Raw genomic sequence first — 57,016 nt, 5'->3', positions numbered from 1 at the left:
CTTGCGGGCGATGCCGCCAAGGGCGATCACCTGCTCCACCGGCACCTGCTGACTGGTCATGCACTCCATGATGCTGCGGGCACCGAAGGCGGTGGAGGCCACCAGGGCGCCGAAGAGATCGGGGGCATCGGTGCCGAGGTTGATCCCCGTGAGGGTGCCCTGCAGGCGCTGGTTGGCATAGGGGGTACGCCGGCCGTTGAACCAGTCGAGCACCACCGGCAGGTGCGCCAGGTCGCGCTGCTGATCCCAGGCGGCGGCAAGGCTGGGTAACAGGGCCTGCTTGTGGCGCTCGATGGCGGTGCGAAGCTCCGGATACTGGGCGGCGAGGCTGTCCAGGGGCCAGCCGAGCTGGCGCTGATACCAGGCATAGATGTCACCGAACGCCGACTGTCCCGCCTCCAGCCCCACCATGCCCGGCACCACGCTGCCATCCACCTGGCCGCAGATCCCGGCAATGGCCCGATCACCTATGGTGGCCTCGTCGGCGATCAGGATGTCGCAGGTGGAGGTGCCTATCACCTTCACCAGGGCATTGTTGCCGGCCCCGGCTCCCACCGCCCCCATGTGGCAGTCAAAGGCGCCGCCGGCGATCACCACCTCGCAGGAGAGGTGCAGCCGCTCCGCCCACTCCGGGGTCAGTGTGCCGACCGGGAGATCGGCGGTCCAGCTGTCGGTAAAGAGGGGGAAGTCGAGATCCTCCGTCAGCAGGGGATCCAGGGCATTGAGGAAGTCGGCGGGGGGCAGGCCGCCCCAGCTCGGGTGCCAGAGGGACTTGTGGCCGGCGGCACAGCGCCCGCGCTTGAGGGTGGCCGGGGCCTGGGTGCCGCTCAGGATGGCGGGTACCCAGTCACACAGCTCGACCCAGTTGCAGGCGGCGGCGCGCACGGCGGCATCGGCGCGGGAGACGTGCAGGATCTTGGCCCAGAACCACTCGGAGGAGTAAATGCCGCCGATGTAGCGGCTGTAGTCGGGGAACTGGCCGCCGTGGCACAGGGCAGTGATGGCCTCCGCCTCCTCGATGGCGGTGTGATCCTTCCACAGCACGAACATGGCGTTGGGGTTGTCGGCGAACTCCGGACGCAGGGCTAGCACGCGCCCCTCTCTGTCGATGGGGGCGGGGGTGGAGCCGGTGCTGTCCACCCCGATGCCGCGCACGGCGGTGCGCTGACTCGGCGTGAGCTGGCTCACCACCGCCACCACCGCCTGCTCCATGGACTCCAGATAGTCGAGGGGGTGGTGGCGGAACTGGTTGTTGACCGGTTGGCAGTAGTGGCCAGCCTGCCAGCGCGGGTAATAGACGACATGGGTCGCCAGCTCGGCGCCGTCCTGGCAGCGCACGGCGAGTGCCCTGACCGAGTCGCTGCCGAAATCGAGTCCGATGACGATGTGCTCAGACATAAGTGCTCCTGACCATCAATGAGGGGTGACTGGGGGGAACCATAGGAGATGGGCAGGAGGGGCGGTTAGCCATTGGCTGCTGGAAATATGGATTTTAACGCTGTCAGTGCGACAGGGTGACGGCTCTCTAAAATTCAATATGTGACGAAATTGCTAATTATATAGACTAAATGGCTGCAATCTCATGGCGTGATCCTGCTCTCCATTTTTAATTGTGAAAACGATTACAACTTGGTTCGCTCAACCAGCAACAACAATAACGTCCTGTTTAAGCATGTTTTTATATGGCTGCGACTTGATTGACTCAACGAGCAGCACTGCGTGGATACATGGATTGATAGAACCGTTGGAGACATTCGCATGAACAAAATCGTTAAAGGCATGATCGCGATGGGGTTCGCCCTTGGTATGGCAAATTCTGCTTTCTCGGCCGAAGCGCTGAAGCTGGGCTACCTGGTCAAGCAGCCAGAGGAGCCCTGGTTCCAGACCGAGTGGAACTTCGCCGACAAGGCGGGCAAGGATCTGGGCTTCGAGGTGATCAAGATAGCCGTCCCCGACGGGGAGAAGACCCTCAATGCCATCGACAGTCTGGCGGCGAATGGCGCCAAGGGCTTCGTCATCTGTACTCCGGATCCCAAACTCGGTGCCGCCATCATGGCCAAGGCCAACAGCATGGATCTGAAGGTCATCACGGTGGATGACCAGTTCGTCAACGCCAAGGGCCAGCCCATGGATCAGGTGCCGCTGGTGATGATGGCCGCCACCAAGATTGGCGAGCGTCAGGGGCAGGAGCTCTACAAGGAGATGCAAAAGCGCCAGTGGGATCTGAAGGCCACCGGGGTGCTCGCCATCACCGCCGATGAGCTCGACACCGCCCGTCGCCGGGTCGAGGGCTCCCTGGGCGCGCTCAAGGCCGCCGGTTTCCCCGAGGGCCAGATCTTCCGCGCGCCCACCAAGAGCAATGACATTCCGGGGGCGCTGGATGCCGCCAACTCCATGTTGGTGCAACACCCCGAGGTCAAGAACTGGCTCATCGTCGGCATGAATGACAACACGGTGCTCGGCGGCGTGCGCGCCACCGAAGGGCAGGGCTTCAAGGCGGAGAACGTCATCGGCATCGGCATCAACGGGGTGGATGCGGTGAACGAGCTCTCCAAGTCCAGCGCCACCGGCTTCCTCGGCTCCCTGCTGCCCAGCCCGGACGTACACGGCTACAAGAGCATCCAGATGCTCCATGACTGGGTCGTCAACGGCGCCGAGCCTGCCAAGTTCACCGAGGTGACCGACGTGGTACTCATCACCCGCGACAACTTCAAGGCCGAGTTGCAAAAGAAAGGGCTGTGATCCCCATCCCTTGATACCCATGCCGGCATGGCGGAGTGCGCCGTGCCGGCTGGCTGGAGTCATCTCATGAATCAAGTTCCATATCTGGAGTTTTGCGGCATCAGCAAGGAGTTTCCCGGCGTCAAGGCGCTGCAGAACGTCTCCTTCGCCTGCCAGCAGGGCACGGTACACGCGCTGATGGGAGAGAACGGGGCCGGCAAGTCCACCCTGCTCAAGATCCTGAGCGGTTTTCAGGCGCCCACCCGCGGGGTGGTGAAGCTGGCGGGTCAGGAGAAAGTGTTCCAAAACACGGTCGATGCCCTTGAGAGCGGGATTGCCATCATCTATCAGGAGCTGCACCTGGTCCCTGAAATGAGCGTGGCGGAGAACATCTACCTGGGGCAGTTGCCGACCCGGCGCGGCGTCATCGATCGGGAGAAGCTCTATCAGGATGCAGCCAGGCAGCTGGCGCGCCTCGGGATGGACGTCTCCCCCGAGACGCCGCTCAAGTACCTGTCCCTGGGGCAGTGGCAGATGGTGGAGATCGCCAAGGCCCTGACCCGGGACGCCAGCGTCATCGCCTTCGACGAGCCGACCAGCAGCCTGTCGTCCCGCGAGATTGAGCAGCTGTTTCGGGTCATCCGCCAGTTGCGGGACGAGGGCAAGGTCATTCTCTACGTCTCCCACCGCATGGACGAGATCTTCGCCCTGTGCGATGCCATCACGGTGTTCAAGGATGGCCAGTTCGTGCGCACCTTCGCTTCCATGGCCGAGGTGGACCGGGATCTGCTGGTCAAGACCATGGTGGGGCGCGAGCTGACCGACATCTATGGCTATAGCCCAAGGCCGCTTGGCGAGGCGGGCCTCAAGGTGGAGCACCTGATGGGGCCCGGCCTCAAGGCGCCGGTGTCGCTCGAGGTAAAGAGAGGGGAGATCCTCGGCATCTTCGGGCTGGTGGGGGCCGGGCGCAGCGAGCTGATGAAGCTTATCTTCGGCGCCGAGACACCTCGAGGGGGCGAGATATCGGTGTTTGGCAAACAGGTGGTCATTCAGAGCCCCATCGACGCCATTCGCAGCGGCATCATGCTCTGCACCGAAGACAGGAAGGCGCTCGGCATCATCCCCATCCATTCGGTGCAGGAGAACATCAACATCAGCGCCCGCCGCCACCACGCGTGGGGAGGCTTCTGGATCAACCAGAAGTGGGAAGACGAGAACGCGAGGCTGCGGATCCGCGACATGCGGGTCAAGACCCCGTCTCCCCAGCAGGCCATCATGAACCTCTCCGGCGGCAACCAGCAGAAGGCCATTCTGGGGCGCTGGCTGTCGGAAGACATGAAAGTGATCCTGCTCGATGAACCGACCCGGGGCATCGACGTCGGGGCGAAGAACGAGATTTACAACGTGATTTACGATCTGGCCAAGGTGGGCATCGCCGTGGTGGTGGTCTCGAGCGAGCTGCCGGAGGTGCTGGGCATCGCGGACCGGATCCTGGTCATGCGGGAGGGGGAGATCGCCGGCGAGCTTTCCCACGACGAGGCCAACGAGGTCAAGGCGCTCAATCTGGCCATGCCGGCCCGTTGATCTGCTGACCGCAACGAGATAGCACCCGGAATTTTCAGGAGAAATACCATGACAACAACGACCTCGGTCGGCCAAGCCGCCAACGACACCGCGGCGAGCGGTACCCGCCTGCAACTGACCCGCATCTGGGATCAGTACGGCATGCTGGTGATCTTCGCCATCCTGTTCCTGCTCGCCTGCGTGCTGGTCCCCAACTTCGCCAGCCTTATCAACATGCGGGGGCTTGGGCTTGCCGTCTCCATGTCGGGCATGGTGGCCTGCGGCATGCTGTTCTGCCTCGCCTCCGGCGAGTTCGACATGTCGGTGGGCTCTGTGGTGGCCTGCTCAGGGGTTGCCTGCGCAGTGGGCATCAACGCCACCGAGAGCATCCCCCTCGGCATTCTGGCCGGTCTCTCGGTGGGCCTTGTCTTTGGCCTCATCAACGGCATCGTCGTTGCCAAATTCAAGATCAACGCCCTCATCACCACCCTTGCCACCATGCAGATGGCGCGCGGGGTGGGCTACATCATCTCCGACGGCAAGGCGGTGGGCATCGTGGAGGAGGGCTTCTTCGAGCTTGGCAACTCCGCCCTGCTCGGCATCCCGACGCCCATCTGGCTGACGGCTGTCTGCTTCGTGCTGTTCGGGCTGCTGCTCAACAAGACCACCTTCGGGCGCAATACCCTGGCCATGGGGGGCAACGAGGAGGCGGCACGTCTGGCCGGGGTCAACGTGGTGCGCACCAAGATCATCATCTTCACCATGACCGGGCTCATCGCCTCGCTCGCCGGCATCATCCTCGCATCCCGCATGACCTCGGGTCAGCCCATGACCTCCATCGGCTTCGAGCTGGTGGTGATCTCCGCCTGCGTGCTGGGTGGGGTCTCCATGAAGGGGGGGATCGGCAAGATCTCCTACATCATCGCCGGGGTGCTGATCCTGGGGCTGATGGAGAACGCCATGAACCTGCTCAACATCTCCCCGTTTGCCCAGTACGTGGTGCGTGGCCTCATCCTGCTCGCCGCCGTGCTGTTCGACCGCTACAAGCAGGTGCGCAAAGCCCGTATCTGAGCAATGTCTTTCCTCGTCACCGGGCCGGCCTCGCGCCGGCCCGGTGTTTTCCCCGGCAAGCTGTGAGCCAGTTCAACAATTTCACAACGAACAGCTTGCGAACTTAGGGGGTTCCTACGCCGGATCTCTACAATGGCCCATGTCGACTTTTTTACCGAAACCCTGTTTTCCGCCATGTCCTCGATGCAAAAAGAGAAGCCGAAACAACTCAATCCCCTGCTGCCTGGCTACGCCTTCGACGTCTTCCTGGTCTCGGGGATTACTCCCATCGAGCAGGGGAGCGCGCTGGATTTCACCATCGACAGGCCCCACGGCATGAAGGGGTTCATCGTCAATCTGACCATCAAGGGCAAGGGGCAGATCTTTCAGGGGGACAAGGCCTTCACCGTGGAGCCCGGTGACCTGCTGCTCTTTCCTCCAGCGGCGGTGCACCATTACGGCCGGGCGCCGGATGCCCGGGAGTGGTATCACCGCTGGGTCTATTTCCGGCCGCGGGCCTATTGGGCTGACTGGCTCAAGTGGCCCCAGGTGACGGAGCAGGTGGGGCGGCTGCAACTGGCGGACAACCAGCTGCTCACCGAATTCGACGCCCTCTTCCTCGACATCGAGGAGACCCACAAGCAGCTGCGGCCCATGTCGGAGCAACTGGCCATGAACCTCTTGGAGCGGTTGCTCATCCGCTGCTACGAGGCATCGTCCCAGAATGCCTATCCCGCCATCGATCACCGGGTCCACGAGGCGTGCCAGATCCTGAGCGAGTCCCTCTCGGCCGAGATCTCGGTGGAAGCGCTGGCGGAGCAAGTGTTCTTGTCCCCCTCGCGCCTCGCGCACCTGTTTCGCGAGCAGGTGGGGGTGAGCATAGTGCGCTGGCGCGAGGATCAGCGCATCATGCGGGCCAAGCTGCTGCTGCAGACCACGCCGCTGTCGGTCTCCACCATAGGCCAGCAGGTGGGCTATGACGATCAGCTCTACTTCTCGCGGGTGTTCCGAAAGCGGGTAGGGGTCAGCCCCACCGAATACCGCAAGTGCGCCACCCCGCTATGAGCAGAGCCCAGAGATGACAAAGCCCTCATGACGAGGGCTTTTGTTATCCATGAGGGGCGGATGCGCAATCAGCCCTGACGAGCCTTGAACCTGGGATTGCTCTTGCAGATGACGAACAGCTTGCCGCGCCGACGCACGATCTGACAGTCCGGGTGACGCGACTTGGCGGATTTCAGGGAGGCGAGGACTTTCATTGTTTCTCTTTTCCTTTGCTGAAGAACTGACCGAATCGCTGGCCGAAGCGAGCGACCTGACCTTCCTTGCCGACCTGCTTCTGTTTGCCGGTATAGAAGGGGTGGAACGCGCTGGAGACATCCAGCGTCACATAGGGGTAGGTGTTGCCATCTTCCCACTCTCTGGTGCGATCGGTGGCCAGCGTGGAGCCGATCAGAAAGTAGGTATTGCTGGCGAGATCGTGGAACAGAACCTTGCGGTATTCAGGGTGAATATGGGGGTGCATGATTGCCTCTTTTGTTATGTTATAACAAGAGGTGGATAATGCGATGGATGAGAATCAATATCAACTGTTTTTTCCATGATGACAGCGATGGGGGAAAATCGGGGCCGTTCGGCTGCACATCGTCAGCAAGAAGGCATGGGCGGTGAGGGCTTATGTGCAGCCACCATCTTTACTTTTCAAAACTACTGTATAAAAATACAGTAAATTATCATGGAGACGTACCCTATGCGCCTGGAAATCATCATCGACAGAAAACACCAGATCCCCACCTCGACCATGGAGGCCTTGCGCCAGGAGCTGCTCAAGCAACTGGGTGAGCGCTTTCCCGATCTGCATGTGCGGGTGGCACCGGGTAGTGCCATGGCTCTGACGGTCAGTCGCGCCAGCAAGGAAGACAAGGAACTGGCCGAAGCCATGGTGCAGGAGGTGTGGGAAAACGCCGATAGCTGGATGCCGGAAGAAGAGGCTCTGGAGGCCTGAAGATAAGCTCTCAGCGGCAAACATCGTCGTGATCTGCCAGGCCGAGAGGAGGAGTCTCCAGCCGGATGATGATCCCTGTACTGGCTTTGCCGAACCGCTCTTCAAAACACGCAGCCTCGGGCTGCGTGTTGCGTTGATGGGGTAAGCGCATGACCATGAAGGCGAATGGCGAATGGCGAATGGCGAATGGCGAATGGCGAATGGCGAATGGCGAATGGCGAATGGCGAATGGCGAAAGGCGAAAGGCGAAAGGCGAAAGGCGAAAGAGTCGAAGAGTAGAAGAGTAGAAGAGTGACGGGGCTGCGTTCAGAGTCCCGCCCAACGCTTGAGGCTGTCGACCTGCACCCGTTGGGTGGCCTGTGCGATGTCGCCATTGGCACGTAGTGCCTTGAGGGCGGTGGGGAGCGCCGCGCGTACCTCGTCCGCCGTCATGCCCGGTTGCAATGCCGGGTGGTAGGCAAGCCTGAGCAACACGTAATCGAGCCCGGTCAGAAAGCTGTCGATGCTGCTGTCATTGAAGATGGAGGGGAACACCTTGTCCGAGTCGTTGGGCAGCCCCATCACCTGGCTCAACTCTTCCACTACGCAATCCAGAAAACGGCCCTTTGCCCGGCTGTAATCCACCGGAATGATGATGGTGGCACGGGTGATCTCGTAGCGAGCGTTGGTGGCGAAATTGGCCAGGCAAATCCCCTCCTTGAGGGCGATGCGCACCGACTCGTCCTGGCGCATGGTGCGCGCAGCCCAGCTCGCCATCTGTTTGTGCCGGGTCATGATGAGGGTGAGATTGGGGTTGTCGTTGACAATCTCGATGGGGTGACCGGTGATCCTGCTCAGGTGACGGGTCTGTACCTTGACGACCTCGGCCTGCAGCGGCTTGTCGCCGAATTCGTTGACGAGCTTGAGACGCACGGGGCCCGGCCAGCGGGAGAAGTGCTCCTGTTGTTCATGGCCATACTCCCGTTTCATGGCGATTTCCATGAAGCTCTGGACAAGGTAGTCATCACGCTGCCAGCGTTCGGTGGCCGACAGCGGCAGGGAGAAGAGCCAGAGCATCAGCCCCGGGAGCAACCAGTGCCCATGGCGAACGGGCTGGAGAGGTGTGTGCCATGGGCGCATCTTGCCTCCTTGCAAGGGGATCAGCGGGCGGTACGCTCGATATCACGCCAGGTGAGCCAGAGCCTGAGATCGAACTCCAGTTGATGATAGTCCGGTTCCATGTGCTGGCAGAGCTGGTAGAAAGCCTTGTTGTGATCCTTCTCCTTCAGGTGGGCCAGCTCATGCACCACTATCATCTTGAGAAAGGCGGGATGGGCCTCCTTGAACAGGGCGGCGATGCGGATCTCGTTCTTGGCCTTGAGCTTGCTGCCTTGCACCCGGCTGACATAGGTGTGCAGTCCCAGGGCATCCTTGATCACGTTGATCTTGCCGTCGAAGATCACCTTGGAAAGCGGCGCCGAGCTTTTCAGGTAGCGGTTCTTCAGCTCCATGGTATAGGCGAGCAGCGCCTTGTCGCTCTGGACGAGGTGGGTTTGCGGGTAGCGTTTGGCCAGCATCTCGCCGAGTTTGCCCGCCGCAATCAACTGCTGTACCTGAGCCTTGAGTGGCTCCGGATAGCCCCCCAGATAAGTCAGCTCCGCCATGATTCTTCCCTCTGCCGCAAAAAAGAGCGCCATTGTAGTCAGGATGGAGCGCCTTGAACATGGTCGGCCCCCCTCTTTATGACGACAACGAAAAGGGGCCATCACCAGGATGGCCCCTTCTGTGTGCCTGATTAGCGGCGCCGGTACAGGCCCGGGTCCACCTCTTCATACTGGGCTGCCAGATACTGGTAGAAGGCAAGGTGGGAGGGGGAGGTCGGAGTCTTGAGCTCCTGTGCCACCCGCTCCGGTTTGGCGATGATGAATTTGGGTTGTTGGCGCTGGATGTCAGCCAGCACCCGCTCGCGCACATCGTAGGGCGGGTTGACGTTGGCAAAGAACAGATAGGCGGAGGCCGGCTGGCGATCGGTCCAGAGGTAGTATTGCGGCTGGATGCCATCGACCCAGATCTTGTCGGTGGGCGCCGTCTCGGCCAGGATACGATCGACCCTGACCTGGGCGGGGGGATTGAACGGCCTGCCCTTGAGATTGCCTTCCCAGGCGTTGTTGACCAGCAGCGCCAGCATGGCCAGCGAGGCGAGCCAGGGGGTGGCGCTTCGCACGTCCCAGGCGCGCCAGAGCGGGACCAGAATGAGCACGGGCAAGGCCCACAGCAGGCTGTTGCCGAGCACCTCGCGCACCCGCTCCAGAGACCACTCCTTGGTGCTCCAGCCATAGCCGAGCTGCTGGGCCAGCAACCAGCTGGCGGTCAGCACCACCAGGGAGATGCAAAGTAGCCCCAGGGCATCGGATCGCTGCTCGCTTCTGTCCAGCAGGCAGGCGAGCGGCAGCAGGCCAAGCTGCAGATAGAGCACGTCATAGTGATCGAACACATGGCCGGAGACCGAGTTGGCGATCAGGGTGAACAGCACCCCCAGCAGGGTGGCGCACAGCGCGGGGAGATACCACTCCTGGCGGCGCCCGAGCATCAGGACGAGGAAGGCGGGCAGCAGCATGATGAGGCCGGTGCGCAGCAGACCGACGGCGCCTACCTCAGGAGAGAAACCGTTGCCGTAGCTCCCTTCAAAGAAGATGCCGAAGGCGTAGTATTTGAACTCTGCCAGCACGTCGTGGTGCTGGAAGTAGGCATAGAGCGGGCCGCCGACGAGAGCCAGTCCAAGCAGGCTGGAAAAGAGCAGGGCAAAGGCGCAGCGCCACTGCTCGCGCAGGCACCAGTGACAGAAGAGCACCAGATACCAGGCCCCCCAGAAGGCGCCGTTGTTGGTGCGCATCCAGGCCACGATGGCGAAGGTGAGTGCGGCGACCAGAGCCGGTCCCCAGCTGAATCGCTTGTCCAGCAGCAAGGTGATGAAAGCCCACTGGGCGATGAGGGCCAGATGGAATGTCCAGTCCTCTGTCATGTTGCCGTAGTAGTAGCGAGTGCTGTAGAGCGCCAGCAGGGCCAGCATGCTGCCAAGTCGCGCCCGCACTGAGAGCCCGAGCTGCGAAAAAGCCTGCCAGCTCGCCATGAGGCCCAGCCAGCAGAGCACCCACTCCAGCAGCCAGATCCCGAAGAAGCCACCAAGGCCATAGCCCAGTGCATCGAGGGCGAAGATCATGGGACCCTTGATGTCGATCATGTCCCGATAGAGTACGCCCCCCTCGCTCCACATCTTGCCCATTACCGCAAACAGGGAGGCATCAAATCCCGGGGCCATGCCGTGGAACAGCGGATTGCGCAGACAGAACAGCAGAGCCATCAGTGCGGTGAGCAAGATGACCGACGGCCTGATCCCGGGATTGTGGCGGTGCGGGGTAAAGCGGATGGCGTGATTCATGGGTGACCTGTTCCTGCGGGAAAGACTGAAAAAGCGGGCTTATCTTGCCGAGCCGGGCTGCACGATGCAATGGAAGAAGTGTAGGCACCTGAAATAATTCGTAAAAGTATCGTTTTCACGCCTCTGGCTGCATTGGCAGGCCCCATCACAAGACAGGGCCGGCGCAGTCGGGCGTCACAGCCTGAGGTTGCATGGTAGGGGGCCTGCGCCTGGGAGCGGACCAGGATTCCCCTATGCGGCGAAAAGGCGGCACCGACCCGGGATGGGCCGGTGTCAGATTCACTGGCCGTGATACTCCACCAGGGCCGGCAGAGGGCTGAGTTCCGGCAGGTGGCGTGCCCAGCGCAGGAAGGCATCCGCCAGGGTGATGCCGAGCTCCTGATTGTGCTGGGTCAGGGTGCGGGCAAGGGCCGTGTAGCCCTCCTTGCCGGAGGCGGTATAGGCACTGGAGACCCCGCGATAGATGGCATCCGGCTCGACGTGCTGCCACTGATCCGGGCTGGCTTCCCATTCCAGGCGAGTGACCCTCTCCCCTTTGGGCCTGTCGGCCTGATAGCAGAAGCGCACCCCGGCGGTATAGGGGAAGCTGCCGCTGCCATTGCCCGTCACCCCGTTGTTGGTGGCGTTGTCGATGGCCCCCTCCAGCGCCTCGGCCAGTTCATGGCCGTGCACCCGGTAGAGGGTGAGGGGAATGGCAAAGGGCAGCAGGCGTCCGGCAACATCTGCTTCGGTCAGGGGGCCGGGCTCGAGGGAGCAGCGTACGCCCCCGGCGTTGTGCAGGGCAAAGTCCACCTGACCCACCTGTTCGCGGGCACTGGCCAACATGGCGCTCGCTACCAGGGGGGCGACCTGGCTGCCAGCGGGCAGGCTGGCATCGGGCAGGCGCTGGTGATGGAGCGGATCGGCGAGCCGGGTCACCACGCGCCGGGTCATGGTTTCGAGCTCGGGGCGATAGCGTCTGGCCAGATGCTGCTCGAGCTCGGGGGCCGGTTCGCAGAAGTGCAGCCCCGCAGGAGGCGGGGAAGCAAAGGGCCAGGGATCCCAGGGTAACCACTCCAGCTGGCCGCGGCTTTGGCACACGCGTCCCTGCTCGTCGAAGGTGAGTTCGCACACCCCGAGACAGAGGGCGCTGTGGGCGGCGTGCAGGATGGCCACCCCGTTCACCATGAGGGGATAGCTGCCTTCGCTGTCGAGCCCGAGCGGCGCCAGATCCCCCAGCAGGCTGTGGGTGTGCCCGCCGACGATGAGGCTGAGCTCAGGGAAGCGGGTCGCCAGTCGCTTGTCCTGCGCCAGACCCAGGTGGCTGAGCAGGATGATGTGCTGGATGCCGGCGGCCTTGATCTCGCCGAGGGCACGGCTCAAGGTCTCTTCGATACCGTGGAAACGGGTGTGGTGATCGGGGCTCGCGATGGCGGCCATCTGCGGCAGCGTGATGCCGAGCAGGGCGAAGGGCACGTCGTCGATGACGCGCTTGTGCCAGGGGCGGCTCGCGTCAAACAGCTGCGGCAGCCCCTGCAGCCGCAGCGGGGCATCGGCGGGCTCCTGACGGTTGTCGATGTTGGCGGCGAGCACCGGGAAATCGAGCTGGCGCAAAAACTCCACCAGCGGCCCGTTGCCCAGATCGAATTCGTGGTTGCCGATCACCATGGCATCCGGTCGCAAGAGGGCCAGCAGGTCCGCATTGGCCCGCCCTTTGAAGCGGTTGAAGTAAAGTGACCCCTGGAAGGTATCGCCGCCATGCAGCAGCAGGCAGGTCTGGCCGGCTGCCTCGGCCTGTTGGCGCAGGGCGGTGAGCCGGGTCAGGATGCGGCCATAGCCGCCGCACTGGGTGCGCCATTCGGACTCGCCATCGGGGGAGAAGCGCATGGGGGCGCCATCGAAATGGGAGTGGCAGTCGCTGAAGTGGGCAAGTTGAACCGTCATACTCAAGGCTCGGTCCTCCTTAGGAAAAAAGAGCACCGAGTCTACTGCATGGGGTGGGGGGGATACCAGCCCGGCGGCAGCCGGGCCGGTAAAGAGTCAGGCGGGAACCATGATCTGGGTGGCGAGGATCACCACCAGCAGGCCGACGGCCACCGGCAGCGAGGTACGTTTGACCACCTCGAACGGAGAGAGATTGCCCATCCCCGCACAGGCGACCACCACCCCGGAGACCGGCGAGATGGTGCGGCCGAGGTTGGATGCCTGCAGCATGGGGATCACCAGATAGGCCGGGTTGACGCCGAGGCTGGTGGCCAAATGGGGGATGAGCTCCACGAAGGCGTAGAAGGGGGCGTTGCCGGAACCCGTGGTGAAGGCCGCCAGGGTGGTGATGACCACCAGCACCAGCATGATGACGATGCCGCCGGTACCGAAGCTCTGAGCCAGATCCAGGAGGTTGGCGATGAAACCGAGTCCCATCAGACCCTGGGCAAAGACCCCGGCACCCACCAGCAGCATCACCACGCCGGCGAAAGCGTCGGCCATGTTGCGCCAGCACACCTGCAGCCCGTCCAGCAGCTCGCGGCCGTTGCGCTTGCGCACCAGCTCCAGCAGGGCGGCCAGCACCAGGCAGATGACGATGATGGTGACGATGTCGAGCTTGGGCCCCAGTTTGCCGTCAAACAGCAGCACACCGATGATGGGGGTGAAGGGCAGGATGGCGTAGAAGCCGGGGGCGTCGGTGACGAGATCGCTCGGGGCGACCGCGGCGTTGTGCTCCCCGGCCTTCTGATCAAGATAACGTTGCCAGAAGAAGTGGGTCACCGCCATGGCGGCGATGGCCACCAGGGAAATGGGCAGGGTCAGCTTGAATGCAAACTCGATGAGCTCCATGTTCGCGGCCTGGGCTGCCATCACCACGTCCCCCGAGGTGGGGGAGAGGATGATGGCGGCCGGCGAGGCGCACACCGCCGCTGCCGCGCCACGGGAGATCCCCATGTTGACCATCAGCGGGAAGAGGGTGGCCATCAGCAGAACCCCGAGGCCGGTTGCGGAGCTCACCGCCAGCGACATGGCGCAGGCGACCAGATAGGCGGCCACCAGCAGGATGTAGGGGGACTTGATGACACCGAGGGGTTTGCTCGCGAGCTTCACCAGTATGGTGTTGGCGCCGATGTGGCTCATGTAGCCGGCAAAGCCGCACAGCACCATGATGAGCATGCCGAGGCCACCCCCCCTGTCGACCAGCAGGAAGCGCACGTATTCGAAGATGTCGGTGGCCATGTGGCCGGTGGAGGGGACGCTCGCCGGCAGCACCGCCTTGCCCATCAGGGCGGTGATCGCCAGCAGCAGCAGGCCGCCGCTGAGCAGTACCCCGGTGGCGGAGTAGCCCTTGAAGATGTAGCGACCCACGGCCAGGGTGACCAGGGTGCCGATCAGGAGTTCTATCATAAAACCTTCCTAAGAGTTGAAGTGAGGGGGTGGCCTGCCAGGGCTCACCAGAGGGTTGCGCTGGACTATCCGGCATCGGCCAACAAAAACACTGCGGATATTACCCACTAAGGAGTATTTCACCATCCGTTCGATGGCAGCTTGTGATCTCGACTGCAAATCCCCGCCTGAGCCGGGGTGATGACTCGCACGTTTGCAGCAACCGGGTGCCAAGAGCGGATGACAGGGGGCTGGATCAGGGGTAATCTCCCAATCGGGTTATTAATTCATTGATTATTAATTGAAATTAAGCCGGGACTCACAAGGAGCAAAGCCGCGGACAGATGGGACTCTTCAGCAAGACAGGGGTGACGGTGGCCCTCATTTATGCCGCCTCAATCGGTGCTGTACCTTCCCACTATGCCGGTGTGAAGGTCGCCCCCGATATCAAGGTCGACTTCCAGTTCTATCGGGTCTCCGGGGCCGATGTGGGGGCCGTGATGCGCCAGATCACCGCCTTGTCGCCCACCCAGGCGGACGGGCACATCGGCAAGGCCAGCTATCAGCTCTCCTGGCAGTTGCAGACGAAGGCGACGGCGACACGCTGCGAGCTGGAGCAGGCCAGCGTTCGTGCCCGCATCCAGGTCAGGGTGCCCAACTGGATGGACAAGGCCCGTGCGCCCGCGAAGGAGCGCCAGAAGTGGGACAAGCTGGTGGCCGCCATGTTTGACTACGAGAGCCGTCACAAGGACATCCTGCTGGAGAGCGTGAGCCAGCTTGGCACGCGCCTCGCCCAGTTGCCGGTGACCCGGGATTGCCCAACTCTGGAGCATCAGGGCTGGCAGGCAGGGCAGGCGGTGCTGGAAGCCACCCGGGCGCGGTTCGACATCCTGGCCAGCCAGACCGATCAGGGGCGCAAGCTGGGGGTCGTCTGGCCCAGGGCTGGCTGATAACACGTGTACAGGCCCATGGCCGCTCATGGGAAACATAAAAAACGGGCTGATTGAGCCCGTTTTTTGTTGGTGTGCCCAATGGCGTGGAGGCGGGCAGCCCCGGCTCCTGGGTGACTAGTCGCGCAGCGGTTTGCCCCTGCGCAGTCTTCGCACCCAGTAGCGGGCGGGGTGGAGCGCCTCCAGCAGATCGGCCGCCAGCGGCAGGGGCTCGCCGCAGATCTCGCTGGCCAGCAGCTCGCCGCACAGGGGCGCCGAGCACAGACCCCGGGAGCCGAGTGCCCCCAGCACGTAGAGGCCGGCGTGTAGGGGTAGTGGGCTCTGCTGATCCGCGGGGGCGTTGACGTCATGATCCGCCAGCGCCGCCAACCGGGCGACGGGCCCGGCGACCGGCAGGTGATCCCGGCTGGCGCAGCGCACCCCGATGCGGGCCTGAGCACCGCTCACATCCACCTCGGCAGGCCAGCGCTGATGGGGCACACAGGCTTGCAGCCGCGCCCTGTTCTGCTCCTGCTCGTCGGTGCGGTAAGCTAGATCGGTCTGGTTGCGGCCATAGCTGGCCCCGATGCAGTGCGCGCCGTTGTGGGCCGGTGTGAGGTAGCCATCGTAGCAGAGCACGGTCTTGAGCTGGCTCAAGCCAGCCGTGGTCGGCACATGGCTCACTTGGCCGCGCACCGGATAGAGCGGCAGCTCGGCAAAGGGGAGCAGGGCTGGCAACTGATGCCCGGCTGCCACCACCAGATTGGGGGCACACCACTGGCGGCCATCCCGGCTCTCCAGGTGCCAGCCATCGGCCTCTTCGGCAATGCGGGTCACAGCGGCATTGAACACCACTTCCAGCCGCCCGCTGGCCTGCGCCTCCCTGATGGCGGCGCGGGTGAGATCCGCCGGACAGAGCCAGCCCCCCAGGGGATAGCTCACGCCATCCGCATCGCAGGGCAGGCCGACCACTTGCTCAACCTCCGTTGCCGAGAGTGGGTGCATCAGCTCGGGGGGGAAGGGGCCCTGGCTCATCTTGGCAAGCTTGGCGGCGGATTTGTCGTCGTAGCCGAGTTGGGTGACACCACACAGAGAGAAGGCGACGGGGTGGTGCTTTGCCAGGGCCAGCAGCCGGTTTCTGGCAAAGCCAAAGGCCAGCGAATAGAAGCGCGACAGGGCATCGTGCTCGCCGTTGAGCAGGGGGTAGAGGGCTCCTTGTCGATTGCCGGAGGCGCCGCTGGCCGGTTCGCCATCTTCGCACAGCAAGGTGACGTGCCGACCCCGCTCCACCAGAGAGAGCGCCGTCATGGCGGAAGCGATGCCGCCACCAATGATGAGCACCTCTCCTTCCCGCCCTGCGGGGCGGGCATACCAGGGGGCGATGCTCTGCTGCGGCACTTTGCCTTCCCGAACACCCGCCAGCATCTCCCGCTTGCTGCCATGGCCCTTCACCTTCTTCATGGCAAAGCCGGCGGCAATCAGCCCCCGTCGCACGAAACCGGCGCAGGTAAAGGTCGAGAGGGTGGCATCGGGGCGGGCGAGGCGAGCGAGATCGTCGAAGAGATCCTGGGTCCACATCTCTGGGTTCTTGGCAGGGGAGAAACCGTCCAGATACCAGGCGTCCACCAGACCGGTTGCCGGATGGGGCACCTGGGGCAGCATCTCCTTGATGTCGCCAAACCAGAGGTCGAGGCGGATGCGGCCATCGGCAAAGAGCAGGCGATGGCAGCCGGAGACCGGCAACGGCCACTGGTCGATGAGAGGCTGGCTCAAGGGGGCAAGCTCGGGCCAGGCGGCCAGGGCCTTGCGCAGATCGGCCTGGGTAAGAGGGTATTTCTCGACGCTGATGAAGTGCAGCCGGGATCCGTTGCCGGACAGGGGGGCCTGTTCCAGAAAGGCGGCCATTGTGGCCAGAAAGTTAAGTCCTGTACCGAAACCTGTTTCACCAATCACGAAACTGTCACTATCGTGGTGCGAAAATCGCTCTGGCAGTCGATTTTGCTGCAAAAAGACGTAGCGGGTTTCACTTAGACCGTTATCATTGGAAAAGTACACATCCCCGAACTCACTGGAGACTGGAGTTCCCGCTTCGTTCCAGTCCAATCGGGCATGATGTAAGGATGTTTGACTCACGTTTTCCTCGGCTCGCGTCACAAAATCGCGGGCATTCTACGTGAAAGCAGACCAGTTTGGCAGCCGAAAGCGGGTAGACTCGGTGCCAGTTTTTCCAGACGAGATGAATTAATGAGAAGAGCAGTGATCACCGGTATCGGCGTCATCTCCAGTATCGGCAACAACAAGGAAGAGGTGCTGGCCTCCCTGAAAGCAGGTAAATCCGGCATCACCTATTCCGAGCAGTTCGAGCAGTACAACCTGCGCAGCCGTGTCTGGGGTAACATCAAACTCGATCCGTCTGAACTGATCGACCGTAAAGTCATGCGTTTCATGGGTGACGCCGCGGCCTACGCCTACCTCTCCATGCAGCAGGCCATCGAAGATGCCGGCCTGCCGGAAGAGATGGTCTCCAACGAGCGTACCGGCATCGTGACCGGTTCCGGCGGCGCCTCCGGCAAGAACACCTCCGAATCTGCTGATATCGCCCGTGAAAAGGGCGTCAAGCGGGTGGGTCCCTACATGGTGCCGCGTACCATGTCCTCCACCACCTCCGCCTGTCTTGCCACCCCGTTCAAGATCAAGGGTGTCAACTACACCATCAGCTCCGCCTGTGCGACCTCTGCCCATTGCATCGGTCACGCCCTGGAACTGATCCAGCTTGGCAAGCAGGACATCATCTTTGCCGGTGGCGGCGAGGAGCTGGACTGGTCTTCCACCATCCAGTTCGACGCCATGGGCGCGCTCTCCACCAAGTACAACGACAACCCGGAAAAAGCGTCCCGCACCTATGATGCGGACCGCGACGGCTTCGTCATCTCCGGTGGTGGCGGCATTCTGGTGGTCGAGGAGCTGGAACACGCCCTGGCCCGTGGTGCCCACATCTACGCCGAAATCACCGGTTACGGTGCGACCTCCGACGGCTACGACATGGTGGCCCCGAGCGGTGAAGGCGCCGTGCGTTGCATGAAGATGGCGATGCAGGGTGTCGGCAAGGTGGACTACATCAACACTCACGGTACCTCTACTCCGGTTGGTGACACCAAGGAGCTGGAAGCCATTCAGACCCTGTTTGGCAGCAATGCCCCCAAGCTCTCCGCCACCAAGGCGATGACCGGCCATGCCCTGGGCGCCGCCGGCGTGCACGAGGCCGTCTACTCCCTGCTGATGATGGAACACGGCTTCATCGCCCCCAGCATCAACATCGAGAATCTGGACGAGAAGGCCGTGGGCCTGCCCATCGTGCGTGAATACGAAGCGGCCGACCTCAATACCGTCATGTCCAACAGCTTCGGCTTTGGCGGTACCAACGCCTCTCTGGTGTTCAGCAAGTTCAAGGCTTGATGCTCACCGGATTGACGACATAGAAAAAGGCGCCGAAAGGCGCCTTTTTTATTGAACTCTTTTTATTGAACTCTGCTGATGGTTCTCGGTTCTGGACCGTTGTCTGCCAGGGGCAACCGCATATAGACCGCCCCGTCACCATACTCCACCAGCGATTTGCCGGTGTCGGCGGGCACAAACCCCTGCTTGCGCCAGAAGGCGGGGGCATCCTGAACCGCCACCAAGCCTGCATGGCGATATCCAGCATGGCTCGCGAAAGCGAGCGCCCTTGCCAGCAGCCGCTGTCCGACACCCAGGCCGCGTGCCTTGCTCGAGACAGCGAGATCGTGCAGATAGAACTCGTCGTGACCGGCCAGCGCCTTCATCGGCACCGAGAGGGGCGGGGGCTGGTGGGCACGCCAGGGGTGGCAGAGCAGGTAACCCAGCACCTTGCCCTGACGCTCGGCCACCCAGCAGGAGGCGGGGGCCAGCTCGGTTTTGTTCTGCATCACCTCGAGGGGCTCTGGTTCGAACTGGTGATAACACTCGTGCTGGATGGCCATGATGGCGGGCCAGTCTGGCGTGCGGATGGTGCGGATCGTGATCATGATGCGGGTCGGGTCCGTACTCAAACCGTGGCAAAAAGGGGTGACAGCATACCCCAGAGAGCACACAAACGAAACCGGGTCACCTGTCAGCGACTCGTCAGCGAACCGGTTCCTTGCTCACGACCTTGACCAGCTGGTAGCGCAAGGAAGGGGCATCGGCCGGCACATCGGCAAGTTGCTCCTTGGTCACTTCCAGCTGGTAGCGGTAGCCCGGCTCGAAGGTGAAGCCTTCGATCTGCTGATAGAAGAGGCTCCAGCTCTCGCCTGGCTGACTACGTACCTGCATGCACTTCATGGGGGCGACGCCGACGCAGTCTGCCAGTTTGTCCTGGATATAGAGGGTTTCGGTGGTCGGGGCGCTCTGGCAGGCGCTGAGCAGGAGGGCGGAGCTGAGGAGCAGGGGAGATTTCATGATGAGTGTCCTTGGCGTAAAAGGGCGCGATTAAACCTGCAAAAGAAAAGGCGGTCAATGACCGCCTTTGTAACAAACCATGACAGATCGGGCTCAGCGCTGGTCGAGGGGCACGAATTCGCGCAGGGGCTGACCGGTGTAGAGCTGACGGGGACGGCCGATCTTCTGATCCGGGTCCGAATGCATCTCGTTCCAGTGGGCAATCCAGCCGATGGTACGGGAGATGGCGAAGATCACGGTGAACATGGACATGGGGATGCCGATGGCCTTCATGATGATGCCGGAGTAGAAGTCCACGTTCGGGTAGAGCTTCTTCTCGATGAAGTAGGGGTCGGACAGCGCGATGCGTTCCAGCTCCATGGCCACGTCCAGCAGCGGATCCTTGATCTGCAGCTCGGTAAGCACCTCGTGGCAGGTTTCACGCATCACGGTGGCACGGGGATCGTGGTTCTTGTAGACCCGGTGACCGAAGCCCATCAGACGGAACGGATCGTTCTTGTCCTTGGCGCGGCCGATGTACTCGGGGATGCGATCCACGGAGCCAATCTCTTCGAGCATCTTGAGGCAGGCTTCGTTGGCACCACCGTGGGCCGGGCCCCACAGGGAGGCGATCCCCGCGGCGATACAGGCAAACGGGTTGGCACCGGAAGAACCGGCCAGACGCACGGTGGAGGTGGAGGCGTTTTGCTCATGGTCCGCATGCAGGGTGAAAATGCGGTCCATGGCGCGCTCGACGATGGGGTTGACCTTGTACTCTTCGGTCGGCACGCCAAACATCATGTGCAGGAAGTTGCCTGCATAGGAGAGGGCGTTGCGCGGCTGCATGAAGGGCTGACCGATGGAGTACTTGTAACACATGGCGGCCAGGGTCGGCATCTTGGAGAGCAGACGGAAGGCACAGATCTCGCGATGCTCCTCGTTGTTGATGTCGAGGGCGTCGTGATAGAAAGCGGACAGCGCGCTGACCACGCCGCACATGACGGCCATGGGGTGGGCGTCGCGGCGGAAGCCGCGGAAGAAGAAGGCGATCTGCTCGTGCACCATGGTGTGGCGGGTGACCAGACGTTCAAATTCCGCATATTGGGTCTTGGTGGGGGCCTCGCCGTACAGCAGGATGTAGCAGACTTCGAGGTAGCTGGCCTGGGTGGCCAACTGGGCGATGGGGTAACCGCGGTGCAGCAAGACACCCTGGTCGCCATCGATGTAGGTGATAGATGATTTGCAAGAACCGGTGGCCATGAAACCGGGGTCGAAGGTGAAATATCCTTGCGTGCCCAGCTTTCTGACATCGATCACATCGGGTCCAACGGTACCGGAGAGGATCGGCAATTCAACCGGCTCTTTTCCGGGCAGATGTAGGGTGGCTATCTTATCAGCCATAGCACGTCTCCTTTGCTCTTTTATAATTTGGTTCCAGCCCTACTTTATTACGACTGTTATGACGCTGGCAAAGGTTCTTACCCGTACCACGGCGGCTGGAGCGCCTTATTTGAACCAGAGAACCATGTCTTTGTCAATTTTGCTGGATGATCATTAATGACTTGTTAAAGCTGTTGTGAGATCTGGTTTACGGTTTTGGATTTTCTGTGTAGCTATTTGATTGTCATTGGTTAAGGCCGCCGATATACTGCGCCACGTGGGTGATGGTCGTCGGTGTTTGAAACGCTTTCGCAAAGCCAGATGTGATATCGAAAATGTTATTTTTGGCTTTCCTGAGTTGTTTTGGTAACAAAAACCTAGCAAATGCCACTCCTCGCCCTCAAAGCGTGTGAAAACAATAACTAACGTGCTCAATGGAGCTGAGTGGGCAAAGCCGTGAAAAACAAACAGAGACCTGTAAACCTCGACCTACAGACGATCAGCTTTCCTGTCACCGCCATCGCTTCCATCTTGCATCGTGTCTCAGGGGTCATCACCTTTGTGGCACTGGCCATCTTGCTGTGGATGCTTGGTACTTCACTCGCCTCTCCCGAAGGATTTGAATCGGTCGTTGCCATCATGGACAACTTCCTGGTCAAGTTCGTGCTGTGGGGGATCCTGACCGCGCTGGCTTACCACATCGTGGGCGGTCTGCGGCACCTGGTCATGGACATGGGCTATTGGGAAGAGCTGGAATCCGGTAATCAGAGTGCCCGTGTGGCCTTCGTGATCACCGCGGTTTTGGCGGTATTGGCGGGGGTACTGGTATGGTAACCAATTCTGCAACTTTCGGGCGCAGCGGTGTTCATGATTACATCCTGATCCGCGCCACCGCCCTCATCATGACGTGCTACGTCCTCTATCTGGTTGGCTTTGTCGCGTTCAACGACATCACCTACGAGGTGTGGACCGGTTTCTTCTCCAACACCTTCACCAAGGTCTTCACCCTGCTGACGCTCGTATGCGTCTTGATCCACGCCTGGATCGGTCTGTGGCAGGTGCTGACCGACTATATCAAGCCGGTCGGACTGCGCGGTGCGCTGCAGTTTGTGCTGGTGGTGGTGCTGTTTGTCTATGTGATGACTGGTTTCGTCGTGCTGTGGGGTGTGTAAGGTGACTATTCCAACTCGTGAATTTGATGCGGTCGTGATCGGTGCCGGTGGCGCCGGTATGCGCGCCGCGCTGCAGATTGCCCAGTCCGGCAAGAGCTGCGCCCTGTTATCCAAGGTTTTCCCGACCCGTTCCCACACGGTCTCCGCCCAGGGCGGGATCACGGTCGCCCTGGGCAATGCCCACGACGACAACTGGCAGTGGCACATGTACGACACCGTCAAGGGCTCCGATTATATCGGTGATCAGGAAGCCATCGAATACATGTGCAAGACCGGCCCCGAGGCCATCTATGAGCTGGAGAACATGGGCTTGCCTTTCTCCCGCTTTGACAACGGTACCGTCTACCAGCGTCCGTTCGGCGGTCAGTCCAAAAACTTCGGCGGCGAGCAGGCTGCCCGCACCGCGGCGGCAGCCGACCGTACCGGTCACGCCCTGCTGCACACCCTGTATCAACAAAACGTCAAGAACAAGACCACCGTCTTCTCCGAGTGGTATGCCCTGGATCTGGTGAAGAACCAGGATGGCCATATCGTCGGCTGTACCGCCATCGACATGGAGAGTGGCGAGGTCGTCTACTTCAAGGCCAAGGCCACCGTGCTCGCCACCGGCGGCGCCGGTCGCATCTACCAGTCCACCACCAACGCCCACATCAACACCGGTGACGGCGTCGGCATGGCGCTGCGTGCCGGGGTCGGCGTGCAGGACATGGAGTTCTGGCAGTTCCACCCCACCGGCATCGCCGGGGCAGGGGTACTGGTGACCGAGGGTTGCCGTGGTGAAGGCGGCTACCTGCTGAACAAGGACGGCGAGCGCTTCATGGAGCGTTATGCGCCAAATGCCAAGGACCTGGCCGGTCGCGACGTGGTGGCCCGCTCCATCATGATCGAGATCCGCGAAGGCCGTGGCTGTGACGGTCCCTGGGGCCCGCACATCAAGCTCAAGCTGGATCACCTCGGCAAAGAGGTGCTGGAATCCCGTCTGCCGGGCATCTGCGAGCTATCTCGCACCTTCGCCCACGTGGATCCGGTCAAAGAGCCCATCCCCATCATCCCGACCTGCCACTACATGATGGGCGGCGTGCCGACCAGCGTGAACGGCCAGTGCCTGACCCAGGACAAAGATGGCAACGACGTGCCGGTGGTCGGTCTGTTCGCGGTGGGCGAGATCGCCTGCGTCTCCGTGCACGGTGCCAACCGTCTGGGTGGCAACTCCCTGCTGGATCTGGTTGTGTTCGGTCGTGCTGCCGGCATGCACCTGGTGGAGACCCTTGGCTCGATGGAGCACGGCGTGGAAGCCACCGACGCCGATATCGCCAAGGCGCTGGAGCGCTTCAACCGCTGGGAAAACAACCGTGACGGGGAAGACCCGGCCCAGATCCGCAAGGATCTGCAGCGCTGCATGCAGAACAACTTCTCCGTGTTCCGGGAAGGGGATGCAATGGCAGAAGGGCTGGCCGAGCTGAAACTCATCCGCGAGCGTCTCAAGAACGCCCGTCTGGACGACACCTCCAAGGAGTTCAATACCCAGCGCATCGAGTGCCTGGAGCTGGACAACCTGATGGAGACCGCCTATGCCACCGCGGTGGCGGCGAACTTCCGTACCGAGAGTCGTGGCGCCCACAGCCGCTTCGACTTCCCGGAGCGTGACGATGAGAGCTGGCTGTGCCACAGCCTCTATCATCCGGACACCGAGTCCATGACCCGTCGCGCTGTCAACATGTCACCCAAGACCCGTGAGGCGTTCCCGCCCAAGGTCCGGACTTACTGATTGCGGAGCCAAGCACAATGAACGTCACATTCTCTGTCTACAGATACAATCCGGACGTTGATAACGTCCCGTATATGAAGGATTATCGTCTTGATATTCCTGAAGGTTCCGACATGATGGTGCTCGACGCACTGATCCAGCTCAAGGAGCTGGATCCCACGCTCGCCTTCCGCCGCTCCTGCCGCGAAGGGGTCTGTGGATCTGACGGTCTCAACATGAATGGCAAGAACGGTCTGGCCTGCATCACGCCGCTCTCGGATCTCTTGAAGAAGGGCAGCAAGGTCGTCATTCGACCCTTGCCCGGTCTGCCGGTGATCCGGGATCTGGTGATCGACATGACCCAGTTCTACACCCAGTGGGAGAAGGTCAAACCCTTCCTCATCAACGACGAAAAACTGCCGCCCGTGCGTGAGCACCTGCAATCCCCCGAAGAGCGCGCCAAGCTGGATGGCCTGTACGAGTGCATACTCTGTGCCTGCTGCTCCACCTCTTGCCCCTCCTTCTGGTGGAACCCGGACAAGTTCATCGGTCCGGCCGGCCTGCTCGCCGCCTATCGCTGGCTGGCGGACAGCCGCGACACTGCGGCCAGTGAGCGACTGGGCAAACTGGATGACGCCTTCAGCGTGTTCCGCTGCCACGGCATCATGAACTGCGTGAACGTCTGTCCCAAGGGCTTGAACCCGACCAAGGCCATCGGTCAGATCAAGTCGATGTTGCTCAACCGGGCCGTGTAGTATCGGGGCCAGGGCGCCTTGCGCCGGGCCCGACCTCTGGATAGCCATCCCGCCCCGGGATGGCTATGACCCTACAAGCTGCAGTGCAGCGAACAAGATGTACAAGGGATAGAAATGCATAACGGCGTGATGAAGGCCTGGTTGGAGTCATCTCACCTGGCTGGTGCGAATGCAAGCTACATTGAGGATTTGTACGAATCCTTCCTGGAAAACCCCGACTCCGTTGCCGACGAATGGCGCAGCCTGTTCCAGTCGCTGCCCCAGGTCAACGGACATGCAGTAGAACAACCCCACTCCCAGGTTCGCGACTATTTCCGCCGCCTGGCCAAGGACTCCTCCCGTTACAGCGCTCCCGTCTCCGATCCCCAGGTGGATGCCAAACAGGTTCGCGTACTGCAACTGATCAACGCCTTCCGTTTCCGCGGTCACCAGAACGCCAACCTGGACCCCCTGGGTCTGTGGCAGCGCGAGCCGGTCGCCGAGCTGGACCCGGCCTTCCACAATCTGCAAGGTGCAGACATGGAGGCCACCTTCAATGTGGGCTCCTACGCCATCGGTCGCGAGACCATGGTGCTCTCCGATCTGTATGCCTCGCTCAAGAAGACCTATTGCGGCAGCATCGGCGCCGACTACATGCACCTCACCTCCACCGAGGAGAAGCGCTGGCTGCAAGACAGGCTGGAATCCATCGAAGGGAAGGGCAACTATACCCTCGAAGAGAAGACCCGCTTCCTCGAGAGCCTGACCGCCGCCGAAGGGCTGGAAAAATACCTGGGTGCCAAGTTCCCGGGGGCCAAGCGTTTCTCCCTGGAAGGGGGCGATGCCATGGTGCCCATGCTCAAAGAGCTTATTCGCCGCGCCGGTGAGCAGGGTTGCAAGGAAGCCGTCATCGGCATGGCCCACCGCGGTCGCCTCAACGTGCTCATCAACGTACTGGGCAAGCGCGCCCAGGACCTGTTCGACGAGTTCGCCGGCAAGCACGGCGAATCCTGGGGCACAGGGGACGTGAAGTACCACATGGGCTTCTCCTCCGACTTCGCCACCCCGGGCGGCAACGTCCACCTGGCGCTCGCCTTCAACCCGTCGCACCTCGAGATCGTCAACCCCGTGGTCATCGGCTCCGTCCGTGCCCGTATGGACCGCCGCGGTGACAAGGACGGCTCCAGCGTCCTGCCCATCACCATCCACGGTGACTCCGCCATCGCGGGGCAGGGGGTCGTTGCCGAGACCTTCAACATGTCCCAGACCCGTGCCTATGGCGTGGGCGGCACGGTGCGCATCGTCATCAACAACCAAGTGGGCTTCACCACCTCCTATATCCGTGACCTGCGCTCCACCGAATATTGCACCGACATCGCCAAGGCGGTGCAGGCCCCTGTGCTGCACGTCAACGGGGATGACCCGGAAGCCGTGGTGCTGGTGACCCAGATTGCCCTGGATTACCGCAACACCTTCAAGCGCGACGTGGTGATCGAGCTGGTCTGCTACCGTCGTCACGGCCACAACGAGGCTGACGAGCCGAGCGCGACCCAGCCCCTGATGTACCAGAAGATCAAGCAGCACCCGACCCCGCGCAAGATCTACGCCGATCAGCTGATCGCCGAAGGAGCCATCGCGCCGGAGCTGGCCACCACGCTAGTCAACGACTATCGCGACACCCTGGATCGGGGCGAGCGGGTGAGCAAGGAGTGGCGCCCCATGGAGCTGCACTCCGTGGACTGGACGCCGTATCTGGGTCACGACTGGGCCATGGCCTATGACAGCACTGTGCCCATGGATCATCTGAAGGCCCTGGGTGAGCGCATCAGCCAGTACCCGGCCACCCATGTGCTGCAACGCCAGGTCGAGAAGATCTACGAAGACCGTCGCCTGATGGCCGCCGGTGAGAAGCTGGTGGACTGGGGCTTTGCCGAGACCCTGGCCTACGCCACCCTGGTGGACAAGGGATCCCGCATTCGCTTTACCGGGGAAGACTCCGGCCGCGGTACCTTCTTCCATCGCCACGCCGTGCTGCACAGCCAGACCGATGCCAGCACCTACACCCCGCTGTGCAACCTGCACGAGAGCCAAGGCCCGTTCGAGGTGTACGACTCCGTGCTGACCGAGAACGCGGTATTGGCGTTTGAATATGGCTACGCCAGCGCGGAACCGGCCGGTCTCACCATTTGGGAAGCCCAGTTCGGTGACTTCGCCAACTGCGCCCAGGTGGTGGTGGATCAGTTCCTCTCCTCCGGCGAGCAGAAGTGGGGCCGGATGTGCGGCCTGACCATGCTGCTGCCCCACGGTTACGAGGGCCAGGGCCCGGAGCACTCCTCCGCCCGTCTGGAGCGTTACCTGCAGATGTGCGCCCAGCACAACATGCAGGTGTGCGTGCCCTCCACCCCGGCGCAGGTGTTCCACATGCTGCGTCGCCAGGTGGTACGCCCCATGCGCCGTCCGCTCATCGTGATGACGCCCAAATCCCTGCTGCGCCACCCGCTGGCGGTGAGCAAGCTCGAAGAGCTGGCGGAGGGCACCTTCCAGAACGCCATTGGCGAGATCGATGCGCTGGATCCCAAAGGCGTCAAGCGCGTGGTCTTCTGCTCCGGCAAGGTCTACTACGACCTGCTCGATGCCCGTCGCAAGGCGGAGCAGCAGGACGTGGCCCTGGTACGGATCGAGCAGCTCTACCCCTTCCCGGAAGAGGAAGTGCGCGCCATCCTGGCCGATTACAGCCATGTCACCGACTTCGTCTGGTGTCAGGAAGAGCCGCAGAACCAGGGCGCCTGGTACAGCACCCGTCATCACTACGACAGCGTGCTGCCAAGCCATGCCCGTCTGCGTTATGCCGGTCGCCCGGCCTCGGCCTCACCGGCTGTCGGTTACATGTCCGTCCACGCCAAGCAGCAAAAAGCCCTGGTGGAAGACGCCCTTACCCTGGAATAACGAGTTGTGGATGAGAGGGCCCGTGTCGGGACCCTCTCTGACCTGGAACAAGCCTGCTGGCCAAGAAGTAACAAGGAACTGATTACATGACTATCGAGATCAAGGTACCGGACCTGCCGGAATCAGTGGCGGATGCCACCATCGCGACCTGGCACAAGAAACCGGGTGATCTGGTTGCCCGTGACGAAGTGCTGGTTGACATCGAAACCGATAAAGTCGTGCTGGAAGTGCCCGCGCCGGAAGCCGGCGTACTGGGCGACATCCTGCAGAGCGAAGGGGCGACCGTGCTCTCCCGCCAGCTGATCGCCATGCTCAAGCCGGCCCCCGTTGCCGGTGAAGCGACCAGCGAGAAGCCGGTGGAAGCCGTGGCCGACGACGCTGCCGATGGCCTTAGCCCTTCCGTGCGCCGCATGGTGGCCGAGCACGACATCGACGTCGCCAAGCTGACCGGCACCGGCAAGGGTGGTCGTGTCACCAAGGAAGACGTGGAAGCCTTCATCAAGAATCTGGGCAAGGCTCCTGTGGCTGCGCCGACTGCTGCCGCTCCCGTGGCTGCCGCTCCCGTGGCTGCCGCACCGGTTGCCCCGCTGGCCGGTCGCACCGAGAAGCGTGTGCCCATGACCCGTCTGCGCAAGCGCATCGCCGAGCGTCTGCTGGAGGCCAAGAACACCACCGCCATGCTGACCACCTTCAACGAGATCAACATGGCGCCCATCATGAAGCTGCGCAAGCAGTACGGCGAGATCTTCGAGAAGAAGCACGGCATCAAGCTCGGCTTCATGTCCTTCTACGTGAAGGCGGTGGTGGAATCCCTCAAGCGCTACCCGGAAGTGAACGCGGCGCTGGACGGTGACGACATCGTCTACCACAACTACTTCGACGTCAGCATCGCCGTCTCCACCCCCCGTGGTCTGGTGACCCCGGTGCTGCGTGACTGCGACAACATGAGCCTGGCCGACATCGAGAAGGCCATCAAAGATCTGGCCAGCAAGGGCCGTGACGGCAAGCTGACCGTGGATGAACTGACCGGCGGCAACTTCACCATCACCAACGGTGGCGTGTTCGGCTCCCTGATGTCCACCCCGATCATCAACCCGCCCCAGAGCGCCATTCTGGGCATGCACAAGATCCAGGACCGCCCCATGGCCGTCGACGGCAAGGTCGAGATCCTGCCGATGATGTACCTGGCGCTCTCCTACGATCACCGCATCATCGACGGCCGCGAGTCGGTGGGCTTCCTGGTCTCCATCAAGGAGCTGCTGGAAGACCCGACCCGTCTGCTGCTGGATGTCTGAGCAAGCGTGACTGAAAGATAACGAGGGGCCGCCCAGGCCCCCATTCACAGGGGATTGAGAAACACGAGCCCCGGACGGAAATACCTACAACACGGATAGAGCATCTATGAATCTGCATGAATATCAGGCAAAACAGCTGTTTGCCGAGTATGGCCTGCCGGTCTCCGAAGGTTATGCCTGTGCTACCCCGCAGGAAGCGGCCGAAGCGGCCGACAAGATTGGCGGCAACACCTGGGTCGTCAAGTGCCAGGTCCACGCCGGTGGCCGCGGCAAGGCGGGCGGCGTCAAGCTGGCCAAGAGCAAGGACGAGATCCGCGCCTTCGCCCAGAACTGGCTCGGCAAGAACCTGGTGACCTATCAGACTGACGCCAATGGTCAGCCGGTTACCAAGATCCTGGTGGAGTCCTGCACCGACATCGCCAAGGAACTGTACCTGGGCGCCGTGGTCGACCGTGGCTCTCGCCGCGTGGTCTTCATGGCTTCCACCGAAGGTGGTGTGGAGATTGAGAAAGTCGCCCACGAAACCCCGGAACTCATTCACAAGGCTGCCATCGATCCCCTGGTAGGCCCGCAGCCTTATCAGGCCCGCGAGCTGGCCTTCAAGCTGGGTCTGGTCGGCGATCAGATCAAGCAGTTCACCAAGATCTTCATGGGCCTGGGCCAGATGTTCCTGGACTGCGATTTCGCCCTGCTGGAGATCAACCCCCTGGTCATCACCGACAAGGGCAACCTGCACTGCCTCGACGGCAAGATCAACATCGACGCCAACGCCCTGTACCGTCAGCCCAAGCTGCGCGAGATGCACGACCCGTCCCAGGATGACCCCCGCGAAGCGCACGCCGCCCAGTGGGAGCTGAACTATGTGGCGCTCGATGGCAACATCGGCTGCATGGTCAACGGCGCGGGCCTGGCCATGGGCACCATGGACATCGTCAACCTGCACGGCGGTTCCCCGGCCAACTTCCTGGACGTCGGCGGCGGCGCCACCAAGGAGCGCGTGACCGAGGCCTTCAAGATCATCCTCTCCGACAGCAAGGTACAAGCCGTGCTGGTCAACATCTTTGGCGGCATCGTGCGCTGCGACATGATCGCGGAAGGCATCATCGGCGCCGTCAAGGAAGTGGGGGTGAAAGTGCCCGTGGTGGTGCGTCTGGAAGGCAACAACGCCGACCTGGGTGCCCAGAAACTGGCCGAAAGCGGCCTCAATATCATCGCCGCAACGAGTCTGACTGACGCAGCTCAACAAGTGGTAAAAGCAGCGGAGGCCAAATAATGAGCGTTCTGATCAACAAAGACACCAAGGTGATCTGCCAGGGCTTTACCGGCGGTCAGGGTACCTTCCACTCCGAACAGGCGATTGCCTACGGTACCCAGATGGTCGGCGGCGTCTCCCCGGGCAAGGGTGGCACCACTCACCTCGGCCTGCCGGTGTTCAACACCGTCCGTGACGCCGTGGAAGCCACCGGCGCCACCGCCTCCGTCATCTATGTCCCGGCCCCGTTCTGCAAGGACGCCATCCTGGAAGCCATCGATGCCGGCATCAAGCTCATCGTCACCATCACCGAAGGCATCCCGACCCTGGACATGCTGGACGTCAAGGTGAAGCTGCAGGAAACCGGCGTGCGGATGATCGGCCCGAACTGCCCGGGTGTCATCACCCCGGGTGAGTGCAAGATTGGCATCATGCCCGGCCACATCCACAAGCCGGGCAAGGTGGGCATCGTCTCCCGCTCCGGCACCCTGACCTATGAAGCGGTCAAGCAGACCACGGATGAGGGATTCGGCCAGTCCACCTGCGTCGGCATCGGTGGCGACCCCATCCCGGGTTCCAACTTCATCGACATCCTCGAGATGTTCCAGAATGACCCGCAGACCGAAGCGATCGTGATGATCGGCGAGATCGGCGGCAACGCCGAGGAAGACGCGGCAGCCTACATCAAGGCCCACGTCACCAAGCCGGTGGTCTCCTACATCGCGGGTGTGACTGCCCCGGCTGGCAAGCGCATGGGTCATGCGGGCGCCATCATCGCCGGTGGTAAAGGCACCGCGGCCGAGAAATTTGCCGCCCTGGAAGATGCCGGCGTGAAAACCGTGCGGTCGCTCGCCGATATCGGCAAGGCCCTGCGTGAAGTGACCGGCTGGTAAGTTAGCCTGTTATCTCTGATAAAAAAGCCGCCCAATGGGCGGCTTTTTTCATTAAAAAGTTTTATAACCACCTAGCTGCAGCCAATCATCTTGGCTTGATTCAAGTCAAGCATCAATGCAAGATTGATGATATCAGATCAGCATTACATCAATTAAAAAGTAGGAAGGTGAAACGTGCCATATGATTTAACAAAAAGATTAGTTGTTGGCTTATCTTCTAGTGCTCTGTTTGATCTCCAAGATTCTGATGAAATATTTAGGACGAAGGGGGAGGAGTCTTACAGAGAGTATCAACGGGAGAAGCAAGATGAACCATTGCACAAAGGTGTTGCATTTCCTTTTGTGCGCCGCTTGCTTAAGCTGAATACGTTATGTCCACAAGATCCTTTAGTTGAGGTTATCTTACTTTCTCGAAATGATTCAGACACCGGGCTTAGAGTAATGAACTCGATTGAGCATTATGGGCTTGGTATAACTAGAGCGGTGTTCCTACAAGGTAAATCACCTTACATATACATACCTGCATTTGATATAGAATTGTTTTTATCCGCTAATTATCAAGATGTTCGACAAGCTGTGCTTGCAGGTTATCCAGCAGGTCAAATTTTGAGTGGTGATATCAAAGATGATACTGAAGACCTAGAGCTCAGGATTGCATTCGACTTTGATGGAGTTATTGCGGATGATGAAGCTGAGGGGGTTTATAAAAGCTCAGGGCAATTAGCTGATTTTCACTCTCATGAATCCGAGCTGGTTGATGTGCCACATAATCCTGGCCCTCTTAAAAATTTTCTGCAGCGTATATCTGACATACAAAAACTTGAATCTGATAAGAAAAAAGAAGATTCAAGTTATTTACCTATGCTTAAAGTATCGATTGTGACGGCGAGAAATGCCCCTTCTCATAAACGAGTTATCAATACCATGCGGTCTTGGGGGATTTCTGTAAATGAGGCATTCTTTATGGGGGGTGTAGAAAAATCAAAAGTATTAAATGTATTAAGGCCACACATGTTTTTCGATGACCAACGGTTGCATTTGCAGTCATCATCTATTTTACCATCTGTGCATATTCCATTTGGTGTTGCGAACACAGACTCGGCTATTTAATAGAATATTTTATCTTGGGCTTTGTCGGCTCCGCCACTATCTACAGTGGGGTAGGTTGGTACAAAGCGTCGCAAAGCCCAGCTTATCTCTAGTTACCCCAACCTTGAAAAATCGGGCCATAGGGCGTATAACCACGCGCTTGTCAGTGTATTGAGTGAGCCCATTTTTATGCAGCAGAGTGAACCCGTGCAGAACGCCCCCTTTTGGCAGGTAAAAAGCCTGCAACAGATGACCATGACGGAGTGGGAGTCCCTGTGCGACGGCTGCGGCAAGTGCTGCCTGAACAAGCTGATCGATGAGGACACCGACGAGCTGGTGTTCACCAACGTGGCCTGCAACCTGCTCAATACCAAGACTTGCCAGTGCTCCGACTACGACAACCGCTTTAAAAAAGAGCCGGACTGCCTGCAGATCACCCACGACAAGATTGCCGAGTTCAACTGGCTGCCCTCCACCTGCGCCTATCGCCTGCTGGCGGAGGGGCAGAACCTGCCAGAGTGGCATCCGCTTATCACCGGCAGCCGCAGCGCCATGCACCAGGCCGGCCAGTCGGTGCGTGGCAAGGTGATCCATGAGGTACATGCCGGCGATTGGGCCGACCATATCATCACCTGGGCGAGCTAACGCCAGGCCTGCCTGTCGGACCAGCCGCGAGCCGTACCAACTGCGAAGGGGCAGGGGAGTCATCACTCTCCTGCCCCTTCGGCTTTCTGGCTCCTTCCTAAGCGCTGGACGAAGGCGCCTATTTGTCCGCCTTGCCAGCGGCATCGGCAAGTTTGGCCAGCTGTTTGTCATACCAGGCCACCGGGCGGTTCTCATCTTCCGCCTGCTCTTTGCGCAGGATGGCATTGCGTACCGCCATTGCACCCAGCCAGCGGAATGGCTCTGGCGGGAAGTAGCCACGCGGGCCGCTGACCAGGGCGCATTCGCGCCACGGCTTGTCCGCTTCCCGTACTTCATCGCGTACCAACGCCGCCAGTACTTGACCGCCCATCCAACTCTGGGCCACCCCGTTGCCGGAATAGCCGAGGCCATAGACGATATTGGGCAGCCCTCGCCAGTGGCCGAAGAAGGGGAGGCCATCTACCGAGCGGTCGGAGGCGCCGCACCAGCTGGCGGCGATGGGCACCTCTTTGAGCGCCGGAAAGAAGCGGCGCAGGGTGCGGGTGAGGGGGGCAAGATAACGGCTCGGCGCATCGAACTCGGCCAGATGGCGGTTGGCAAAGGCGAAGGTGTTGCCCCCCTTGCCCAGCATCAGCCGCCCTTGCGGGGTGGAACGGTAGTAATGGACAAAGGTGCGGCCATCCACCACGGAGCGGCCGTGCGCAAGCTGCTGGGCGGCCAGGGCATCCGGCGCGGGGTCGGTTATCACCATATCGGAGGAGACCAGCACTATGCTGCGGCGAAACTCGCGAAAGTGCTGCACCATGGCGCTGTTGAGGGCCAGCACCACCTTGCGGGCACGCACCTCACCTTGCGGTGTTTGCACCCGCGCTGGCTGGCCCGCCTCAAGGCGCTGCATGGGAGAGTGCTCATAGACCTCGACCCCCAGCTCCTGCGCCACCCGCAGCAGGCCGCGCACCAGCAGTGCCGGTTGCACCGAGCCCGCGTGGGGGCTGTAGAGCCCCTCCAGATGAACGTGGGAGCCGCTCTGGCTCGCCAGTTCACCCTCCGCAATCGCCTGCCACTGGTTAAGGTCGGCTCGCTTGAGTTCCTGCAATACCGGCTCCATCAGGCCGCGCTGGGCCTCGCTGGTGGCGGTGTAGCAGGTGCCCTCGACCCTCAACTCTGCCTCTATGTTGTGTGTTTCGCAGAAGCGGGCGATCTCGTGCACCGCCTGCTCGGATCTTTGTACCAGCCAGGCGGCCTGCTCTTCGCCAAAGAGGCGCTTTAACGTCAAATACTTGGCCGACCAGGTGAGCAGGCAGCCGCCGTTGCGCCCGGAGGCGCCGCTGCCGCAGCGATCTTTTTCCAGCACCATGATGCGCAAGTGTGGCTCGGCCTGTTTAAGGGCGATGGCGCTCCACAGCCCGGTAAAGCCGCCACCGACGATGCAGACATCGGCCTCGTGGTGGCCGACCAGGGGGATGGGGGGCGCGGGCTGTTCGGCGGCGAGCGCCTCGGCCAGCCAGAAGGGGAGAGTGGACATGATGACTCCTCGATAAGGTTATGGGTGGCGCCAGCGCTGGGTGCGATCCAGCAAGGCGCGGCTCAAAAAGAGCTGGAGCAGCTTGACGGTGGCGGCGGCCAGCAGGATCAGGGTGGCCATGGCGGCGGCCGCGGCGGTATCGCCGGAATCCTCCATATTGAGTACGGCGATGGAGGCGAGCACGCTGTCGCTCGAGTAGAGGAAGATCACCGCCGAGGTGGTGGTCATGGCGTTGACGAACAGGTAAATGAAGATCTCCAGCAGTGCCGGCAGGGAGGCGGGCAGGGTGACTCGCCAGAACGCCTTCCAGAGCGGAATGCGCAATGAGATGGCCACCAGCTCCAGCTCCTTGGGCAACTGCTTGAGGCTGGTCAGCGCCGTCATATGGCCCACGGTGTAGTAGTGGATGACGCAGGAGAGCACCATCAGCGGCAGGGTGCCATAGAAAGTGCCAAACAGCGGATTGCCGTTGAAAAAGAAGATGTAGCCGAGCCCCAGCACCATGCCGGGCACCGCCAGCGACAGCATGGCAAGCAGATGTAGCAATTGGCGCAGCGGCGCAAAGTGGCGCCCCTTCTCCTGCGCCCAGGCCAGCACCATCACCAGCACGGTGCCGATAAGCGCGGTATAGAGGCCCAGCTGCAAGGTGTTGGTAAAGGGCTGCCAGCCATAGACGCTGTTGCTGTCAAAGGCGTAGTGATCCAGCGTCAGCCCGAGGTTATAGGGCCAGAACTGCACCAGGGAGCCGTAAACCGCCATCCCCACCAGCGCCAGAAACAGCAGGGCCCAGAGGGTACACCAGCCGAGCGCCAGCAGATCCCGCAGCCGATGGGGCTTGGGTTGATAGGGCACCGCCTTGGTGCTGCTCTGCTCCTGCATCTTGCTGCGCACTCTGTGCTCCAGGGCAAAGCTCAACAGTGCCGGCAGCAGCAGGGTGACGCTGGCAACGGCGCCCAGTGAGAAGTTCTGCATCCCGATCACCTGCCGGTAGATGTCGGTAGCCAGCACGCTGTACTGGCCGCCAATCACCTTGGCCACCCCGAAGTCGCAGATGGTGAGGGTGAAGACCGCGATGGCTGCGCTCAGCAGGCCATAACGGGCGGTAGGCAGGGTGACGGTGACAAAGGTGCGCCAGCCGCTGCTGCCCAGCACCCGGGAGGCTTCATAGAGGCGGGCGTCGCTCTGACCGAGCGCCGTGATCAGGATCATCAGAGCGTGGGGAAAACACCAGAAGCCCAGACCGATGACGATGCCGATGGGGCCGTAGATGCTCTCGCCGCCGAGCAGCCCCTTGGCGACCCCCTGATTGCCAAACCAGTAGACCAGACTGATGGCGGGCAACAGGGAGGGCATCAGGAGCGGGATCAAACCGATGAGGCGAAACAGCCCCTTGCCCGGCATGCAGGTACGGGTGAGGGCGTAGGCGTAGCCAAAGGCGATGGTCACCACCAGTGCGGTGATCAGCACCCCGAGCCAGAGGGTGTTGCCAATGGTGCGCCCCAGATGAGGGGAGTCGAAGTAGGCGCTGAAGTTGGCAAGGCCTATCCAGAGGCCGTTCTCATCCTGCAGACTCTTTTGCAGCATGGTGAGCAGCGGCAGCAGCAAGCCGCCGGTGAGCAGGGCGATGCCGAGCACCAGCAGGATCAGTTGCAGCAGCTGATCCCGGCTCCAGCCGCGACAGAGCCGCTGCCAGCGAGAGTCTTTGCGGGCTGTCGCTGGCGGCAACAGGGAGGAGGTCGCGAAGGGGGCTGTCATGGGCGATCTCCTTCAAACAGCTGCATCGCCCCGGCGGGCCAGTGCAGCGAGCAGCGCATGCCGCTGCGCCAGCCACCCTGTTCGTGGTGGGGCAGCTCGTGGGTCGGGCGCTCCACCAGAATTTGCTGCGGGCCCAGATAGGTGTCGGCGGTGCAGATTAGGCGCTGGGCGGCGCCGAGAAACTCCACCTGATCGATGGTTGCTTCAACGCCATGTTGGCCAAGATACGGCTCGCTCGGCGCACTCAGGGTGATTGCCTCGGGGCGGATCGCCACCTGCAATTTGCTGCCGGCAGCGGCCTGGTTGGCAAGTGTCAGCGGTTGTTCGTTGAGGCGCACCTGATTGGGGCCGAGCACCAGGGTCTCGAGGAAGTTCATGGTACCGACAAAGCTTGCCACGAAACGGCTGGCAGGCTGGTGGTAGATCTCCTGCGGAGTGCCCACCTGTACGATGTGGCCGCCCTCCATCACCACGATGCGGTCGGCCATGGTCAGCGCCTCTTCCTGATCGTGGGTCACCATGATGGTGGTGATGCCAAGGCGCTGCTGCAGGGCGCGGATCTCGCTGCGAAGGTGGGTGCGCACCAGCGCATCCAGTGCGCTGAGCGGTTCGTCCAGCAACAACAGACCGGGGGAGAGGGCGAGCGCCCGGGCCAGCGCCACCCGCTGCTGCTGGCCGCCGGAGATCTGGCTCGGGTATTTGTGGGACTGGGCAGTGAGATCCACCAGCCCCAGCCAGTGATCGACCCGCTCCTTGATGAGATCCCGCGCCAACCCCTGATTCTCAAGGCCGAAGGCGATGTTCTGGGCCACCGTCAGGTTGGGGAAGAGAGCATAGGACTGAAACACGATGCCAAAATCGCGCTCCTGGGGCGGCAGGCGGGAGATATTGCGCCCCCCTTGCCAGATCTCGCCGCTGTCCGGCAGATCCAGCCCGGCGATGGCTCTGAGCAAGGTTGTTTTGCCGCAGCCGGAGGGGCCGAGAAAGCAGATAAACTCCCCCGGCTCAATGGTCAAAGAGATCCCCTTGAGGGCCTGAAAAGCACCGAACTGCTTGTTGAGATGTTGAATGTCCAGATAGGGCTGGGTCATGGTTCGACTCGCTACTGATTTGGTATATACCAGTTTGCAGGTGAAGTGTGACGGTCAGGTGATCGGGGGATGACCGCTTGATGACAGTCAAATGACATCGGGTCGCCAGCAAGTAGTTGGGCCCTGTGTGGATGGGCGAAGCGTCGCTAATTGAAGGCAATACACACTCGGGAAGTGAAAACCAAAAAGCGAAGGCCAACAGCTGTTGGCCTTCGACTGGCAGTTTATTGGTGGCTGTGTGTGGGGCGTGAACAAACCGCCGCCCTTCACGCTTACTGCTTGGCTTCGGTCTTGCCGTCGAAGCTGGCACTCCACTGGGCCAGGATGGCGTTACGCTCGCGGGCTGCCCAGCTAAAGTCGTTGTCGATCATCTGGCCTTTGATATCAGCCGGATAGCCCGCTCTCGGTTGGGCTACATCGGGGATGGCGACCACGGCGAACGACTTGTTGTAGAGGGCGTTGGCCTGTTCGGTGGCGGCAAAGTCGAGCAGCTGTTTGGCGGCTTCCAGCTTGGGGGTGCCCTTGATGATGGCGGCGGCTTCCATATCCCAGCCCGACCCCTCTTTCGGGAACACCACCTCGATGGGGGCCCCCTTGGCCTTGAGGCTGGTGGCCGGGAAGTCGAAGGAGATGCCGATCACCGTCTCGCCGCTGGCGGCCAGCTTGCAGGGGGCGGAGCCCGAGTGGGTGTAACGGTCGATGTTCTGGTGCAGGCCGTTCATGAATTGCCAGCCCTGCTTCTCACCCATGGTCTGCAGCCAACCAGCGACGCTCAGGTAACCGGTGCCGGAGGAGCTGGGGTTGGGCATGATCACCTTGCCCTTGTAGATGGGCTTGGTGAGGTCGGCCCAGCTGGTGGGCGCCGGGATCCCCTGCTTTTCCGCCTCTACCTTGTTGAAGCAGATGGCGCTGAAGAAGGCGTCCAGACCGATCCAGTGCGGCTCGGCCTTGCTGTCGCGAAAGCGGCTGTCGAGCTTGTCCAGCCCTTTCGGTGCATAGGCATTGAGCATCTGCTGCTGATCGAGCTGCATCAGGCTGGTCGCCGCCAGTCCCCATACCACATCCGCTTTGGGCTGGGCTTTTTCTGCCAGCAAGCGGGCGGTGACCACGCCGGTGGAGTCACGCACCCACTTGATGTTGATATCCGGATGCTGGCGCTCGAACGCGGTTTTCAGCTCGTTGAGCTGCTCCGGTTCGAAGGCGGTGTAGACGGTGAGGTCGGTCGCGGCCAGTGCCGGGGCGGTCATGGCAGCCAGCACGGCGGCGGCCAGCAGATGGGTTCCCTGTTTCATCCTCTTCTCCAGTTAAATTGGTTTGGTATAAACCAGATTGGTCGAGAGAGAGGCTAGGGGATCTTTATGACGTGACCGTGACAGCCCCGTGACGTTTTGCCGTTCCTGATTTGTCTGTGACTAATCCTGGGTATCCACCTCGATCTCCAAACTGTCGTGGCGCCAGTACTCCAGATCGAAGTCGAGCACCCGGCCGTGCTGATCGAAGTTGAGTCGCTCGAGGCGCAGGGCGGGCAGACCGGCGGTAGCCCCCAGCGCCTTGGCCACCTCGTCTGGCAGGGCGGTGGGGAAGAAGCGCACCTGCATGCGGGCGTAGTGGAGATCGTAATGGGCCTGATAGATCTCGGTCAGGCTGCCGGCAAGATCCAGCTCCAGAAGGCCGGGCACCCGCTCAGGCAGGCAATGGTTCTCGCAGTAGCAGATGGCGCGCCCGTTGGCGTAGCGCAGCCGTTTTAGCAGAAACAGGCTGTCGAACGGCTTGAGCTGCAACTGCGCCATCAACGCGGGCGGCACTGCCTGGCGGCTTTTCTCCAGCAACTCGGTGCGCGGCTTGCCCCCTTGCTCCCGCACTATCTGGTGAAAGTTGGAGGTGCGTCTGGGGTTCAAGCGAAAGCGCGGCGGGGTGACGAACCAGCCGCGGCGATCCTCCCGATAGATAAGGCCGTTTGCCTCCAGCTGCACCAGTGCCTCGCGGATGGTGACCCTTGTGGTGCCATAGAGTTCCCCCAGCAGCCGCTCGGAGGGGAGCTTGTCGTTGGGGGCCAGGCCCCCCGCCAGGATCTGGTTGGCGAGGGCATCCTTGATCTGCAGGTATTGGGGTTTGCTCATGAAAATCCCTGGTTTTGCAATCAGTTGTGCAATGAGTTGGGCAATGGGCTGGGCACAGGATTGGTCATCTGCCCGGTGGTTAAACGGCGACATCAACATGCGTTGGTAGATACCAGCATCGCCCCTGTTGTTCAGGCTTCCTAGATTATCGCGATCCCGGCGCTGAAAATGAATTTTTTGTTGCACGTAGCCCCACCCCTTTGACCTTGGCGGGGCAGTTACCCACAATGTGCTCATTCTGGTATATACCAAAAGGAGCGAAGTCATGACCCATATTCCTGCGGCCCCCGCCGCCGTCGATTACCTGCTGCTGACCCCGGGCCCCCTCTCGACCACCGCGACTGTACGCGCCGCCATGCTGCAAGACAGCTGTACCTGGGATGCGGACTACAACCAGGGGGTGGTGGAGCCCATCCGCCGCGAGCTGGTGCGGCTTGCAACTGGCCCGGAATATGAAAGTGACTACAGCGCCGTGCTGCTGCAAGGGAGTGGCAGCTATGTGGTGGAGAGCGTGCTGGGCTCGGCGATAGGTAGCGATGAGTGTCTGCTGATCATCAACAACGGTGCCTACGGTGCCCGCATGGGGGAGATGGCCCGCTGTCTTGGCCTGCGCCACTATGAGCTCGACTGCGGCGAGACCACCCACCCGGAACCAGCCGCCATCGTGGCGATGCTGGCGCGCCACCCCGAGATCACCCATCTGGCCATGGTGCACTGCGAGACCACCACCGGCATGCTCAACCCGCTTGAGGAGGTGGCTGCGCTCTGCCAGCGCCGCGGCATTCGCCTTATCGTCGATGCCATGAGCAGCTTTGGCGGTATCCCCATCGACATGGGGCGCCTTGGCATCGAGTTTCTCATCAGTTCGGCCAACAAATGCATTCAGGGGGTACCGGGCTTTGGCTTCGTCATCGCCCGCCGCGTGGCGCTCACGGCCTGCGCCGGTCGCGCCCGATCTGTCTCCCTCGACCTGCATGCCCAGTGGCAGACCATGGAGCTGCAGGGGGGCAAGTGGCGCTTTACCTCGCCCACCCATACCGTACTCGCCTTTGCTCAGGCGCTGCGCGAGCTGGATGAAGAGGGGGGCATTGCCGCCCGCCATCGGCGCTACAGCGAGAACCAGCGCACCCTGGTGGCGGGGATGGCTGAGCTCGGCTTTGCGCCGCTGCTGCCAGAAAAATGGCAATCCCCCATCATCACCGCCTTCTACTCTCCGACCCACCCTGACTACCGCTTCGCCGACTTCTACCAGCGGCTCAAGGCGCAGGGCTTTGTCATCTATCCGGGCAAGGTCTCCCAAGCCGATTGCTTCCGCATCGGCAATATCGGCGACGTGACCCCAGAGCGGGTGCGGGATCTGCTCGCCGCCATGGCCAACGCCTGCTACTGGCAGGGGGCTGCGTGATGACCAGCATGCTGGCTCAGGGGCGTGATCTGCGTGGCCGAGATTTACATGACGATAAGCTGCACGGCAGCGGCCGCGCCGACAGCGAAGGGGATATCAACCTCGGCGAGGGGCGGGCGCGCTGGTGGGCTGGCCAGAGCGAAGATGTACGTGCCGGATTGGCGGAGGATAGCCGCTATTTCCTCCATCAGGCCCTCTCCACCCCCTGTCTGGATCTGCTTGAGCGCGCGCAGGGGAGCTGGCTGACCAGCGTATCAGGCAAGCGTTATCTCGATTTTCACGGCAACAGCGTCCATCAGCTGGGCCACGGTCATCCTGACGTGGTGGCCGCGGTGCAGCAGCAACTCGCCGATCTGCCGTTCGCACCCCGCCGCTACACCCATCAGGTTGCCATCGACTGCGCCCGCACCCTGGCCGAACTGGCTCCCGGCGATCTCAACCGGGTGCTGTTCGCCCCCGGTGGCAGCGAGGTGGTGGGGATTGCCCTGAAGCTTGCCCGCTTCATCACCGGCAACAGCAAGGTGGTATCCCTCTGGGATGCCTTTCACGGCGCCTCCCTCGATGCCATCTCGGTCGGCGGCGAGGCCTGTTTTCGCGCTGGTATGGGCCCGCTGATGGCCGGCGTGGAGCGCATCCCGCCGCCCACCCGCTATCGCGGTGTCTGGTATCGCGGGGAAGGGGATGACCTGCACTACGCCGATTATCTGGAGTACGTCATCGAGAAGGAGGGGGGTATTGGCGCCTTTATCGCCGAGCCGATCCGCAACACCGATGTGCAAGTGCCCTCGAAGGCCTACTGGCAGCGGGTGCGGGAGATCTGCGATCGCCACAAGGTGCTGTTGATCGTCGACGAGATCCCCAACGCCCTAGGGCGCACCGGCCATTGGTTCAGCTTCGAGGAGTTCGGCATCGAGCCTGACATCATCTGCCTGGGCAAGGGGTTGGGGGGCGGGGTGGTGCCGTTTGCCGCGCTCATCACCCGCGACCGTTTCAATCAGGCCGCAGCTATTTCGCTCGGTCACTACACCCACGAGAAGAGCCCCATCGGCTGCGCGGCGGCCCTCGCCACCATCAGTACCATCCGTGAAGAGGGGTTGCTGGCCAAGGTGCGGGAGGATGGCCGTTTTATGGCGGCCGAGCTTGGCAAGTTGGCTGAGCGTCACCCGCTGATCGGGCAGGTGCGCGGTATTGGTTTGCTTTGGGCGCTCGATCTGGTGGTCGATCATCAGAGTCGCACCCGCAACAGCCAGGCCGCCGAGCGGCTGCTCTATCGCTGTCTGGAACTGGGACTCAGCTTCAAGGTCTCCCAGGGCAATGTCATCCAGCTCTCGCCCCCACTCAATATCGCCCGCGCCGATCTGGTGCGCGCCATCACCATTCTCGATCGCGCCCATGGCGAGATCGCACTTTCACCGAAACAGGAACACCACCATGACTGACTTGCAGACTGCCATCCACCCGACCTTCGACGTGGAGGCGCTGATCCTCGACTGGGCTGGCACCGTCGTCGATTTCGGCTCCTTCGCCCCCACCTCCATCTTCGTCGAGGCCTTTGCCCGCGCCTATGACTTCCCCGTGACCCTGGACGAAGCACGCCAGCCCATGGGCCTTGGCAAGTGGGATCATATCGCCGCGCTGGGCCGTCTGCCTTCGGTGGATGCGCGCTGGCAGGCCCGCTTTGGCCACCCCATGAGCCACGCCGAGGTGGACCACCTCTATCACACCTTTATGCCGCTGCAGATTGCCGCGGTGACCCGCTTCGCCGACCCCATCCCCGGCGTGTTGCCGGTGCTGGATGGGCTACGCGCACAAGGGCTGCGTATCGGCTCCTGCTCCGGTTACCCCCGTCCGGTGATGGAGGCGTTGGTACCTGCTGCGGCCGATCACGGCTATCGGCCGGATCACTGGGTCGCCACCGATGACCTCAAAGCCGGTGGTCGCCCCGGCCCCTGGATGGCGCTGGCCAACGTGATTGAGCTGGGAGTGAGCGCGGTGCATCGCTGCATCAAGGTGGATGACGCCGTACCCGGCATCAGCGAAGGGTTGAACGCTGGCATGTGGACGGTGGGATTGTCGGTCTCCGGCAACGAGTTTGGCGCCACCTGGGAAGAGTTTGCCGCCATGAGCGAGGCGGAGATCGCCGCCCGGCGCGCACCGGCCGAGGCCAAACTGCGGGCGGCGGGGGCGCACTACATCATCGACACCCTGGCGGATATCGCCCCGGTCATCGCCGATATCAATCGCCGTCTGACTGCGGGTGAGCGGCCCTGAACAAGGCGGGATGAGAGGAGGGGAGAGCCGGCCTTGCCGGCAGGTTCAGGCCGATGTCCCCTGACTATCAGACATAAAAAAACCGGCGCCTTGGCGCCGGTTTTGATTCACTGCAGCTCTTGCTTATCAATAAGCGATTACAGAGAGGCGGTGAAGGTACGGGTGATGACGTCTTGCTGTTGCTCCTTGGTCAAGGAGTTGAAGCGAACGGCATAACCGGATACGCGGATGGTCAACTGCGGATATTTCTCCGGGTTTTCCATGGCGTCCAGCAGCATTTCACGGTTCATCACGTTGACGTTCAGGTGCTGACCACCTTCCAGGTTGGCTTCGTGGTGGAAGTAACCATCCATCAGGCCGGCCAGGTTGGCTTTCTGGGCTTCCATGTCTTTGCCCAGGGCATTCGGCACGATGGAGAAGGTATAGGAGATACCATCTTTGGCGTAGGCGAACGGCAGCTTGGCAACGGACGTCAGGGAAGCAACGGCACCCTTCTGATCACGACCGTGCATCGGGTTGGCACCCGGGCCGAACGGCGCACCGGCGCGACGACCATCCGGGGTGTTACCGGTCTTCTTGCCGTACACCACGTTGGAGGTGATGGTCAGCACGGACTGGGTAGCCACGGCACCGCGGTAGGTGTTGAGCTTCTGAATCTTCTTCATGAAGCGCTCGACCAGGTCGCAGGCGATGTCATCGACGCGAGCGTCGTTGTTGCCGAACTGCGGGTACTCGCCTTCGATTTCGAAGTCGATGGAGACGCCATCGGCATCACGTACCGGCTTGACCTTGGCGTACTTGATGGCAGACAGGGAGTCAGCGGCTACGGACAGACCGGCGATACCACAGGCCATGGTGCGATAGACGTCACGGTCGTGCAGCGCCATCAGGGAGGCTTCGTAGCTGTACTTGTCGTGCATGTAGTGGATGATGTTCAGGGCGGCGACATACTGCTTGGCCAGCCAGTCCATGAAGTGATCCAGTCTGTCCATCACGTCGTTGTAATCGAGGTACTCGGAGGTGACCATTTCGGTCTTCGGACCGACCTGGATCTTGAGCTTCTCGTCCATACCGCCGTTGATTGCATACAGCATGGTCTTGGCCAGGTTGGCACGGGCACCGAAGAACTGCATCTGTTTGCCGACGATCATCGGGGACACACAGCAAGCGATGGCGTAGTCATCGTTGTTGAAGTCCGGACGCATCAGGTCGTCGTTCTCGTACTGAACGGAAGAGGTCTCGATGGATACCTTGGCGCAGTACTTCTTGAAACCGACCGGCAGCTTCTCGGACCACAGGATGGTCAAGTTCGGCTCAGGGGACGGGCCCATGGTGTACAGGGTGTTCAGCATACGGAAGCTGTTCTTGGTGACCAGGGTACGGCCATCAACGCCCATACCAGCCAGGGTCTCGGTCGCCCACATCGGGTCGCCGGAGAACAGTGAATCGTATTCCGGGGTACGCAGGAAGCGAACCATGCGCAGCTTCATGACCATGTGGTCCATCAGCTCCTGGGCTTCTTGCTCGGTGATCAGGCCTTTCTGCAGGTCACGCTCGATGTAGATGTCCAGGAAGCTGGAGGTACGACCGAAGGACATGGCCGCGCCGTTCTGGGACTTGACCGCCGCCAGGTAGGCGAAGTAGGTCCACTGTACGGCTTCTTTGGCGGTCTTGGCCGGTACGGAGATGTCGCAGCCATATTTGGCAGCCATCACCTTCATCTGGGCCAGGGCACGGTGCTGCTCGGAGATCTCTTCGCGCAGACGGATGGTGGCTTCCAGGTTGACACCGTTTTCCAGGTCAGCCTGCAGGGACTTGAACTGAGCCAGTTTGTCGGCCATCAGGAAGTCGATACCGTACAGGGCAACACGACGGTAGTCACCGATGATACGGCCACGGCCGTAGGCATCCGGCAGACCGGTGATGACGCCGGACTTGCGGCAGTTCAGGATGTCTTTGGTGTAGACGTCGAACACGCCCTGGTTGTGAGTCTTGCGGTACTCGGTGAAGATCTTCTCGACCATGGGGTCAAGCTGACGACCGTACACTTCGCAAGAGGTCTTGACCATCTTGATACCGCCGTTGGCGATGATGGCGCGCTTGAGCGGCTTGTCGGTCTGCAGACCAACGATTTGCTCCAGGCTCTGGTCGATATAGCCGGCATCGTGAGCGGTAATGGTGGAGGGCAGGTCGGTATCAAAATCGACCGGCGCGTGAGTGCGGTTCTCGATCTTGATGCCTTCCATGACCTTGTCCCACAGCTTGGTGGTGGCTTCGGTCGCGCCAGCCAGGAAGGACTCGTCACCTTCATACGGGGTGTAGTTCTTCTGGATGAAGTCACGGGTGTTGACAGAGGTCTGCCATTCACCGGCTGCGAAGCCTTCCCATGCTTTTTGGAACTGTTCGTTAAGTTCTGCCATTTTCATTACCTCTCAAGGTATTTATGTGTCTGCCGCCATCCTTAATGATGGCGACGGAAGATAAACCAGTAAGTCAGCCCAACCATGACGCCACCACCAATGATATTACCGATGGTGACAGGGATGAGGTTGTGCAGGACGAAGTTGGACACGGTCAGGTCGGCAAAGGTCGCCGGATCCTGGCCGATGGCCTGCCAGAATTCCGGGCTCGCGACGCTGTGGATGGCGATACCGACCGGGATCATAAACATGTTTGCGATGCTGTGCTCAAAACCGGAGGCCACGAACATGGCGACGGGGAGCAGCATCACCATCACCTTGTCGGTGGCGCTGCGAGCGCCGAAGGCCATCCACACGGCGAGACACACCATGAGGTTGCATAGGATGCCAAGGGCCACGGCCTCGAAGAAGGTGTGGTGGATCTTGTGCTGGGCCACTTTCATGGCGTTCAGACCCCACTGACCATCCGCTGCCGTGTATTCCGCCGACATGATGATGAGGCCGACGATGATGAGACCGCCGATGAGGTTGCCGAAGTAGACCAGTCCCCAGTTCTTGAGCAGCTGGGCCCAGCTGATGCGATTCGCCGCCTTGGCTACCAGGGTGAGGGTAGTGGAGGTGAACAGTTCGGCGCCAAGCAGGACGCAGAGGATGAGACCGAGGGAGAAGCAGATGCCGCCTACCAGCTTGGACATGCCCCAGGCCATGCCGCTTGAGCCCGTGGTGACGGTGATATAGAAGACGAAGGCGATGGCGATGAAGGCGCCAGCGGTGATGGCCAGGGGAATGACCTTGTATGCGGGCTTGGTGGCCTTGGCATAGGTAATGTCTTCGGCCAGGGCGGCGATGGCTTCGGGCTTCAGACAATCAAAGGGAGATTCTGCTTTCAATTCTCAGTACCTGCATATTTTGCCTGTGGAAATCATAACAAAGGGGCTGATCCCCAAAATTGACTCCGATCAAGAATTACAGATTGTGAATGTAATTTTACTACAGGATTTTTCACCATCCGGAAGCGTTTCTTTACACCAGGTTTCAGGTGAAACAGAAATGAGTCTGTTATTAATTTTATGATTTTTAAGAACTTATAAAGGAAACCCTTAAAAAAGTACCGGCCAGGCATCTTTGCGGCCGCACTGCACCATGAGTGCCAAATTAACAACCCCGTAAGAGGTATTTTTTGTCTTTTATTTCATCTTTGTGGCACGGCCAGCCAAAGCGTAGACCATAAAACAGAAGGGGCCCTCAGGGCCCCTTCGTCATATCAGCATATCAGTTCCAGGTGTGGATTCGTTTGGCTTTTTGCAATTTCTCGTAAGCGGCCAGCAGCTTCTGGTGCAGCGGGAACTGGGAGAGGGAGAGATCGGCGGCTTCCAACCCGTGGAAGCGCGCCTCGCCGCGGGCGTTGGCCCACGCCTGTGCCAGGGTCTCTTCCCCGAACATGCGGGCGAACACCGGGCGGTACTGCTCGGGGTCGCGTTCCTCGTCGAGGAAAAGCTCGACGCAGGCGCGCAGGGCTCGGTAGTAAGCGGCGCGATCCGCCGGGAACACCGACTGGTTGAACTCCATGGTCCAGTCGATGAGGTCGAGGGCGCTCTCCAGGTCGCCAGCGGCCAGCGCCAGCATGGCTTTGAGCTCACCGACGCGCAGGGTGTGCAGGGCAGTACCCTTGGCGGCGGCGATGCCGAGCAGCTCGCGCACCCGGGTGCGCTCGTCGTGACCCTCTTCATCCAGCTGGTCGAACAGGGCCATGTACTGCTCCGCGTCCCACTCGAGCGCCGGCAGCGCCAGGATGGTCTCCCGCAGGTGGGCCCCCATGGTGTTGTTGGCCAGCAGCAGATCTTCCACCGGATAGATGTCGGACATGCCGGGCACCAGGATACGGCAGGCGTAGACACCCAGGTGCTCGTAGTCGGCGATGTAGACCGGCTGCTCCAGCTCGTGGAAGATGCCGATCAGGTGGTCGAACTCCTCTTGCGAGGTGCCACGGAAGTCCCAGTCGGCAAACTCGAAGTCGGACTCTTCCTTGAACAGATCCCAGCTGATGAGGCCGGAGGAGTCGATGAAGTGGGTCTCCAGGTTGTGGTGATCCGCCACCTGCTCGTTGTCGAACGAGGGCGGCACGAAGACGTCCAGATCCTTGAGACTGCGCCCTTGCAGCAGTTCGGTGACGGTGCGCTCGAAGGCCACTTCGAAGCGCGGGTGGGCGCCGAAGGAGGCAAAGCAGGTGCCGTTGCTCGGGTTGAGCAGCACCACGCAGATGACCGGATAACGGCCGCCGAGGGAGGCATCGAAGCTGTAGATGGGGAAGCCTTCGGCCTCCAGCGCATCGATGGACGCCTTGATGCCGGGGTAACGGGCGATGACCTCGCCCGGGATCTGGGGCAGGCTGATGGCCTCGGCGATGATCTTGTTCTTCACGTGGCGCTCGAACACCTCCGACAGCCCCTGGGTGCGGGCTTCGGTGCGGGTGTTGCCGGCGCTCATGCCGTTGGAAACATACAGGTTGCCGACGATGTTCATCGGGATGTAGACGGTCTGGTGATCAGATTGGCGCTCGAAGGGCAGGGCGACGATGCCGCGTTCCTCGTTGCCGGATTGCAGGTCCACCAGCATGTCGGCGGTCACTTCACCGTCCGGGTTGTAGAACTTGCGGGTGAAGGAGTCGAGCAGACCAGTGGGAAGCTGATCCCCCTCGATGGGGAACCACTTCTCGTTCGGGTAGTGGACGAAGTCGCCATTGGCTACCTGCTCGCCCAAGTAGAAGTCGGCGAAGAAGTAGTTGGTGGAGAGACGCTCGAAATACTCGCCAAGGGCGGAGGCGAGCGCCGCCTTCTTGCTGGCACCCTTGCCGTTGGTGAAGCAGAGGGCGCACTCCTTGTCCCGGATGTGCACGGACCAGATGTTGGGCACGGGGTTGAGCCAGGAGGCCTCTTCGATATCAAACCCCAGGGCTTGCAGCTTGGTCTGGAAGCGTTCGATGGAGTCTTCCAGCGCTGCGTCCTTGCCGGGAATAAAAGTGTGGTCGGTCATCACAATGTCCTGATTTTATGGGCTCATGTTTGGACGCAGATAATAGCATGAGTGACGGGGAAAGCGGCCAGGGCAATGGTGTGGGCTTGCCCAGGTCTGCATTGGATGGGCGGGGTGTGGTAGTGGGGCCGGGCGGTGCGCTGCGGGGCGGCGATTTTTCATGGGAAAGAGGGTTGGGCCATCAGTTTTACTTAACATAATTAAGATAAAGTAAATTTTATTATGTCCCTGTGCCCTTTATCATGGCGTCAACCGCTGGCGGGGTAAGGAAAAGAGGGGAACGTCCGTGCCCGTTCCGCCACCCCGTCTTGATGAACCTTGACCAGGAGTGCTGAATGTTCCCGATGATCCCCCGTATCGACCCCGAGATAGCCAGGTTGGCGCCGGGCTTTTGTGCCCTCAGCATCGTGGTGGAAGCCGCCCCCGTGATTGACACCCTGGTGGGGGAGCGGGCCCTGGCCCGGGCATGTGCGGCCCTTGGCTCCGACGAGGCCCCCTGGGCCCTTGAACATCTGGCCGCCTGGGATCAGGTGTTCAAGGGGTTTGGCGCCAAGCCTGCCCGCACGCCCTGCTCGGCCCAGGCACTGCGCAAGCGGGTGCTGCGCGATGGCGTCTTGCCCGCCATCGATCCCGTGGTGGATCTCTACAACGCCATTAGCATCGAGTATGCCATTCCCGTGGGCGGGGAGGATCTGGCGGCCTATGTGGGGACGCCGCGCCTGGTGATTGCCGATGGCAGCGAATGCTTTGACACCCTCAAAGAAGGGCTGCCAACCCAGGAGGCACCGGCTCCCGGAGAGGTGGTGTGGCGGGACGATCTCGGCGTCACCTGTCGCCGCTGGAACTGGCGCCAGGGGATCCGCACTCGCCTGAGCCTCTCTTCCCCCCGGATGTGGTTCATTCTGGAGTGTCTGCCGCCGATGCCGCGCACGGCCTTGTGGGAGGCCGGCGACAGGCTGATTGCCGGTCTCATGCAGATGATGCCTGGGGCCCGCATCGAGCAGACGCTGGTGGAGTGATTGAAGGAGCAGACGAAAAGATAAAAGGAGGCACCCCATGCTCGCCCGGGCGGTCATGGGGCGGATCTTGCTCGCCATGCCACGTCTGTGCCACCCGCCTTTACTCACCGCCTGCGAACACATCAGCAAGCAGAGGAACACAGCAACACGCCGGGCTGACATCGCCCCCTGGAGCTTGCCACGTCGGGGCCGGTGTACCCGGCCCTTTCAGCGCGCCTAACCGATGAATTTCAGACCCAGAATGCCGACGATGATGAGCAGCAGGCAGAGCACCCGGGCCAGGGTGGCCGGTTCGTTGAACAGCCAGATCCCCATCAGCACGGTGCCGACCGCGCCGATGCCGGTCCAGACCGCATAGGCGGTGCCAAGGGGCAGCTGTTTGACCGCCATGGCGAGCAGCAGCACGCTCACCCCCATGGCGATCAGGGTCAGCAGGGTGGGCAGGGGACGGCTGAAACCGTCGGTGTATTTGAGGCCGATGGCCCAGGCGACCTCGAACAGGCCGGCCAACAGCAGGAGCAACCAGGACATAAGGCAGATTCCGCAGGAAGCAGGGTCGTCCCTGCGTATCAGGAGGCCTCGGGGCCGTCCCCGAGGGGCAGCGGGGCTGCCGGTCGGTCTCAATGATGCCCCAACTGGAGGCAGGATGCCAACCGGCTGCCCGCAGGTCGGCCAGGCCGACGGATATTGCAGCGAATGGCACAGAATATTGCGCAATTCGACTTGCGCCCGCCGTCACAATCCGTAATGTGGACAGACGCATTTTTTGCAACTCATATATTGTGAATCCCTTGTAAACGGCTGGCGCCAAGGCAGGGGTCACGGGTACCACACACGATTTCTATAAGCAGCTATCCAGGGTAGGACATTATGAAAAAAGTAGGTTTGGTCGGTTGGCGTGGCATGGTGGGTTCGGTCTTGATGAGCCGGATGCAGGAAGAGAAGGATTTTGCCCGCATTCAACCCACCTTCTTCACCACCTCCCAGGCCGGTGAGGCCGCCCCCAATTTTGGTGTCGATGCCGGCACCTTGCAGGACGCCTTCGATCTCGAGGCGCTGGCCGCACAGGACGTCATCATCACCGCCCAGGGCGGCGACTACACCAAGGATGTTTATCCGCGTCTGAAAGCCGCCGGCTGGCAGGGCTACTGGATTGACGCCGCCTCCTCCCTGCGCATGGAGAAGGACGCGGTCATCATCCTGGATCCGGTCAACGGCGACGTCATCGAGGATGCCCTGAACAACGGCATCAAGACCTTCGTTGGCGGCAACTGCACCGTCAGCCTGATGCTGCTGGCCCTGGGTGGCCTGTTCAAGGCCGATCTGGTGGAGTGGGTGAGCGTGGCCACCTATCAGGCGGCCTCCGGTGGTGGTGCCCGCCACATGCGCGAGCTGGTCACCCAGATGGGCATGCTGCGGGATGAAGTGGCGGTGGAGCTGGCGGATCCCGCCTCCGCCATCCTCGACATCGAGCGCAAGATCACCGAGAAGACCCGCTCTGGCACCCTGCCGGTGGACAATTTCGGTGTGCCGCTGGCCGGTGGCCTCATTCCCTGGATCGACACCAAGCTCGACAACGGCCAGAGCCGTGAAGAGTGGAAGGGCCAGGCCGAGACCAACAAGATCCTCGGTATCGAAAACGCCGCTATCCCGGTGGATGGTCTGTGCGTGCGGATCGGGGCCCTGCGCTGCCACAGCCAGGCCTTCACCATCAAGCTGAAAAAAGATGTGCCCTTGGCCGAGATCGAAGCCCTGCTGGCCGCCCACAACGACTGGGTCAAGGTGATCCCCAACGATCGCGACATCACCGCCCGCGAGCTGACCCCGGCTGCCGTTACTGGCACCCTCAGCATCCCGGTGGGTCGTCTGCGCAAGCTCAATATGGGTCCGGAGTACCTGGCCGCCTTCACCGTGGGTGACCAGTTGCTGTGGGGCGCCGCCGAGCCGCTGCGCCGCATGCTCAACATCCTGCTGGCCCGCTGAGGTAGCGGCAGCAGGGAACAAGGAAGGCCTGGCCTTTCTTGTTCCCCTCTTCGTGCCTGTCCATAAAAAAGCGGCATCCCTTGGGATGCCGCTTTTTAATTTATCCAGTTTGACTCTTAGATGTTCTGTGCTTCGTTTGGCACGATGACAGAGGCATGATTTCCTTTCGGCCCCTGCTGCAGTTCAAAGTTGACTGCCTGACCTGCTTTCAAGGTCTTGTAACCTTCCATTTGAATCGTGGAGTAGTGAGCGAAGATGTCTTCACCACCGCCTTCCGGACAGATAAACCCAAATCCTTTTGCGTTGTTGAACCACTTGACTGTTCCGGTTGCCATACATCTACATCCTTTTATTGATTACCCTGAAGTCGTTGAGTAACCTGCGCCAGCCTTATATAACTAGGGCATGACCCCGTAGCAGACGGGCGCCGATTAGCAAGTAACCAATCTAGTCCAACTTTTAAGCGAGTCAAGAAGTTGTTAACAACCGATGTGATCTGGTTAACAAGTCTATTGACAATCTTGAGCGACACGGTAGTAATCTAGAGGTACCAAAGCGCAACTATGAGCAAGCAGAAAGAACTCTTTGCTAATGAAGAGATTGCAGAAGCAGAGAAAACGAAGCTGCAACCGCCACCTATGTACAAGGTCGTCCTGAACAACGACGACTACACACCGATGGAGTTCGTGGTGGAGGTGCTGCAAAGGTTCTTTGGTATGGATCTGGAGAAGGCCACTCAGGTGATGCTGAGCGTGCATTATAGTGGTAAGGGAGTCTGCGGCACATTTACCGCCGAGATTGCCGAGACCAAAGTGGTCCAGGTCAACACCTATTCACGTAACAACGAACATCCACTGCTATGTACCATGGAAAAGGCTTGAATCTGATGACTTGATGGCGATAACGACACCGCATTGTTGCTGTACTGAGGGGAGGTGCCTATGTTGAACAAAGATCTAGAAAAGACGCTGAACGAGGCTTTCAAGCTGGCCCGTGACGAGCGCCACGAATTCATGACCGTCGAGCACCTGTTGTTGGCCCTGCTGGATAACAGCTCAGCCCATGAGGCGCTGAGTTCATGTGGTGCGGATGTGGAACAGATGCGCAAAGAGATCCGCGCCTTCATCAATCAAACGACTCCGCTCATCCCCCGTGACGACGAAGACAGGGAAACCCAGCCGACGCTGGGCTTCCAGCGCGTGCTGCAACGTGCCGTCTTCCATGTCCAGTCGTCCGGCAATACCGAGGTGAGCGGTGCCAATGTCCTGGTCGCCATCTTCAGCGAACAAGAGTCCCAGGCCGCCTACTTCCTGAAAAAAGCCGAAATAAGCCGCCTGGATGTGGTGAACTTCCTGTCTCACGGGGTGCGCAAGGACAACAAGCCCGAGAGTGGTGGCAACAATGCGGAATCTGATGACGAGGTATCCTCTGCCCAGATAGAAAGCTTTGCCACCAACCTCAACCAGCTGGTGCTGGAGGGGCGCATCGATCCGCTCATCGGCCGTGATCAGGAGCTCAATCGCACCATTCAGGTATTGTGCCGCCGCCGCAAGAACAACCCCTTGCTGGTCGGGGAAGCCGGCGTGGGCAAGACCGCCATCGCCGAAGGGCTTGCCTACCGTATCGTCAAGGGGGATGTGCCCGAGGTGATTGCGGGTAGCACCATCTACTCCCTGGACATGGGCTCCCTGCTGGCGGGCACCAAGTATCGTGGTGACTTCGAGAAGCGCCTCAAGGTGCTGCTCAAGCAGATCGAACGTCAGGAGGGGGCCATCCTCTTCATCGACGAGATCCACACCATCATTGGCGCTGGTGCGGCTTCCGGTGGGCAGCTGGATGCGGCCAACCTCATCAAGCCGCTGCTCTCCAATGGTTTGCTGCGCTGCGTGGGCTCCACCACCTACCAGGAATATGCCCAGATCTTCGAGAAGGACAGGGCCCTTGCTCGCCGCTTCCAGAAGATCGACATCGTCGAACCCACAGTAGACGACACCACTCGCATTCTGATGGGACTCAAGAGCCGTTATGAGTCTCACCATGGCGTGCGTTACACCGTCAAGGCGATCCGGGCGGCGGTGGAGCTCTCCGCCAAGTACATCAATGATCGCCATCTGCCTGACAAGGCCATCGACGTCATCGACGAAGCGGGTGCAGGGCAACGCCTCTTGCCCGTCAGCAAGCGCAAGAAAGTGATCAATGTGCCGGAAATCGAGGCCATTGTTGCCAAGATTGCCCGTATTCCCGAGAAATCTGTCTCCTCCTCCGACAAGGAGGTGCTGAAGAATCTGGAGCGTAATCTCAAGATGGTGGTGTTCGGGCAGGACAAGGCCATCGAGGTGCTGACCGATGCCATTCGGTTGTCACGTTCAGGGCTTGGCAACGAACGCCGACCTGTGGGCTGCTTCCTGTTTGCCGGCCCGACCGGGGTGGGCAAGACCGAAGTGACCCAGCAACTGGGCAAGGCGCTCGGGGTCGAAGTATTGCGATTTGACATGTCGGAATACATGGAACGCCATACCGTGTCCCGGTTGATCGGGGCTCCTCCCGGTTACGTGGGATTCGAGCAGGGAGGGCTGTTGACCGACTCCGTCCTCAAGCATCCGCACTCCGTCGTGCTGCTTGACGAGATCGAGAAGGCGCACCCGGATGTCTTCAACCTGCTGCTGCAGGTGATGGACAACGGTACCCTGACGGACAACAACGGGCGCAAGGCAGATTTTCGCAATGTGATCCTGGTGATGACCACCAACGCAGGGGTTCAGGAGACCCAGCGCAAGTCCATCGGTTTCCAGCAGCAGGACATGAGCCACGATGCCATGGCGGTGATCAACAAGACGTTCAGTCCGGAGTTCCGCAACCGGCTCGATCACACCATCTGGTTCAACCATCTCGACATGAGAGTGATCCATCAGGTGGTCGACAAGTTCATCGTCGAGTTGCAGGTTCAGCTGGATGCCAAGGGCGTTTCACTGGAGGTGTCTGAAGAGGCGCGCCACTGGTTGGCAGAGAAAGGGTATGACAGGGCAATGGGGGCAAGACCCATGGGCCGGGTCATTCAGGAGCACCTCAAGAAGCCCCTGGCCAACGAGATCCTGTTCGGTTCCCTGGTCGATGGCGGCATCGTGAAGGTCGAGCTGGTGAACAACAGCCTCAGCTTTGATTTTCAGGTCAACGTTGAAGCTGTCTCTCACTGACTGTGAGCAAGGCCGGAAATGACAAAAAACCCCAACCGAGAGGCTGGGGTTTTTTGCTGAATTCCTGGCTTAGCGAGAGCGGAAAACAATACGTCCCTTGGAGAGATCGTACGGAGTCAGAGCCACCGTTACTTTGTCCCCAGTCAGGATACGGATGTAGTTTTTGCGCATCTTGCCGGAAATATGAGCGATAACCACGTGACCATTTTCCAGTTCCACACGGAACATGGTATTGGGCAAGGTTTCGAGAATGGTACCCTGCATCTCAATACTGTCTTCTTTAGCCATTGAATCCTCTTGATAAGCCACAACAAAAAACCGCTGGATCATGCCGGATTTAAGGCTATGTGTAAAGTTTACTCGGGCTTGGTGTCGATTTTTTTCCATTCGCCCTGTACCAGCAGCTCATGGGGCAGGTATTGGCGCTTGTAATTCATCTTGCGGCACTCCTCCACCAGATACCCCAGATAGAGCCACTGACGACCGGTACGTCTGGCCAGTTCCAACTGGCTCAGGATGGCGAAGGTGCCGAGCGACCGATCGGCATAGTCGGGGTCGAAGAAGGTGTACATGGCGCTCAGAGAGTGGGGAAGCAGGTCCGTGGTGGCCACGCCGATGAGGCGTCCCTCCTTGCGCATCTCCAGATAGAGGGGGGGCATCCAGTCGCAGTGCAGGAATCCCTTGTATTGGGTCCGGCTCGGTGGATACATGCTGCCATCCCGATGACGCTCACGGATATAGCGTTCATAGAGCAGGTAATACTCGGGCTTGTCGTCATAGCTCAGTACGAGTTCGAGATCTCGGTTCAACTGGCGGATGCGTTTCTGCCCACGGCTCGGGGTGAAGCGTTCACTGTGTATGCGCAAGGATTGGCAGGCGCTGCAGGCGGGGCAGTGAGGACGATAGATGTCGTTGCCACTGCGCCGGAATCCTGCCGTCAGCAGCCGTTCGTACCCGGCGGCGTTGAGCAATTCATGGTCCATCAGGACCAGCAACTGCTCCTGCTCGTGACCGAGGTAGCTGCACGGGTGCCTGGGGGTCAGCCCGACCTTGAGGATCACTTCTTCACTCATAGGCTGATTCTCCTCGGTTGCCAGCATCCCTCTTGCAACGGTTGCCGGGTCAGGGTGGCCAGGGTGGTCAGAAAGCGCTGCCTTGGCCACTCCTGAACGCCCAGTGTGGCCAGAAAGTCGTTTTGCATCTGGCAGTCGATGAGGGCACCGCCGTGCCCTGCAAAGTGGCGACAGAGGGCCACCATGGCCAGTTTGGCGCCATTGTCGATGCGGCTGAACATGGATTCACCACAAAAGAGTCGGCCCAGGGAGAGGCCATAGAGACCTGCCTGCAACTGATCATCCTGCCAGATCTCGATGGAGTGGGCATGACCGAGGCGATGAAGGCGCCGATAGGCGTCGATCATGGGGGCACTTATCCAGGTGCCGCTGGCGGTGCGACGGGGGGCGGCGCAGGCTGCAATGACGTCATCAAAGGCGCGATTGATGTAAATCTCGAAGGGGGTGCGGCGCAAACACTTCTGCAGGCTGCGGCCGATGTGGAGTTCCTCGGGCACGATGACTCCCCTGGGATCCGGTGACCACCACAGCAGTGGCTGATGGGGTTCATTCCACGGAAAGATCCCGCTGTGGTAAGCTGCCAGCAATCGAGTGGGGGAGAGATCTCCCCCAATCGCGAGCAGCCCGTTGGGCTCTTCCAGCGCATGGCTGGGGGAGGGAAACCAGCACAGCTCATCATCCAGTTCGGTAAGATAGCGAGACATAAGGCAGAGGTTCATAGATGAAGGCCATTATCCTGATAGTATCCAGCTTGCTTGGCTTTGTCACGGCACCGGCCTGGAGTGCGGTGTATGAACGCAACACGGCGCGTCCGGTGGAGCAGGTGGTCTTCGGCCAGGTGGATGCGGTGCGCAACATCACCCAGCGCCAGATGGTGGAATCAGAGCATTCCGGCTGGAAAACTCTGGGAGGGGCCGTGCTTGGCGGGCTGCTCGGCAACCAGTTTGGCGGTGGGCACGGGCGGGAGATTGCCACTGCGGTCGGGGCACTGGCGGGAGCGGCGGCGGTGCAGCAGTTTCAGTCAGGGGGCAGCGTGGTGGAGAACAAGCTGGTGGAGCTGCTGATCCGCAACGAGCAGAACGGGCTCATCAACGTGATCCAGGATTACGATCCGGCCATGGTTTTTGCGCAGGGCGACAAGGTGCGCATCCTCTATTTCAGCGATGGGGTGCGGGTCGACAAGACCTATTGAACGGTGAAGAAGGGATTGACCCGGCGGCCGCCACACAGGGGCGCCGGGCGGTACTACACGGAGTGCCTCTGCTGATGCTTGCTCAGACGTCCTGACAGACTATCTTGTCTCGCCCGGTATTCTTTGCCTGATACAACTGGCGATCTGCCTCGCTCAGCGCCTCGTCCATGGAGAGCCGCCCGACATTGATGACGCCGAAACTGGCGCGTACAAAGAGCGATATCTCCCGCGACAGCGGTTGCTGACGCATTTGCAGACGAAGCCCTTCCAGTCGCTTGAGCAGCACGGGAACGGGGCAGTGTGGCACCATC

51 protein-coding genes (2 of these 51 only partly in view) are annotated in these 57,016 nt (G+C 61.0%); 25 read left to right on the top strand and 26 right to left on the bottom strand.

What is annotated here, in order from left to right; translation table 11 throughout:
* A protein-coding gene (locus HKD46_RS01695; protein WP_113724936.1) for a ribulokinase crosses the window boundary here: on the bottom strand, positions 1-1,398 show its 5' portion. Its footprint begins 279 nt before the window's first position; the window shows 1,398 of its 1,677 coding nt (coding positions 1-1,398); the start codon lies at positions 1,396-1,398; its stop codon lies off the left edge, out of view.
* 360 nt (positions 1,399-1,758) lie between these two features.
* Here HKD46_RS01695 and HKD46_RS01690 point away from each other — a divergent pair, with 360 nt between their 5' ends.
* From HKD46_RS01690 to araC, 4 genes are all read left to right on the top strand, one after another.
* Positions 1,759-2,742, top strand: a complete 984-nt coding sequence (locus tag HKD46_RS01690; RefSeq protein WP_139737323.1) for an arabinose ABC transporter substrate-binding protein — start codon at positions 1,759-1,761, stop codon at positions 2,740-2,742.
* Between the two features lie 66 nt (positions 2,743-2,808).
* Positions 2,809-4,305: an L-arabinose ABC transporter ATP-binding protein AraG gene (araG, locus tag HKD46_RS01685; protein ID WP_010674476.1), complete on the top strand. Its 1,497-nt coding sequence runs from the start codon at positions 2,809-2,811 to the stop codon at positions 4,303-4,305.
* A 48-nt stretch (positions 4,306-4,353) separates the two neighbouring features.
* Positions 4,354-5,355 carry an L-arabinose ABC transporter permease AraH gene (araH, locus tag HKD46_RS01680; protein ID WP_010674477.1) on the top strand — a complete coding sequence of 334 codons (1,002 nt, stop codon included), beginning with the start codon at positions 4,354-4,356 and terminating at the stop codon, positions 5,353-5,355.
* 132 nt (positions 5,356-5,487) lie between these two features.
* On the top strand, positions 5,488-6,399 hold the full coding sequence (gene araC, locus HKD46_RS01675; RefSeq protein WP_171864818.1) for an arabinose operon transcriptional regulator AraC: 912 nt from the start codon (positions 5,488-5,490) through the stop codon (positions 6,397-6,399).
* Between the two features lie 68 nt (positions 6,400-6,467).
* Here the strand turns inward: araC and ykgO are convergent, their stop codons facing one another.
* Positions 6,468-6,593, bottom strand: a complete 126-nt coding sequence (gene ykgO / locus HKD46_RS01670) for a type B 50S ribosomal protein L36 (RefSeq protein ID WP_010674479.1) — start codon at positions 6,591-6,593, stop codon at positions 6,468-6,470.
* Positions 6,590-6,859, bottom strand: a complete 270-nt coding sequence (locus HKD46_RS01665) for a type B 50S ribosomal protein L31 (protein WP_171864817.1) — start codon at positions 6,857-6,859, stop codon at positions 6,590-6,592. The genes ykgO and HKD46_RS01665 overlap by 4 nt, the downstream gene beginning before the upstream one ends.
* A gap of 225 nt (positions 6,860-7,084) precedes the next feature.
* Here HKD46_RS01665 and HKD46_RS01660 point away from each other — a divergent pair, with 225 nt between their 5' ends.
* The gene (locus tag HKD46_RS01660) at positions 7,085-7,339 is read left to right on the top strand and encodes a DinI family protein (protein WP_010674481.1); all 255 of its coding nucleotides are present in this window, start codon (positions 7,085-7,087) and stop codon (positions 7,337-7,339) included.
* A gap of 306 nt (positions 7,340-7,645) precedes the next feature.
* Here HKD46_RS01660 and HKD46_RS01655 read toward each other — a convergent pair whose 3' ends face one another.
* The 5 genes from HKD46_RS01655 to dcuC all read right to left on the bottom strand — a co-directional run bounded on the left by HKD46_RS01655 (position 7,646) and on the right by dcuC (position 14,129).
* Positions 7,646-8,458, bottom strand: coding sequence for a DUF2927 domain-containing protein (locus tag HKD46_RS01655; protein WP_052258834.1), 813 nt, complete (start codon positions 8,456-8,458; stop codon positions 7,646-7,648).
* A gap of 20 nt (positions 8,459-8,478) precedes the next feature.
* The gene (locus tag HKD46_RS01650) at positions 8,479-8,982 is read right to left on the bottom strand and encodes a M48 family metallopeptidase (protein WP_010674483.1); all 504 of its coding nucleotides are present in this window, start codon (positions 8,980-8,982) and stop codon (positions 8,479-8,481) included.
* A 131-nt stretch (positions 8,983-9,113) separates the two neighbouring features.
* On the bottom strand, positions 9,114-10,757 hold the full coding sequence (locus HKD46_RS01645; RefSeq protein WP_045524716.1) for a hypothetical protein: 1,644 nt from the start codon (positions 10,755-10,757) through the stop codon (positions 9,114-9,116).
* 279 nt (positions 10,758-11,036) lie between these two features.
* A complete protein-coding gene (locus HKD46_RS01640; protein ID WP_171864816.1) occupies positions 11,037-12,686 on the bottom strand; it encodes a bifunctional UDP-sugar hydrolase/5'-nucleotidase in 1,650 nt (549 codons plus the stop codon).
* A 90-nt stretch (positions 12,687-12,776) separates the two neighbouring features.
* Complete coding sequence (gene dcuC / locus HKD46_RS01635; RefSeq protein ID WP_010674486.1) at positions 12,777-14,129, bottom strand: anaerobic C4-dicarboxylate transporter DcuC; 1,353 nt, start codon at positions 14,127-14,129, stop codon at positions 12,777-12,779.
* Between the two features lie 323 nt (positions 14,130-14,452).
* Here dcuC and HKD46_RS01630 point away from each other — a divergent pair, with 323 nt between their 5' ends.
* Positions 14,453-15,058, top strand: coding sequence for a DUF922 domain-containing protein (locus tag HKD46_RS01630; RefSeq protein WP_124814311.1), 606 nt, complete (start codon positions 14,453-14,455; stop codon positions 15,056-15,058).
* 117 nt (positions 15,059-15,175) lie between these two features.
* Here HKD46_RS01630 and mnmC read toward each other — a convergent pair whose 3' ends face one another.
* The gene (mnmC, locus tag HKD46_RS01625; RefSeq protein WP_171864815.1) at positions 15,176-17,191 is read right to left on the bottom strand and encodes a bifunctional tRNA (5-methylaminomethyl-2-thiouridine)(34)-methyltransferase MnmD/FAD-dependent 5-carboxymethylaminomethyl-2-thiouridine(34) oxidoreductase MnmC; all 2,016 of its coding nucleotides are present in this window, start codon (positions 17,189-17,191) and stop codon (positions 15,176-15,178) included.
* A 90-nt stretch (positions 17,192-17,281) separates the two neighbouring features.
* Here mnmC and fabB point away from each other — a divergent pair, with 90 nt between their 5' ends.
* Entirely contained in the window at positions 17,282-18,493 is a 1,212-nt protein-coding gene (gene fabB / locus HKD46_RS01620; RefSeq protein ID WP_029314417.1) for a beta-ketoacyl-ACP synthase I, read from the top strand.
* Between the two features lie 62 nt (positions 18,494-18,555).
* On the opposite strand, the gene HKD46_RS01615 is transcribed toward fabB, so the two are convergent.
* The 3 genes from HKD46_RS01615 to HKD46_RS01605 form a co-directional block, all read right to left on the bottom strand.
* Positions 18,556-19,080, bottom strand: a complete 525-nt coding sequence (locus tag HKD46_RS01615) for a GNAT family N-acetyltransferase (protein WP_139737317.1) — start codon at positions 19,078-19,080, stop codon at positions 18,556-18,558.
* A 97-nt stretch (positions 19,081-19,177) separates the two neighbouring features.
* Positions 19,178-19,492, bottom strand: a complete 315-nt coding sequence (locus HKD46_RS01610) for a DUF4377 domain-containing protein (protein WP_010674491.1) — start codon at positions 19,490-19,492, stop codon at positions 19,178-19,180.
* A 93-nt stretch (positions 19,493-19,585) separates the two neighbouring features.
* Entirely contained in the window at positions 19,586-20,872 is a 1,287-nt protein-coding gene (locus HKD46_RS01605) for a citrate synthase (protein ID WP_010674492.1), read from the bottom strand.
* A gap of 423 nt (positions 20,873-21,295) precedes the next feature.
* Here HKD46_RS01605 and sdhC point away from each other — a divergent pair, with 423 nt between their 5' ends.
* The 10 genes from sdhC to HKD46_RS01555 all read left to right on the top strand — a co-directional run bounded on the left by sdhC (position 21,296) and on the right by HKD46_RS01555 (position 32,624).
* Positions 21,296-21,685: a succinate dehydrogenase cytochrome b556 subunit gene (sdhC, locus tag HKD46_RS01600; RefSeq protein ID WP_029314418.1), complete on the top strand. Its 390-nt coding sequence runs from the start codon at positions 21,296-21,298 to the stop codon at positions 21,683-21,685.
* Positions 21,679-22,023, top strand: a complete 345-nt coding sequence (gene sdhD / locus HKD46_RS01595; protein WP_010674495.1) for a succinate dehydrogenase, hydrophobic membrane anchor protein — start codon at positions 21,679-21,681, stop codon at positions 22,021-22,023. The genes sdhC and sdhD overlap by 7 nt, the downstream gene beginning before the upstream one ends.
* 1 nt (position 22,024) lies before the next feature.
* Positions 22,025-23,791, top strand: a complete 1,767-nt coding sequence (gene sdhA / locus HKD46_RS01590; RefSeq protein ID WP_029314421.1) for a succinate dehydrogenase flavoprotein subunit — start codon at positions 22,025-22,027, stop codon at positions 23,789-23,791.
* A 17-nt stretch (positions 23,792-23,808) separates the two neighbouring features.
* Positions 23,809-24,525 (top strand): succinate dehydrogenase iron-sulfur subunit, encoded by a 717-nt coding sequence (locus HKD46_RS01585; protein WP_171864814.1) that lies wholly within the window; start codon positions 23,809-23,811, stop codon positions 24,523-24,525.
* Positions 24,526-24,639: 114 nt separating this feature from the next.
* Complete coding sequence (gene sucA / locus HKD46_RS01580; protein WP_052816295.1) at positions 24,640-27,450, top strand: 2-oxoglutarate dehydrogenase E1 component; 2,811 nt, start codon at positions 24,640-24,642, stop codon at positions 27,448-27,450.
* 86 nt (positions 27,451-27,536) lie between these two features.
* Positions 27,537-28,745 carry a 2-oxoglutarate dehydrogenase complex dihydrolipoyllysine-residue succinyltransferase gene (odhB, locus tag HKD46_RS01575; protein WP_171864813.1) on the top strand — a complete coding sequence of 403 codons (1,209 nt, stop codon included), beginning with the start codon at positions 27,537-27,539 and terminating at the stop codon, positions 28,743-28,745.
* 106 nt (positions 28,746-28,851) lie between these two features.
* The gene (gene sucC / locus HKD46_RS01570; RefSeq protein WP_171864812.1) at positions 28,852-30,018 is read left to right on the top strand and encodes an ADP-forming succinate--CoA ligase subunit beta; all 1,167 of its coding nucleotides are present in this window, start codon (positions 28,852-28,854) and stop codon (positions 30,016-30,018) included.
* On the top strand, positions 30,018-30,890 hold the full coding sequence (gene sucD / locus HKD46_RS01565) for a succinate--CoA ligase subunit alpha (RefSeq protein ID WP_005300222.1): 873 nt from the start codon (positions 30,018-30,020) through the stop codon (positions 30,888-30,890). Before sucC ends, sucD begins: the two co-directional genes overlap by 1 nt.
* Positions 30,891-31,064: 174 nt before the next feature.
* Positions 31,065-32,000 carry a 5'-nucleotidase gene (locus HKD46_RS01560; protein ID WP_171864811.1) on the top strand — a complete coding sequence of 312 codons (936 nt, stop codon included), beginning with the start codon at positions 31,065-31,067 and terminating at the stop codon, positions 31,998-32,000.
* A 168-nt stretch (positions 32,001-32,168) separates the two neighbouring features.
* On the top strand, positions 32,169-32,624 hold the full coding sequence (locus HKD46_RS01555; protein ID WP_171864810.1) for a YcgN family cysteine cluster protein: 456 nt from the start codon (positions 32,169-32,171) through the stop codon (positions 32,622-32,624).
* Between the two features lie 118 nt (positions 32,625-32,742).
* Here HKD46_RS01555 and HKD46_RS01550 read toward each other — a convergent pair whose 3' ends face one another.
* The 5 genes from HKD46_RS01550 to phnR form a co-directional block, all read right to left on the bottom strand.
* Complete coding sequence (locus HKD46_RS01550; RefSeq protein ID WP_171864809.1) at positions 32,743-34,149, bottom strand: FAD-dependent oxidoreductase; 1,407 nt, start codon at positions 34,147-34,149, stop codon at positions 32,743-32,745.
* A gap of 18 nt (positions 34,150-34,167) precedes the next feature.
* Positions 34,168-35,904 carry a putative 2-aminoethylphosphonate ABC transporter permease subunit gene (locus HKD46_RS01545; protein ID WP_171864808.1) on the bottom strand — a complete coding sequence of 579 codons (1,737 nt, stop codon included), beginning with the start codon at positions 35,902-35,904 and terminating at the stop codon, positions 34,168-34,170.
* The gene (locus HKD46_RS01540; RefSeq protein ID WP_171864807.1) at positions 35,901-36,995 is read right to left on the bottom strand and encodes a putative 2-aminoethylphosphonate ABC transporter ATP-binding protein; all 1,095 of its coding nucleotides are present in this window, start codon (positions 36,993-36,995) and stop codon (positions 35,901-35,903) included. The genes HKD46_RS01545 and HKD46_RS01540 overlap by 4 nt, the downstream gene beginning before the upstream one ends.
* A 272-nt stretch (positions 36,996-37,267) precedes the next feature.
* On the bottom strand, positions 37,268-38,287 hold the full coding sequence (locus tag HKD46_RS01535; protein ID WP_139737218.1) for a putative 2-aminoethylphosphonate ABC transporter substrate-binding protein: 1,020 nt from the start codon (positions 38,285-38,287) through the stop codon (positions 37,268-37,270).
* A 120-nt stretch (positions 38,288-38,407) separates the two neighbouring features.
* Positions 38,408-39,115, bottom strand: coding sequence for a phosphonate utilization transcriptional regulator PhnR (gene phnR, locus HKD46_RS01530; RefSeq protein WP_171864806.1), 708 nt, complete (start codon positions 39,113-39,115; stop codon positions 38,408-38,410).
* A gap of 265 nt (positions 39,116-39,380) precedes the next feature.
* Here phnR and phnW point away from each other — a divergent pair, with 265 nt between their 5' ends.
* The 3 genes from phnW to phnX are packed head-to-tail and all read left to right on the top strand — an operon-like array spanning position 39,381 to position 42,791.
* Positions 39,381-40,520: a 2-aminoethylphosphonate--pyruvate transaminase gene (phnW, locus tag HKD46_RS01525; RefSeq protein WP_171864805.1), complete on the top strand. Its 1,140-nt coding sequence runs from the start codon at positions 39,381-39,383 to the stop codon at positions 40,518-40,520.
* On the top strand, positions 40,520-41,959 hold the full coding sequence (locus HKD46_RS01520; RefSeq protein WP_171864804.1) for an aspartate aminotransferase family protein: 1,440 nt from the start codon (positions 40,520-40,522) through the stop codon (positions 41,957-41,959). Before phnW ends, HKD46_RS01520 begins: the two co-directional genes overlap by 1 nt.
* Positions 41,952-42,791: a phosphonoacetaldehyde hydrolase gene (phnX, locus tag HKD46_RS01515; RefSeq protein ID WP_171864803.1), complete on the top strand. Its 840-nt coding sequence runs from the start codon at positions 41,952-41,954 to the stop codon at positions 42,789-42,791. The genes HKD46_RS01520 and phnX overlap by 8 nt, the downstream gene beginning before the upstream one ends.
* A gap of 137 nt (positions 42,792-42,928) precedes the next feature.
* Here the strand turns inward: phnX and pflB are convergent, their stop codons facing one another.
* The 3 genes from pflB to ycaO form a co-directional block, all read right to left on the bottom strand.
* Positions 42,929-45,211 carry a formate C-acetyltransferase gene (pflB, locus tag HKD46_RS01510; RefSeq protein ID WP_010674504.1) on the bottom strand — a complete coding sequence of 761 codons (2,283 nt, stop codon included), beginning with the start codon at positions 45,209-45,211 and terminating at the stop codon, positions 42,929-42,931.
* A 41-nt stretch (positions 45,212-45,252) separates the two neighbouring features.
* Positions 45,253-46,101 (bottom strand): formate transporter FocA, encoded by an 849-nt coding sequence (focA, locus tag HKD46_RS01505; protein ID WP_010674505.1) that lies wholly within the window; start codon positions 46,099-46,101, stop codon positions 45,253-45,255.
* Between the two features lie 382 nt (positions 46,102-46,483).
* Positions 46,484-48,244 carry a 30S ribosomal protein S12 methylthiotransferase accessory factor YcaO gene (gene ycaO / locus HKD46_RS01500; RefSeq protein WP_171864801.1) on the bottom strand — a complete coding sequence of 587 codons (1,761 nt, stop codon included), beginning with the start codon at positions 48,242-48,244 and terminating at the stop codon, positions 46,484-46,486.
* 335 nt (positions 48,245-48,579) lie between these two features.
* Here ycaO and HKD46_RS01495 point away from each other — a divergent pair, with 335 nt between their 5' ends.
* Positions 48,580-49,263: a B3/4 domain-containing protein gene (locus tag HKD46_RS01495; RefSeq protein ID WP_171864800.1), complete on the top strand. Its 684-nt coding sequence runs from the start codon at positions 48,580-48,582 to the stop codon at positions 49,261-49,263.
* 216 nt (positions 49,264-49,479) lie between these two features.
* Here HKD46_RS01495 and sugE read toward each other — a convergent pair whose 3' ends face one another.
* Positions 49,480-49,794: a quaternary ammonium compound efflux SMR transporter SugE gene (gene sugE, locus HKD46_RS01490; protein ID WP_039039004.1), complete on the bottom strand. Its 315-nt coding sequence runs from the start codon at positions 49,792-49,794 to the stop codon at positions 49,480-49,482.
* A gap of 339 nt (positions 49,795-50,133) precedes the next feature.
* Between sugE and asd the strand changes: the two genes are divergently transcribed.
* On the top strand, positions 50,134-51,246 hold the full coding sequence (gene asd, locus HKD46_RS01485) for an aspartate-semialdehyde dehydrogenase (RefSeq protein WP_042016283.1): 1,113 nt from the start codon (positions 50,134-50,136) through the stop codon (positions 51,244-51,246).
* A gap of 116 nt (positions 51,247-51,362) precedes the next feature.
* Here the strand turns inward: asd and cspD are convergent, their stop codons facing one another.
* Positions 51,363-51,581 carry a cold shock-like protein CspD gene (cspD, locus tag HKD46_RS01480; protein WP_010674510.1) on the bottom strand — a complete coding sequence of 73 codons (219 nt, stop codon included), beginning with the start codon at positions 51,579-51,581 and terminating at the stop codon, positions 51,363-51,365.
* A 228-nt stretch (positions 51,582-51,809) separates the two neighbouring features.
* Between cspD and clpS the strand changes: the two genes are divergently transcribed.
* Entirely contained in the window at positions 51,810-52,127 is a 318-nt protein-coding gene (clpS, locus tag HKD46_RS01475; RefSeq protein ID WP_005325410.1) for an ATP-dependent Clp protease adapter ClpS, read from the top strand.
* A 60-nt stretch (positions 52,128-52,187) separates the two neighbouring features.
* On the top strand, positions 52,188-54,440 hold the full coding sequence (gene clpA / locus HKD46_RS01470; protein ID WP_128273140.1) for an ATP-dependent Clp protease ATP-binding subunit ClpA: 2,253 nt from the start codon (positions 52,188-52,190) through the stop codon (positions 54,438-54,440).
* A gap of 69 nt (positions 54,441-54,509) precedes the next feature.
* Here the strand turns inward: clpA and infA are convergent, their stop codons facing one another.
* The 3 genes from infA to aat form a co-directional block, all read right to left on the bottom strand.
* Positions 54,510-54,728, bottom strand: coding sequence for a translation initiation factor IF-1 (gene infA / locus HKD46_RS01465; RefSeq protein WP_005300033.1), 219 nt, complete (start codon positions 54,726-54,728; stop codon positions 54,510-54,512).
* A gap of 68 nt (positions 54,729-54,796) precedes the next feature.
* Positions 54,797-55,513: an arginyltransferase gene (locus tag HKD46_RS01460; RefSeq protein ID WP_171864799.1), complete on the bottom strand. Its 717-nt coding sequence runs from the start codon at positions 55,511-55,513 to the stop codon at positions 54,797-54,799.
* Entirely contained in the window at positions 55,510-56,217 is a 708-nt protein-coding gene (aat, locus tag HKD46_RS01455) for a leucyl/phenylalanyl-tRNA--protein transferase (protein WP_029314435.1), read from the bottom strand. Before aat ends, HKD46_RS01460 begins: the two co-directional genes overlap by 4 nt.
* A gap of 17 nt (positions 56,218-56,234) precedes the next feature.
* Here aat and HKD46_RS01450 point away from each other — a divergent pair, with 17 nt between their 5' ends.
* Entirely contained in the window at positions 56,235-56,705 is a 471-nt protein-coding gene (locus tag HKD46_RS01450) for a glycine zipper 2TM domain-containing protein (RefSeq protein ID WP_041211363.1), read from the top strand.
* A gap of 82 nt (positions 56,706-56,787) precedes the next feature.
* Here HKD46_RS01450 and HKD46_RS01445 read toward each other — a convergent pair whose 3' ends face one another.
* Positions 56,788-57,016: the final stretch of a diguanylate cyclase gene (locus HKD46_RS01445; protein ID WP_171864798.1), read on the bottom strand. It continues 1,013 nt past the right edge of the window; only the last 229 of its 1,242 coding nucleotides appear in the window; its start codon lies off the right edge, out of view — the gene reads right to left on this strand; it ends in the stop codon at positions 56,788-56,790.

The organism is Aeromonas sp. TW 6, assembly GCF_013168745.1.
Classification (GTDB): Bacteria; Pseudomonadota; Gammaproteobacteria; order Enterobacterales; family Aeromonadaceae; genus Aeromonas; species Aeromonas caviae.
This window is presented reverse-complemented; position numbering and strand designations above follow the sequence as displayed.

Bases quoted from the DNA above. Each gene is read 5' to 3' on its own strand.
- HKD46_RS01495 (WP_171864800.1), top strand. From the start codon at position 48,580: ATGTTCCCGATGATCCCCCGTATCGACCCCGAGATAGCCAGGTTGGCG.
- HKD46_RS01550 (WP_171864809.1), bottom strand. From the start codon at position 34,149: ATGTCCACTCTCCCCTTCTGGCTGGCCGAGGCGCTCGCCGCCGAACAG.
- HKD46_RS01645 (WP_045524716.1), bottom strand. From the start codon at position 10,757: ATGAATCACGCCATCCGCTTTACCCCGCACCGCCACAATCCCGGGATC.
- HKD46_RS01660 (WP_010674481.1), top strand. From the start codon at position 7,085: ATGCGCCTGGAAATCATCATCGACAGAAAACACCAGATCCCCACCTCG.
- HKD46_RS01555 (WP_171864810.1), top strand. From the start codon at position 32,169: ATGCAGCAGAGTGAACCCGTGCAGAACGCCCCCTTTTGGCAGGTAAAA.
- araH (WP_010674477.1), top strand. From the start codon at position 4,354: ATGACAACAACGACCTCGGTCGGCCAAGCCGCCAACGACACCGCGGCG.
- HKD46_RS01585 (WP_171864814.1), top strand. From the start codon at position 23,809: ATGAACGTCACATTCTCTGTCTACAGATACAATCCGGACGTTGATAAC.
- HKD46_RS01665 (WP_171864817.1), bottom strand. From the start codon at position 6,859: ATGCACCCCCATATTCACCCTGAATACCGCAAGGTTCTGTTCCACGAT.
- phnR (WP_171864806.1), bottom strand. From the start codon at position 39,115: ATGAGCAAACCCCAATACCTGCAGATCAAGGATGCCCTCGCCAACCAG.
- HKD46_RS01610 (WP_010674491.1), bottom strand. From the start codon at position 19,492: ATGAAATCTCCCCTGCTCCTCAGCTCCGCCCTCCTGCTCAGCGCCTGC.
- HKD46_RS01650 (WP_010674483.1), bottom strand. From the start codon at position 8,982: ATGGCGGAGCTGACTTATCTGGGGGGCTATCCGGAGCCACTCAAGGCT.
- HKD46_RS01690 (WP_139737323.1), top strand. From the start codon at position 1,759: ATGAACAAAATCGTTAAAGGCATGATCGCGATGGGGTTCGCCCTTGGT.
- infA (WP_005300033.1), bottom strand. From the start codon at position 54,728: ATGGCTAAAGAAGACAGTATTGAGATGCAGGGTACCATTCTCGAAACC.
- HKD46_RS01605 (WP_010674492.1), bottom strand. From the start codon at position 20,872: ATGGCTGATAAGATAGCCACCCTACATCTGCCCGGAAAAGAGCCGGTT.
- HKD46_RS01460 (WP_171864799.1), bottom strand. From the start codon at position 55,513: ATGAGTGAAGAAGTGATCCTCAAGGTCGGGCTGACCCCCAGGCACCCG.
- phnW (WP_171864805.1), top strand. From the start codon at position 39,381: ATGACCCATATTCCTGCGGCCCCCGCCGCCGTCGATTACCTGCTGCTG.
- HKD46_RS01520 (WP_171864804.1), top strand. From the start codon at position 40,520: ATGACCAGCATGCTGGCTCAGGGGCGTGATCTGCGTGGCCGAGATTTA.
- asd (WP_042016283.1), top strand. From the start codon at position 50,134: ATGAAAAAAGTAGGTTTGGTCGGTTGGCGTGGCATGGTGGGTTCGGTC.
- odhB (WP_171864813.1), top strand. From the start codon at position 27,537: ATGACTATCGAGATCAAGGTACCGGACCTGCCGGAATCAGTGGCGGAT.
- HKD46_RS01540 (WP_171864807.1), bottom strand. From the start codon at position 36,995: ATGACCCAGCCCTATCTGGACATTCAACATCTCAACAAGCAGTTCGGT.
- pflB (WP_010674504.1), bottom strand. From the start codon at position 45,211: ATGGCAGAACTTAACGAACAGTTCCAAAAAGCATGGGAAGGCTTCGCA.
- cspD (WP_010674510.1), bottom strand. From the start codon at position 51,581: ATGGCAACCGGAACAGTCAAGTGGTTCAACAACGCAAAAGGATTTGGG.
- HKD46_RS01450 (WP_041211363.1), top strand. From the start codon at position 56,235: ATGAAGGCCATTATCCTGATAGTATCCAGCTTGCTTGGCTTTGTCACG.
- HKD46_RS01655 (WP_052258834.1), bottom strand. From the start codon at position 8,458: ATGCGCCCATGGCACACACCTCTCCAGCCCGTTCGCCATGGGCACTGG.
- sucC (WP_171864812.1), top strand. From the start codon at position 28,852: ATGAATCTGCATGAATATCAGGCAAAACAGCTGTTTGCCGAGTATGGC.
- araC (WP_171864818.1), top strand. From the start codon at position 5,488: ATGGCCCATGTCGACTTTTTTACCGAAACCCTGTTTTCCGCCATGTCC.
- HKD46_RS01615 (WP_139737317.1), bottom strand. From the start codon at position 19,080: ATGATCACGATCCGCACCATCCGCACGCCAGACTGGCCCGCCATCATG.
- sucD (WP_005300222.1), top strand. From the start codon at position 30,018: ATGAGCGTTCTGATCAACAAAGACACCAAGGTGATCTGCCAGGGCTTT.
- clpA (WP_128273140.1), top strand. From the start codon at position 52,188: ATGTTGAACAAAGATCTAGAAAAGACGCTGAACGAGGCTTTCAAGCTG.
- sucA (WP_052816295.1), top strand. From the start codon at position 24,640: ATGCATAACGGCGTGATGAAGGCCTGGTTGGAGTCATCTCACCTGGCT.
- HKD46_RS01630 (WP_124814311.1), top strand. From the start codon at position 14,453: ATGGGACTCTTCAGCAAGACAGGGGTGACGGTGGCCCTCATTTATGCC.
- phnX (WP_171864803.1), top strand. From the start codon at position 41,952: ATGACTGACTTGCAGACTGCCATCCACCCGACCTTCGACGTGGAGGCG.
- sugE (WP_039039004.1), bottom strand. From the start codon at position 49,794: ATGTCCTGGTTGCTCCTGCTGTTGGCCGGCCTGTTCGAGGTCGCCTGG.
- clpS (WP_005325410.1), top strand. From the start codon at position 51,810: ATGAGCAAGCAGAAAGAACTCTTTGCTAATGAAGAGATTGCAGAAGCA.
- HKD46_RS01535 (WP_139737218.1), bottom strand. From the start codon at position 38,287: ATGAAACAGGGAACCCATCTGCTGGCCGCCGCCGTGCTGGCTGCCATG.
- sdhD (WP_010674495.1), top strand. From the start codon at position 21,679: ATGGTAACCAATTCTGCAACTTTCGGGCGCAGCGGTGTTCATGATTAC.
- dcuC (WP_010674486.1), bottom strand. From the start codon at position 14,129: ATGATAGAACTCCTGATCGGCACCCTGGTCACCCTGGCCGTGGGTCGC.
- ycaO (WP_171864801.1), bottom strand. From the start codon at position 48,244: ATGACCGACCACACTTTTATTCCCGGCAAGGACGCAGCGCTGGAAGAC.
- aat (WP_029314435.1), bottom strand. From the start codon at position 56,217: ATGTCTCGCTATCTTACCGAACTGGATGATGAGCTGTGCTGGTTTCCC.
- fabB (WP_029314417.1), top strand. From the start codon at position 17,282: ATGAGAAGAGCAGTGATCACCGGTATCGGCGTCATCTCCAGTATCGGC.
- HKD46_RS01545 (WP_171864808.1), bottom strand. From the start codon at position 35,904: ATGACAGCCCCCTTCGCGACCTCCTCCCTGTTGCCGCCAGCGACAGCC.
- ykgO (WP_010674479.1), bottom strand. From the start codon at position 6,593: ATGAAAGTCCTCGCCTCCCTGAAATCCGCCAAGTCGCGTCACCCGGAC.
- araG (WP_010674476.1), top strand. From the start codon at position 2,809: ATGAATCAAGTTCCATATCTGGAGTTTTGCGGCATCAGCAAGGAGTTT.